Annotated in this window: 38 protein-coding genes and 3 tRNA genes; 27 read left to right on the forward strand and 14 right to left on the reverse strand. The window is 63.6% G+C overall.

The features are described from left to right. Nucleotides 1-117 precede the first annotated feature (117 nt). Nucleotides 118-2,865, forward strand: coding sequence for a M16 family metallopeptidase (locus tag CTA01S_RS13860; RefSeq protein WP_232301074.1), 2,748 nt, complete (start codon nucleotides 118-120; stop codon nucleotides 2,863-2,865). On the opposite strand, the gene CTA01S_RS13865 is transcribed toward CTA01S_RS13860, so the two are convergent. After that, nucleotides 2,852-4,036: a GNAT family N-acetyltransferase gene (locus CTA01S_RS13865; protein WP_062196385.1), complete on the reverse strand. Its 1,185-nt coding sequence runs from the start codon at nucleotides 4,034-4,036 to the stop codon at nucleotides 2,852-2,854. The two genes, CTA01S_RS13860 and CTA01S_RS13865, sit on opposite strands and share 14 nt — an antisense overlap. Before the next feature lie 16 nt (nucleotides 4,037-4,052). Between CTA01S_RS13865 and CTA01S_RS13870 the strand changes: the two genes are divergently transcribed. Both CTA01S_RS13870 and glnK read left to right on the forward strand, forming a co-directional pair. Further along, nucleotides 4,053-5,750, forward strand: coding sequence for an NAD+ synthase (locus tag CTA01S_RS13870; RefSeq protein WP_062196387.1), 1,698 nt, complete (start codon nucleotides 4,053-4,055; stop codon nucleotides 5,748-5,750). 36 nt (nucleotides 5,751-5,786) lie between these two features. After that, nucleotides 5,787-6,125 carry a P-II family nitrogen regulator gene (glnK, locus tag CTA01S_RS13875; RefSeq protein WP_019560323.1) on the forward strand — a complete coding sequence of 113 codons (339 nt, stop codon included), beginning with the start codon at nucleotides 5,787-5,789 and terminating at the stop codon, nucleotides 6,123-6,125. 44 nt (nucleotides 6,126-6,169) lie between these two features. On the opposite strand, the gene CTA01S_RS13880 is transcribed toward glnK, so the two are convergent. Genes CTA01S_RS13880 through CTA01S_RS13905 form a run of 6 tightly spaced genes read right to left on the reverse strand, consistent with a single transcriptional unit; the run spans nucleotide 6,170 to nucleotide 9,537 of the window. Beyond that, complete coding sequence (locus CTA01S_RS13880) at nucleotides 6,170-6,760, reverse strand: LOG family protein (protein WP_062196389.1); 591 nt, start codon at nucleotides 6,758-6,760, stop codon at nucleotides 6,170-6,172. Between the two features lie 16 nt (nucleotides 6,761-6,776). After that, entirely contained in the window at nucleotides 6,777-7,166 is a 390-nt protein-coding gene (locus CTA01S_RS13885) for a diacylglycerol kinase (protein ID WP_019560321.1), read from the reverse strand. Between the two features lie 37 nt (nucleotides 7,167-7,203). Continuing rightward, nucleotides 7,204-7,752, reverse strand: a complete 549-nt coding sequence (locus CTA01S_RS13890; protein WP_232301075.1) for an RDD family protein — start codon at nucleotides 7,750-7,752, stop codon at nucleotides 7,204-7,206. Next, nucleotides 7,749-8,519: a DUF3106 domain-containing protein gene (locus CTA01S_RS13895; RefSeq protein WP_198150885.1), complete on the reverse strand. Its 771-nt coding sequence runs from the start codon at nucleotides 8,517-8,519 to the stop codon at nucleotides 7,749-7,751. Before CTA01S_RS13895 ends, CTA01S_RS13890 begins: the two co-directional genes overlap by 4 nt. Before the next feature lie 8 nt (nucleotides 8,520-8,527). Continuing rightward, nucleotides 8,528-8,974, reverse strand: coding sequence for a DUF3619 family protein (locus CTA01S_RS13900; RefSeq protein WP_062196393.1), 447 nt, complete (start codon nucleotides 8,972-8,974; stop codon nucleotides 8,528-8,530). Then, on the reverse strand, nucleotides 8,971-9,537 hold the full coding sequence (locus CTA01S_RS13905; RefSeq protein WP_019560317.1) for an RNA polymerase sigma factor: 567 nt from the start codon (nucleotides 9,535-9,537) through the stop codon (nucleotides 8,971-8,973). The genes CTA01S_RS13900 and CTA01S_RS13905 overlap by 4 nt, the downstream gene beginning before the upstream one ends. Nucleotides 9,538-9,768: 231 nt before the next feature. Here CTA01S_RS13905 and CTA01S_RS13910 point away from each other — a divergent pair, with 231 nt between their 5' ends. The 7 genes from CTA01S_RS13910 (at nucleotide 9,769) to pbpG (ending at nucleotide 17,788) form a co-directional block, all read left to right on the forward strand. Next, on the forward strand, nucleotides 9,769-11,553 hold the full coding sequence (locus tag CTA01S_RS13910; RefSeq protein ID WP_019560316.1) for an acetolactate synthase 3 catalytic subunit: 1,785 nt from the start codon (nucleotides 9,769-9,771) through the stop codon (nucleotides 11,551-11,553). A 156-nt stretch (nucleotides 11,554-11,709) separates the two neighbouring features. Then, nucleotides 11,710-12,201 carry an acetolactate synthase small subunit gene (ilvN, locus tag CTA01S_RS13915; protein ID WP_019560315.1) on the forward strand — a complete coding sequence of 164 codons (492 nt, stop codon included), beginning with the start codon at nucleotides 11,710-11,712 and terminating at the stop codon, nucleotides 12,199-12,201. 38 nt (nucleotides 12,202-12,239) lie between these two features. After that, on the forward strand, nucleotides 12,240-13,256 hold the full coding sequence (ilvC, locus tag CTA01S_RS13920; RefSeq protein ID WP_019560314.1) for a ketol-acid reductoisomerase: 1,017 nt from the start codon (nucleotides 12,240-12,242) through the stop codon (nucleotides 13,254-13,256). An 88-nt stretch (nucleotides 13,257-13,344) separates the two neighbouring features. Then, nucleotides 13,345-13,989 carry a phosphatidylserine decarboxylase gene (locus CTA01S_RS13925; protein WP_062196396.1) on the forward strand — a complete coding sequence of 215 codons (645 nt, stop codon included), beginning with the start codon at nucleotides 13,345-13,347 and terminating at the stop codon, nucleotides 13,987-13,989. Next, on the forward strand, nucleotides 13,986-14,810 hold the full coding sequence (gene pssA, locus CTA01S_RS13930; protein ID WP_062196398.1) for a CDP-diacylglycerol--serine O-phosphatidyltransferase: 825 nt from the start codon (nucleotides 13,986-13,988) through the stop codon (nucleotides 14,808-14,810). Before CTA01S_RS13925 ends, pssA begins: the two co-directional genes overlap by 4 nt. Before the next feature lie 174 nt (nucleotides 14,811-14,984). After that, nucleotides 14,985-16,526, forward strand: coding sequence for a 2-isopropylmalate synthase (locus CTA01S_RS13935; RefSeq protein ID WP_062196400.1), 1,542 nt, complete (start codon nucleotides 14,985-14,987; stop codon nucleotides 16,524-16,526). A gap of 131 nt (nucleotides 16,527-16,657) precedes the next feature. After that, nucleotides 16,658-17,788, forward strand: coding sequence for a D-alanyl-D-alanine endopeptidase (pbpG, locus tag CTA01S_RS13940; protein ID WP_062196402.1), 1,131 nt, complete (start codon nucleotides 16,658-16,660; stop codon nucleotides 17,786-17,788). Between the two features lie 40 nt (nucleotides 17,789-17,828). Here pbpG and CTA01S_RS13945 read toward each other — a convergent pair whose 3' ends face one another. From CTA01S_RS13945 to hpnC, 4 genes are read right to left on the reverse strand one after another with little or no spacing between them, the layout of a single operon-like run. Beyond that, nucleotides 17,829-18,596 carry an IclR family transcriptional regulator gene (locus CTA01S_RS13945; protein WP_026330079.1) on the reverse strand — a complete coding sequence of 256 codons (768 nt, stop codon included), beginning with the start codon at nucleotides 18,594-18,596 and terminating at the stop codon, nucleotides 17,829-17,831. Nucleotides 18,597-18,639: 43 nt separating this feature from the next. Then, nucleotides 18,640-19,923 carry a hydroxysqualene dehydroxylase HpnE gene (gene hpnE / locus CTA01S_RS13950; protein ID WP_062196404.1) on the reverse strand — a complete coding sequence of 428 codons (1,284 nt, stop codon included), beginning with the start codon at nucleotides 19,921-19,923 and terminating at the stop codon, nucleotides 18,640-18,642. Between the two features lie 2 nt (nucleotides 19,924-19,925). Further along, the gene (gene hpnD / locus CTA01S_RS13955; RefSeq protein WP_062196407.1) at nucleotides 19,926-20,762 is read right to left on the reverse strand and encodes a presqualene diphosphate synthase HpnD; all 837 of its coding nucleotides are present in this window, start codon (nucleotides 20,760-20,762) and stop codon (nucleotides 19,926-19,928) included. Then, entirely contained in the window at nucleotides 20,759-21,595 is an 837-nt protein-coding gene (gene hpnC, locus CTA01S_RS13960) for a squalene synthase HpnC (RefSeq protein WP_084362436.1), read from the reverse strand. Before hpnC ends, hpnD begins: the two co-directional genes overlap by 4 nt. Nucleotides 21,596-21,807: 212 nt before the next feature. Here hpnC and CTA01S_RS13965 point away from each other — a divergent pair, with 212 nt between their 5' ends. From CTA01S_RS13965 to phoR, 17 genes are all read left to right on the forward strand, one after another. Continuing rightward, entirely contained in the window at nucleotides 21,808-22,959 is a 1,152-nt protein-coding gene (locus CTA01S_RS13965; RefSeq protein WP_062196411.1) for an efflux RND transporter periplasmic adaptor subunit, read from the forward strand. Nucleotides 22,960-22,998: 39 nt separating this feature from the next. Beyond that, the gene (locus tag CTA01S_RS13970; protein WP_305781984.1) at nucleotides 22,999-26,121 is read left to right on the forward strand and encodes an efflux RND transporter permease subunit; all 3,123 of its coding nucleotides are present in this window, start codon (nucleotides 22,999-23,001) and stop codon (nucleotides 26,119-26,121) included. Nucleotides 26,122-26,188: 67 nt separating this feature from the next. Then, nucleotides 26,189-26,275: transfer RNA gene (locus CTA01S_RS13975), tRNA-Leu, on the forward strand. Nucleotides 26,276-26,297: 22 nt separating this feature from the next. After that, complete coding sequence (tig, locus tag CTA01S_RS13980) at nucleotides 26,298-27,605, forward strand: trigger factor (RefSeq protein ID WP_062196415.1); 1,308 nt, start codon at nucleotides 26,298-26,300, stop codon at nucleotides 27,603-27,605. 153 nt (nucleotides 27,606-27,758) lie between these two features. Further along, nucleotides 27,759-28,367, forward strand: a complete 609-nt coding sequence (gene clpP / locus CTA01S_RS13985; protein WP_019560302.1) for an ATP-dependent Clp endopeptidase proteolytic subunit ClpP — start codon at nucleotides 27,759-27,761, stop codon at nucleotides 28,365-28,367. 138 nt (nucleotides 28,368-28,505) lie between these two features. Next, the gene (clpX, locus tag CTA01S_RS13990) at nucleotides 28,506-29,783 is read left to right on the forward strand and encodes an ATP-dependent Clp protease ATP-binding subunit ClpX (protein WP_019560301.1); all 1,278 of its coding nucleotides are present in this window, start codon (nucleotides 28,506-28,508) and stop codon (nucleotides 29,781-29,783) included. A gap of 89 nt (nucleotides 29,784-29,872) precedes the next feature. Then, a complete protein-coding gene (gene lon / locus CTA01S_RS13995) occupies nucleotides 29,873-32,293 on the forward strand; it encodes an endopeptidase La (RefSeq protein ID WP_062196417.1) in 2,421 nt (806 codons plus the stop codon). Between the two features lie 135 nt (nucleotides 32,294-32,428). Continuing rightward, a tRNA-Gly gene (locus CTA01S_RS14000) sits at nucleotides 32,429-32,504 on the forward strand. Nucleotides 32,505-32,634: 130 nt separating this feature from the next. Continuing rightward, a tRNA-Cys gene (locus CTA01S_RS14005) sits at nucleotides 32,635-32,708 on the forward strand. Nucleotides 32,709-32,885: 177 nt separating this feature from the next. Continuing rightward, nucleotides 32,886-33,935, forward strand: a complete 1,050-nt coding sequence (tssA, locus tag CTA01S_RS14010) for a type VI secretion system protein TssA (protein WP_062196419.1) — start codon at nucleotides 32,886-32,888, stop codon at nucleotides 33,933-33,935. 283 nt (nucleotides 33,936-34,218) lie between these two features. After that, nucleotides 34,219-35,259 carry a phosphate ABC transporter substrate-binding protein PstS gene (gene pstS / locus CTA01S_RS14015; RefSeq protein WP_019560298.1) on the forward strand — a complete coding sequence of 347 codons (1,041 nt, stop codon included), beginning with the start codon at nucleotides 34,219-34,221 and terminating at the stop codon, nucleotides 35,257-35,259. A 167-nt stretch (nucleotides 35,260-35,426) separates the two neighbouring features. After that, on the forward strand, nucleotides 35,427-36,404 hold the full coding sequence (gene pstC / locus CTA01S_RS14020) for a phosphate ABC transporter permease PstC (RefSeq protein WP_051090196.1): 978 nt from the start codon (nucleotides 35,427-35,429) through the stop codon (nucleotides 36,402-36,404). Then, nucleotides 36,401-37,267: a phosphate ABC transporter permease PstA gene (pstA, locus tag CTA01S_RS14025; RefSeq protein ID WP_062196422.1), complete on the forward strand. Its 867-nt coding sequence runs from the start codon at nucleotides 36,401-36,403 to the stop codon at nucleotides 37,265-37,267. Before pstC ends, pstA begins: the two co-directional genes overlap by 4 nt. Nucleotides 37,268-37,288: 21 nt before the next feature. After that, nucleotides 37,289-38,074: a phosphate ABC transporter ATP-binding protein PstB gene (pstB, locus tag CTA01S_RS14030; protein ID WP_062196425.1), complete on the forward strand. Its 786-nt coding sequence runs from the start codon at nucleotides 37,289-37,291 to the stop codon at nucleotides 38,072-38,074. A gap of 82 nt (nucleotides 38,075-38,156) precedes the next feature. Further along, the gene (phoU, locus tag CTA01S_RS14035) at nucleotides 38,157-38,864 is read left to right on the forward strand and encodes a phosphate signaling complex protein PhoU (RefSeq protein WP_019560294.1); all 708 of its coding nucleotides are present in this window, start codon (nucleotides 38,157-38,159) and stop codon (nucleotides 38,862-38,864) included. A gap of 15 nt (nucleotides 38,865-38,879) precedes the next feature. Beyond that, nucleotides 38,880-39,581, forward strand: a complete 702-nt coding sequence (phoB, locus tag CTA01S_RS14040) for a phosphate regulon transcriptional regulator PhoB (RefSeq protein WP_019560293.1) — start codon at nucleotides 38,880-38,882, stop codon at nucleotides 39,579-39,581. 12 nt (nucleotides 39,582-39,593) lie between these two features. Further along, nucleotides 39,594-40,955 carry a phosphate regulon sensor histidine kinase PhoR gene (gene phoR, locus CTA01S_RS14045; protein ID WP_062196432.1) on the forward strand — a complete coding sequence of 454 codons (1,362 nt, stop codon included), beginning with the start codon at nucleotides 39,594-39,596 and terminating at the stop codon, nucleotides 40,953-40,955. Here phoR and CTA01S_RS14050 read toward each other — a convergent pair. The 3 genes from CTA01S_RS14050 to CTA01S_RS14060 all read right to left on the reverse strand — a co-directional run bounded on the left by CTA01S_RS14050 (nucleotide 40,921) and on the right by CTA01S_RS14060 (nucleotide 44,364). After that, entirely contained in the window at nucleotides 40,921-42,288 is a 1,368-nt protein-coding gene (locus CTA01S_RS14050; protein WP_062196427.1) for an MATE family efflux transporter, read from the reverse strand. The genes phoR and CTA01S_RS14050 overlap by 35 nt on opposite strands. A gap of 6 nt (nucleotides 42,289-42,294) precedes the next feature. Beyond that, entirely contained in the window at nucleotides 42,295-43,971 is a 1,677-nt protein-coding gene (locus CTA01S_RS14055; RefSeq protein WP_062196430.1) for a glycosyltransferase family protein, read from the reverse strand. 132 nt (nucleotides 43,972-44,103) lie between these two features. Then, nucleotides 44,104-44,364, reverse strand: coding sequence for a type B 50S ribosomal protein L31 (locus tag CTA01S_RS14060; protein ID WP_019560289.1), 261 nt, complete (start codon nucleotides 44,362-44,364; stop codon nucleotides 44,104-44,106). Nucleotides 44,365-44,580 lie beyond the last annotated feature (216 nt).

Genomic DNA, 44,580 nt, shown 5'->3' on the forward strand with positions numbered 1-44,580 from the left:
TTTTTTAAACCACCTCTCTCTTAACCACCCCTCGAATTCGAGCGGCTGCATCTGCCAGGAACCATCGATCGCTGGGCAGGCTCTCAGATTCTTTGTGTCGCGCTTCGCATGCCGAACATGATCTTTCGTCCAGTGCTTGAGCTGTTGCGCCCCTGGTTCGTCGGGACCTTGCTGTGTTTGACCGGCTGGGCGCCTGTGCTTGGTGCTTCGCCCAGCGAGGCGACCGTCACGAAGGTGACGGAAATCGAAGGGATTGCCGAATACCGGCTTGCCAATGGCTTGCAGATCTTGCTGGTGCCCGATGGAGGCAAGCCCACGACCACGGTGAATTTGACGGTTCGGGTCGGGTCGCGCCATGAAAGCTATGGCGAGACTGGAATGGCCCACCTCTTGGAGCACCTGCTGTTCAAGGGAAGCCAGCGGTATCCCGAGGCTTGGGCCGAGTTCAGCCGTCGGGGCATGAGGGCCAATGGGTCGACCTGGTACGACCGCACCAATTACTTTGCCAGTTTCGCCCATAACGACGACACCCTGCGTTGGTATCTGGGATGGTTGGCCGACGCGATGGTGAATGCGACTTTGGCGCGCAGCGCACTGGATGCCGAAATGACAGTGGTGCGCAATGAAATGGAGATGGGGGAGAACGATGCCGGACGGATGTTGCTCGAACGTGGCCTGTCGGCGATGTACCTCTGGCACAACTACGGCAAGAGCACCATCGGCGCGCGAAGCGACATTGAGAATGTCGATATCGACGCCCTGCGACGTTTCTACCGGACGCATTACCGTCCCGACAACGCGACCTTGATCGTCTCGGGCTTGTTCGACACGGCACAGGTGTTGCGTTGGATCGAAGCGTCTTTTGGATCGATTCCGAGGCCGGACCAGGCCTTGCGGCCGGCGCCGACCCTGGACCCCGTCCAAGATGGTGAGCGCACGGTGGTGCTGCGTCGCCCCGGTGGCGCGCCCCTGGTCTATGCCCTCTACCATGTGCCGGCGGGACCGCACCCCGATCATGTGGCCATGCGCGCGCTGGCGCTCATCCTGGGTGACAGTCCCGGTGGGCGGCTGCATCGGGCACTGGTCGAGCGGTCGAAGGCGGCAGCAGCGTTTGCTTTTGCGCCAGGGCTGGCGGACCCTGGATATGCATTGTTTGGGCTGCAGTTGCAGCCTGGACAGGATGTGCCCGAGGCCGAGCGCATCTTGCTGGACGAAATCGAGCAGTTGTCCCAACGGCCGATCACGGCGGCGGAGCTGGAGCGGGCCAAGGCACGCTGGCTCAAAGAATGGGACCTGTCATTTGCCAACGCCGAGACGGTGGGGGTTGCACTGTCTGAGTCGATTGCGCAGGGGGACTGGCGACTGTTTTTTTTGACTCGCGATCGCATGCGTGATCTGCGGCTCGACCAGGTGCAACGGGTCGCTGAACAGTATCTGCGCCGCGACAATCGGACCGTGGCGCGCTATGTCCCGACGCAGGATTTGCAACGTGCCCCCGCTGCGCAGCGAGTCGACGTGACCGAGGTGCTGCGTGAGTATCGGGGCGATCCCCGCTTGGCCGCGGTGCCGACTTTCGAGGCTTCGCCGGCCAACATCGATGCGCAAACCCGTGTGTCGAGCCTGGCCGATGGCTTGCAGGTCGCATTGTTGTCCAAACCCACGCGTGGGCGGCTCGTGCATGCGCGACTGGATTTGCGGTTCGGCACGGCGCAGGATCTGCGTGGGCAATCCGAGGTCGGCGCTTTGGTGGCAGCCCTGCTCGACAAGGGCACACGACACCGCTCACGCCAGGCATTGGCCGATGAACTGGATCGGCTGCGTGCGGATGTCTCCGTGCATGAAGTCCTTGGCGGGGTCAGCGTGAGCATGCGCACGGTTGGCGAGCATTTGCCGGCGCTGGTGGGGATCGTGGCCGAGATGCTGCGCATGCCTGCCCTGGAGGCGGCCGCACTGGACGAGGTGAAGCGACAGTGGCTTGCGAGTCTGGAGGAGGCCCAACGTTCGCCGGAAGAGCTGGCTGACAACGCGGTGTTGCGCAAGCTGCGACCCTACCGAGAAGATGATGTACGCCATGTCCCAACGCTGGCGGCGCAAATGGACCGGGTGCGTGCGGTGGGCATCGAACAGGTTCGTGCGTTCCACCGTCGCTTTTACGGGGCCTCGTCGGCCCAGTTCTCGGCGGTAGGCGACTTCGATGAACAGGCGGTGCTGCAGGCTTTACGAACGCATCTGGCTGGATGGAAGAGCCCAGCCCCGTACCAGCGGGTGCCGTATCCGATGGTGACGGTCGAACCAGGGTTCGAACGCTTGCGTACACCGGATCAGCGCAACGCGTACATGCGGGCCAGCTTGCCGCTGCCGCTGAGTGATGGTGATCCGGATTATCCCGCTTTGATGCTGGCGAATTATTTGTTGGGTCAAAGCGGCAGTTCGCGGCTGTGGACACGGGTTCGCGAGACCGAGGGGCTGTCCTACGGCATCCAAACCCATGTGGAGTGGAATGCTTGGGAGCCGCATTCGGTGTGGTCGCTGTCAGTGATTTTCGCGCCGGAGAATCTCAGCCGCGTACGACGGGCGATCGATGAAGAGTTCCAGCGTGTGTTGACCGAGGGATTTACCGCCGAAGAGCTCGAGGCCGGCCGCAAGGGATTGTTGGCTTTGCGGCATTTGTCCCGGGCTCAGGATGCTCATCTGAGCGCGGCGCTGGTGGAGAACTTGCGGCTGGGGCGGCGTTTCGCCGTTTCGCAAGCCGTGGATGAGCGCATCGCGCAGTTGAGCGTGCAGGAGGTGAATGCAGCGCTGCGCAAGTATCTGAGGCCCGAGCGCTTCGTCTGGGCGGCTGCGGGTGATTTCACGGACGAGTGAGATCGGTCGTCTCGTCGGGGGCGACGCGAAATGGAAGGCGTTCGCGCAATTCGTCCACATAGGCGGACAGCCCTTGTGCCTCTTGGTCGAGGAAGCGAGCCACGGCTGCGGCGAAGGCTGGCCGCGTCAACCAATGGGCAGACTGGGTCGTGACGGGGCGCAGGCCCCGCGCCATTTTGTGTTCGCCTTGCGCGCCGCCTTCGAAGCGATGGTAGCCCTGTGCGATGCACCAGGTGAGCGGCTGGTAGTAACAGGCTTCGAAATGCAGGCAGGGCACGGGCTCCAGGCTGCCCCAGTAGCGACCATAAGCCGTGCGTTGTTGGGGGTCGAGGGCGAGCAATGAGGAGGCGATTGGCCGCGAGTCTCGATGCGCGATGACCATGAGCCAGTGCTCGGGCAAGTCCTTGGCCATGTCGGCGAAGAAGGGCCTGGTCAGGTACGGGGTAGAGCGATGGGCACGGTACGTCGCCAGGTAGCATTGGTGAAAAAAATCCCAATCTTGCCCGGTGATCGCGCGACCAGTGCGTATTTCGAACGTGACGCCGGCCTGGGCGACACGGCGCCGTTCCTGCAGGATCTTCTTGCGCTTGTCGCGGTGTAGATCGGCCAAGAAGTCGTCAAAGCTTCCATAGGGTTCGGGGCGTCGGTTGTGCCAATGGAATTGCACGCTGCTGCGCAGCAACCAGCCCTCGGATTGGGCGGCAATCCGATCGTCCTCAGACAAAAAGAGCACATGGACGGAGGACAGACCGAGTTGCTCGGCCTGCTGCCGCAAGGCGCGCAACAAGAGGCGCCGGGTGTCGGCCTCGCGCGCCAGTAGACGTGGACCGGGCACCGGGGTGAAAGGCACGGCAACGGTCAACTTGGGGTAGTAAGGCAGCCCGTAGCGCTCATGGGCTTTGGCCCATGCCCAGTCGAAGACGTACTCGCCATAGGAGTGTGACTTCAGATAGGCCGGGCAAGCTGCGACCAACTCGTCGTTGCGCCATACGGTCAGGAACTGGGGCAGCCAGCCGGTGTGCGCCGTGGCGCTGCCACAGCGGTGCAGGGCGGCCAGATAGGCGTGGCGCAGAAACGGCGTGCCTCCGGCCGTGCCCTCGACGAGCGCGTCCCAGGCTCGGGCCTCGATCTGCAAAGGGTCGTCCACGACCCGGATGACATAATCAGACATCGAATTCTTCCTGCATATGTCCACACACGCCGTCGTCAAGCTTGCAGTCGCGCAGTTCAATCCGTGGGTGGGAGACCTCACCGGAAATGTGGCCCGTATCGAGGCGTTTGCACGTCAAGCGTACGCGCAGGGGGTGCGTTTGTTGGTGACGCCGGAACTGTCGCTGTGCGGCTATCCGCCAGAGGATTTGTTGCTGAGGCCGGCCTTCTTGGAGGCTTGCGAGAAGGCACTGCAGCAGTGTGCCTCGCGCCTGGCCGATCTGGAGGGCTTGCATGTGGTCGTCGGGCATCCGCGGGCTGTGTTCGGTGCAGGAGATGTTAGGACCAAGTCCGTGATCGTGCCGCAGCGCGTCAATGCAGCATCGGTGTTGGCGGGGGGAGCGGTGCGGGCTACTTATGCCAAGCGCGAACTGCCGAACTATCAGGTCTTTGACGAGAAGCGCTATTTCGTGTCGGGGCGCGAGCTGGGATGGGGCCCAGTGGTCTTCGATGTGGGAGGGCTGCGGTTTGGCCTGAACATCTGTGAGGACGCTTGGTTCGCCGAGCCGGCGTTGAGTGCCAGACAGGCCGGGGCCCAGGTGCTGCTGGTGCTCAATGCGTCTCCCTATCATCTGGGCAAGGTTCAAGAGCGCGAGCAGCGCATGGCCGAGCGCGCGCGCGCCTGTGGTTTGCCGCTGATCTATGCGCACCAGGTCGGTGGTCAGGACGAGGTGGTTTTCGACGGGGCCTCTTTTGCGCTCGATGCCGATGGCACGGTCACGGCCCGCGCTCCGATGTTCGAGGAGCACCTGCTGGTGCTGGAGGTCGCAGCCCGCGGCATCCGTGGGGAAGTGCACCCGTTGCCGTCGCTGGAGGCGCAGGTGTGGGCCGCATTGGTCACCGGGGTGCGCGACTACGTGGGCAAGAACGGATTTCCGGGGGCCATCATTGGCCTGAGCGGGGGGATCGATTCGGCGCTGGTACTGGCGGTGGCCGTCGATGCGCTGGGGGCCGACCGGGTGCGCGCGGTGATGATGCCTTCGCCCTATACGGCGGAAATTTCATGGCGGGACGCGCGCGACATGGCGCAGCGCTTGGGGGTGCGTTATGACGAGTTCTCGATCACGCCGATGTTCGAGGCTTTCAAGGCTGCGTTGGCCCAGGAGTTTGCGGGGCTGGCCGAAGATGCGACCGAAGAGAACATCCAGGCCCGTGTGCGTGGCACGCTGCTGATGGCTTTGTCCAACAAGCACGGCAGCATCGTGCTGACCACGGGCAACAAGAGTGAGATGGCCACCGGCTATTGCACGTTGTACGGCGACATGGCCGGCGGATTTGCGGTGATCAAGGATGTGGCCAAGACGTGGGTATATCGCCTGGCGCGTTGGAAGAATGAGCAGCCCACGCGGCGGGCCGATGGCAGCATCGGTCCGGTGATTCCCGAGCGCATCATCACGCGGCCGCCTTCGGCCGAACTGCGGCCCAACCAAACCGATCAGGACAGTTTGCCGCCCTATGAGGTGCTGGATGCGATCATGCAGCGCTACATGGAAGACGATCAAAGCATCGAGGAGATCGTCGCCGCAGGCTATGCGCGCGAGGATGTCGAGCGTGTCACGCGGCTGTTGAAGATCAATGAGTACAAGCGGCGTCAGGCGCCGGTGGGCATCCGCATCACGCACCGCGCCTTTGGCAGAGACTGGCGTTATCCCATCACATCGAAGTTCCGCGCTTAAACTAACTGGATCGAAGCCACGAATCACGGAGCATCCATGAAGCAGATCACCGCCATCATCAAACCGTTCAAACTCGAAGAAGTGCGTGAGGCTTTGGCCGAGGTGGGCGTGACGGGGTTGACCGTCACGGAGGTCAAGGGCTTCGGGCGTCAGAAAGGTCACACCGAGCTGTATCGCGGCGCTGAATATGTGGTGGACTTTCTGCCGAAGGTGAAGATCGAGGTCGTGGTCAAAGATGAAGACGTGGACCGCTGCATCGAGGCCATCGTGAAGGCGGCCAAGACGGGCAAGATCGGCGATGGAAAGATTTTCGTGACGCCGGTGGAGCAGGTGGTTCGCATCCGCACGGGCGAGACCGACGAGGCAGCCATCTGACGGTTGGCGCGGCAAAGGTGCTGCGGCGGGGCGCGCTCATCCCCTCAAATGGGCCGATAGTCGTCAGCTGCTATGGCGTGGCGGGCCTGGTGCCTGAGGCGCTGTACCAATTCGGCCGGATCGGTTCCGACTTCCAACGCGCCGTGCTGCGCGGGGCTCAGGAATCCTTGTTCGACCGTGTGGCCAAGGAAGGCGATCAGGGGGTCGTAGTAGCCTTCGACATTGAGCAGGCCAATGGGTTTGTCGTGGTAACCCAGTTGTCGCCAAGTCCAGACTTCGAACAGTTCTTCGAAGGTGCCAATGCCTCCTGGCAGTGCGAGGAATGCGTCGGATTGCTCGGCCATGAGGCGTTTGCGCTCATGCATGGTTTGCACCACGCGCAATTCCGTCAAGCCCTGATGGCCGACTTCACGGTCCATCAAGCTCTGGGGGATGACGCCGATGACGGTGCCGCCTTCAGCCAGCGCCGCATCGGCCACGAGGCCCATCAGCCCCACCCGCCCCCCGCCGTAGATCAGCCGAGTGCCGGTGCGTGCCAAATGGCGGCCCAGCGCTCGTGCAGTGTCCGCGTAGGCGGGGTTTGCGCCGGTCCGAGAGCCACAATAGACGCACAGAGAAAAAGCAGGCGGGCTCATGGGGGGGGGCGGGTCTTCAGAAGGTGGGGGACGTCAGGCGGGTGTAGAGCGCGGCAGTCCAGATCGCGGCACACAGCAGCAGCGACAACAGCACGGCCGCGCTGGCGAAATCTTTGGCGCGTTTGGACAGCTCGTGGATGTCGTAGGAGACGCGGTCGATGGCGGCTTCGATGCCAGAGTTGAGCAATTCGACGATGAGCACCAACACGACCGAACCAGCGAGCAAGGCGGTTTCGACCCAACCGCGGCCCAGCCAGAATGCCGTCGGTAGCATCACGATGGCCAGCCACAGTTCCTGACGGAAGGCACTTTCGCTGCGGTAGGCCGTTCGTAAGCCGTCCAGCGAGTGGACGAAGGCGTGCAGGATGCGATTCAGGCCGCTGCGGCCTTTGTATGGGTTGGTCATGCGCTCGATTGTGCCGTTGCCTGACGCCTCGCCACGGTCAGGAGCCAGTACGATGGATCGGGGGCACCAGAACGAGTCGGGTGCCGCAGAGCGCATCGTGCCAGAACTGCCGGTCGGCCCGCAGCAGGCTCGACAGCGCATAGGCCAGTGCCCAGCCGGCCAAGGCAGCGAAGACGGCCCAGCCGCTGCGGGTCCAGCCCATCAGATGGGCCAGACCGAGACCGGGTAACACCCAGATCCAGGCGCAGAAGAAGCGACTCAGTGCCCGAATCAGACCCGGAGGGCGCCCATCGGGGCCTTCGAGGCGGATGCGCCAAGTTTGCATGGGCAGGGTCTGGCCGCTTTGCGTCCAGCACCAGACGAAATACAGCGCCAAGACGGCGGCCACGAGCAAGCCCAGGCCGAGGCGACCGACGAGGGCGTGGCGCTGCCCGGTGGCCACACCATAGACGAGGCCCGTGATCATCACGATGCCAAACAGCAGCACGGTTTCGTACACGAGACAGGCCAAGCGGCGTCGCAGCGTCGGCGCGGAGGGCGACGGCGAGACGCCCGGTGATGAGATGCTGGAGGGATGTGTGCTCAAGGGATGGTCGCAGTGGTGGCTGGCGCTGCGCTGCGGCTCGGGGGCATGATGATCGCGGCGCCCTGAGGCCCTGCCAGGGGCAGCAGGGTCTTCGGATGGATGAAGCTTGGAGACGTGGTGATTTTGGGCAGGCCGGCCTGCTGGTGCCATGGCGGCATCGGTTGCTGGGTGATGGGAATGGTGGTGGCACCCGGGCGCACCTGGGCCGCGGTGGGGGCCACCGGCTGCGGCATCACCCGACTGGTGGCCGGTGCGGGCACCAGCCCGGGGGGCTCGCGCTCCGAGGTTTTGCGCCCGGGCTGAAGCAGCGAGGCCGAAGGCGATGCAGCCTTGCGCGCTTTAGCTGCCAAGGCCTGGCGCTCTTCGGCTGACAGCGATTGATAGGTTTCCCAACGGCTCAGCCGCTCGGTTGCTGGCACATCCTGCAAGGATTGAAAGTAGTTGATGCGCGCCAAGGTCCGCTGTTGAGGCGAAAGTTGCACCCATTCGAGCATGCGTTGGTGGACGCGCCGTTGCTCGTCTTCGCTCATGTGGGGAAAGCGTTCGGCAATTTCGAGCCATTTGCGCTTGCGCGATCCATCCAGGCGGTTCCATTCGCGGCGCAGGGGGGCCAGGGCCTCCTGCTGGGCAGGGGTCAGCGCGTTCCAGCGCGGGCCTCCTGTGGAACTGGTCTGGGCCTGGGCGAGTGTCGGCAGGCTGGCACTCCAGCCGCCGGCCGTCATGTACAGCAGGGCAGTCAGCGTGGCCGCGCCGAGTGAAGAGGCCAAGCGTCGCATCATTCCCTGGGGGTCTTCAGAAACTCCAGAAAGCCTGGGTCCGCATAAGCGGTCGGAGGCAAGTCGTCGGTCAGCAAGGTCGCGTCCATCTCCGCGGCCAAGCGGATCTGTCGCTCCATGTGCCAATCTTCGATCAAGGCCAAGCCGACCAGCAAGGCCAGCAGGGGAAGGAGGCCGCCCAGGGCGGCGGCCCAGCGGGGTAGGCCGCCACGGTGGGGGGCGGCGCCCCCAAGCCCCAGCACGGCAGCGCCGCCGGTACTCAGGCGCACTGGGGGCGTCTCGGTCCAGGCGACACGGCGGCGTGCGAGCGCCTGTGTGCGTGCGAAGCGCAGGCGTTCGCCGACGTCTGCCGGCACATCGAGTTCGGACAGCCGGGCCGCGATGCGAAGGCCGAGGCGAGCCTCCAGGGCCTCGATCTCGGCCGTGTGAAGGGTGGTTGGGTTCATGGCACGATCCCCTTGGCCTTGAGGGCGCGGGCCAGGGCATGCACCGCGCGCGAACAATGGGTTTTGACGCTGCCTTCGGAACAGCCCATCACCGCAGCCGTTTCCGCAACGTCGAATTCTTCCCAGTAACGCATCAAAAACGCCTCCCGTTGACGCGGCGGCAGCTTCTGCACTTCGGCGTCGATGGCCTGGAGCACTTGGCTGCGCGCCAGCGCGTCGGCAGCACTTTCCGTGCCTTGCGTGTCTTGCAAGGCTTCGAGCGTATCGAGCAAGTCGGCCGTCTCGACGCCATCGTGTTCTTCCAGATCGGAAAACGATTGCATGACCGCCGTGCGGACTTTTTGGCGGCGAAACCAGTCGTTGGTGGCGTTGGACAGGATGCGCTGAAACAGCAGCGGCAACTCGGCAGCGGGGCGATCGCCGTATTTCTCGGCCAGCCGGATCATGGCGTCTTGCACGATGTCCAAGGCGGCGTCGGTGTCGCGCACGGCGTAGACCACGCGCTTGAATGCGCGTTTGTCGGCGCCCTTGAGAAAGTCGCTGAGTTCTTGTTCGGTGGCCAAGGGACAGTGCCGGATCGTACGCGCTATGGACTCGGTGGAAATTATCGCATTGCCCCGCGCCGGTGCGTGGCGGCGATGTCATAATGTTGCCCTGCACAACATTGGGTCTCGACTCGGACGCCCGACCCGGGCGCCTCGTTCATGACCGCGCAGGCTCCACACCCGCCTCACGAGGGCGTGGGAAGGGGCACCGATCGTTTTTCGTTAGAGAAATTCAGAAAGGTTCGACATATGGACATGTCTGCCGCGGAACACAAGCGCGCTGCCGCCACGCAGGGCGCGTCTTCCTCGCAATCTTCCCATCAAGAACTCAACGGCTCCGAAATCCTGGTGCGTTGTCTCCAGGCCGAAGGGGTGAAGTACATCTGGGGGTACCCAGGGGGCGCCGTCTTGTACATCTATGACGCGCTGTACAAGCAAGACACCATCCAGCATGTGTTGGTGCGCCACGAGCAAGCGGCTGTGCATGCAGCCGATGGCTATGCCCGCGCCACCGGGGAGGTGGGGGTGGCGCTGGTGACTTCGGGGCCGGGTGTCACCAATGCCGTGACCGGCATCGCCACGGCGTACATGGATTCCATTCCAATGGTGATCATCACGGGACAGGTGCCCACGCCGGCCATCGGTTTGGACGCCTTCCAAGAATGTGACACCGTGGGTATCACGCGCCCGATCGTCAAGCACAACTTCCTGGTCAAGGACGTCAAAGACCTGGCCATGACGATCAAGAAGGCCTTCCACATCGCGCGCACTGGGCGGCCGGGTCCGGTGGTGGTGGATGTGCCCAAGGACGTGTCGCTCAAGACGGCCGAGTTTCATTATCCCGAGCGCGTGGAAATGCGCTCGTACAACCCCGTGCGCAAAGGCCATGGCGGACAGATCCGCAAGGCCGTGCAACTGCTGATGCAAGCTCGGCGGCCCTACATTTACACCGGCGGCGGTGTGATCCTGGGCAATGCGTCGGCCGAGTTGCGCGAGCTCGTGGACTTGCTGGGCTATCCCTGCACCAACACCTTGATGGGTTTGGGGGCGTTTCCGGCCACCGACCCCCGGTTCCTGGGCATGTTGGGCATGCACGGGACCTATGAAGCCAACATGACCATGCAGAACTGCGATGTGCTGTTGGCCGTGGGAGCGCGCTTCGACGATCGAGTGATTGGCAATCCCAAGCATTTCGCCTCGGTGGAGCGCAAGATCATCCATGTGGACATCGATCCTTCATCGATTTCCAAGCGCGTGAAGGTCGACATCCCCATCGTGGGCGACGTCAAAGAGGTGCTGCAGGAGTTGATCGCGCACATTCGCGAGCAACAACTGCGCCCAGACGCTCAGGCGCTGGCGAGCTGGTGGGGGCAGATCAACGAGTGGCGCAAGCGTGAGTGCTTGAAGTACAAGCATTCCGAGGAAGTCATCAAGCCCCAGTTCGTCATCGAGAAGCTGTGGGAGATGACGCGCGACCGCGAGACCTACATCACCTCCGACGTGGGGCAGCATCAGATGTGGGCGGCGCAGTTCTATCGCTTCGACGAGCCCCGCCGCTGGATCAACTCTGGTGGTCTGGGCACGATGGGCGTGGGCTTGCCCTATGCGATGGGCATCAAGCTGGCCAAGCCGCAGGCCGATGTGTTTTGTATCACTGGCGAGGGCTCGATCCAGATGTGCATCCAGGAGCTCTCGACCTGTCAGCAGTACCAGACGCCGGTCAAGATCATTTCATTGAACAACCGCTATCTGGGCATGGTGCGACAGTGGCAGCAGCTCGACTACGGTGGCCGCTATTCGCACAGCTACATGGATGCGCTGCCCGACTTCGTCAAGTTGGCCGAAGCCTACGGCCATGTCGGCATGAAAATCGAGAAGCCGTCGGAAGTGGAGCCGGCGCTGCGCGAGATGATGCGCCTGAAGGACCGTACGGTCTTTTTGGATGTGCGCACCGATCCGACCGAGAACGTCTGGCCCATGGTCCAGGCGGGCAAGGGCATCACGGAGATGCTGCTGGGCTCCGAAGATCTGTGACCCTCGGCAAGGCCGGCAAGGGCGCCACGTTGCCGCGTGGCGTCAGGCGCCGGCCGGACGGGGCGATCGGCTTCGGAACGACAATCACCCTCTCGAAGGACGTGGCCAAGGGCCGCCGGTTACCGCCGTCGGCCTGAAGAGCGCGAACAACGACCCATGAAACACATCATTGCAGTGCTGCTGGAGAATGAGGCTGGGGCCCTCTCCCGCGTGGTGGGCCTCTTTTCGGCCCGCGGCTACAACATTGAAAGCCTGACCGTGGCGCCGACGGAAGATCCGTCGCTGTCGCGCATGACCATCGTCACCACGGGTTCGGATGACGTGATCGAACAGATCACCAAGCACTTGAACCGGTTGATCGAAGTGGTGAAGGTGGTGGACTTGACCGAAGGCAGCTACACCGAGCGGGAGCTGATGCTCATCAAGGTGCGCGCCGTCGGCAAGGAGCGTGAGGAGATGAAACGCATGGCCGACATCTTCCGCGGCCGCATCATCGATGTCACCGAAAAGACTTACACCATTGAACTGACCGGCGATGCCGCCAAGCTCGACGCCTTCATCGAGGCCATCGAACGCACCGCCATCCTCGAGACCGTGCGCACCGGCACCAGCGGCATCGGCCGCGGTGAGCGGATCCTGCGCGTCTGATCCCCGACCCTTCCCAACCGGACAACCTGGAGAACACCATGAAGGTCTATTACGACAAGGACGCCGACCTGAGCCTGATCAAAGGCAAGAATGTCACCATCATCGGCTATGGCTCGCAAGGCCATGCTCATGCGCAGAACCTCAATGACAGCGGCGTGAAGGTGACGGTGGGGTTGCGGCGTGGCGGCGCCTCTTGGGGCAAAGCCGAGAAGGCCGGCCTGAAGGTGGCTGAGATCCCCGAGGCAGTGAAGACGGCCGATGTGGTGATGATTCTGCTGCCCGACGAGCAAATCGCCAGCGTCTACAAGAACGAGGTCGAACCCCATATCAAGCAAGGCGCCTCGCTGGCTTTCGCGCATGGATTCAACGTGCACTATGGGCAAGTGATTCCTCGCGAGGACCTGGATGTGTGGATGGTCGCCCCCAAGGCGCCGGGTCACACCGTGCGGGCTACCTACACCCAAGGCGGTGGTGTGCCCCATCTGATCGCCGTGCATGCGGACAGGAGCGGCAAGGCGCGGGATTTGGCCTTGAGCTACGCGGTGGCCAACGGCGGTGGCAAGGCCGGCATCATCGAAACCAGTTTCCGTGAGGAAACCGAGACCGACCTGTTCGGCGAGCAGGCCGTGCTGTGCGGCGGTACGGTCGAGCTGATCAAGGCGGGGTTCGAAACCTTGGTGGAAGCCGGGTATGCGCCAGAGATGGCTTATTTCGAATGCCTGCACGAGCTCAAGCTGATCGTGGATTTGATCTACGAAGGCGGTATCGGCAACATGAACTACTCGATTTCGAACAATGCCGAGTACGGAGAGTACGTCACCGGGCCGCGGGTGATCACCGAGCAGACCAAGCAGGCCATGCGTCAGTGCCTGAAAGACATTCAGACCGGCGAGTACGCCAAGAGCTTCATCCTGGAAAACAAGGCGGGCGCGCCGACGTTGCTGTCGCGCCGTCGGTTGACCGCCCAACACCCGATCGAGGTCGTGGGCGAGCAGCTTCGCGCGATGATGCCTTGGATCCGCAAGAACCGCCTGGTGGACCAGTCCAAGAACTGATGGCACGACCGTCGCGATCAGCGCCGATCGAGCCGCGAGGCCTGCCTCGCGGCTTTTTTTCTCGCCGGGCTGTTGTATCCTCGCGCCCATGAACTATCCCCATCCTTTTCTTGCGAAGGAAGGCTGGCCTTTCATCGCCATTGCTTTTTTCGTGGCGGTCTTCGCCTCCTTCTTTTTGACGGGTTTCGTGGCCATTCTGTGCTGGCTGGTGCTGGCCTTCGTGGTGCAGTTCTTCCGCGATCCACCCCGGCCGGTTCCGGCAGACGTCGGCGCGGTGCTGTCGCCGGCCGATGGCCGTATCGTGAAGGTCGAAAAGGTCCGTGACCCCTACGCCGACCGCGACGCGCTGCTCATCAGCGTGTTCATGAACGTCTTCAACGTGCATTCCAACCGCATCAGCGTCGATGGCCGGGTCGTCAAAGTGCAGTATTTCCCGGGGCTGTTCATCAATGCCGACCTGGACAAGGCGTCGTTGGAGAACGAGCGCAATGCCGTAGTGATCGAATCGGGCCCGCACACCGTGACCTTGGTTCAGGTGGCCGGATTGATTGCCCGACGCATCCTGTGCTACGTGAGGCCGGGCGATGTGGTCGAAAAGGGGCAGCGCTACGGGTTCATCCGCTTTGGCTCCCGGGTGGATGTTTACTTGCCGGTCGAGGCCACGCCCCGGGTGGCCCCGGGCGACAAAGTGGCGGCCACTTCCACCATTCTGGCCTTGCTTCCACAGCAATGAACGAAACGCCGGAATCCGTTGAGGCCTTGCACGAGGAGGCTGCGCGCCCGCGTCGCAAGGGCATTTACATCCTGCCCAATCTGTTCACGTTGGCGGCGTTGTTCGGTGGCTTCTACGCCATCGTGATGGCGATGAACGATCGCTTTGATTTGGCCGCCGTGGGCATCTTCTGTGCGATGGTGCTGGACAGTCTGGACGGGCGGGTGGCGCGCATGACCAACACCCAAAGCACGTTCGGCGAGCAGATGGACAGCCTGTCGGACATGGTGTCCTTTGGCGCCGCGCCGGCGCTCATCGTGTACGAATGGGCGCTCAAGGGGTTGGGCAAGCTGGGCTGGATCGCCGCCTTCGTCTATTGCTCTGGAGCGGCCTTGCGCCTGGCGCGCTTCAACACCAACATTTCGGTGGTCGACAAGCGCTTTTTCCAGGGGCTGCCCAGCCCGGCGGCGGCGGCGCTGGTGGTGGGCTTCATCTGGGTGATGGACGACCTGGGCTACCGGGGGGCCTCGCGCATCGACTGGCTGACCTGGGGAGCGTTCGCGCTCACGCTCTATGCCGGGTTGACCATGGTCACCAACGTGCCGTTTTACAGCTTCAAGGACGTGAGTTTTCGCCATAGCGTGCCCTTTGTGGTGGTGGTGGCCATCGCCTTGGGTTTCGCGCTGATCGCCTACCACCCGCCGGTCGTGTTGTTCGTGCTGTTCGTGGTCTATGGCTTTTCGGGTTATGGGGTTTATGGCTACCGCAAGGCCAAGGGCAAGCCGGTCAGTGTGATCGCCGTGTCCACGGACGAACCCGACGAGCAGGGGCTGCACCGCTGATCGGTGCTATATTGTTTCCATGGTTTCTGTCCTGACGATGTCCTTGCTACCCCTAGGAGTGCCGCGGGCACGCTGATCGTCTTCGTCAACGGTTTCCAGCACGAACGGCCCGCCAGCGCACCCAGCCCGCGGGCCGTTTCGTTTTCACCGCATCGTATCCCCACGGAGCCCATCATGGCCGATAAGCTGATCATCTTCGACACCACGCTGCGCGACGGGGAGCAGTCTCCCGGCGCTTCGATGACCAAGGACGAGAAGCTGCGCATCGCTCGTCAGCTCGAACGCTTGCGCGTGGACGTGATCGAGGCGGGGTTTGCGGCGGCATCCAACGGCGACTTCGAGGCGGTCAAGTCGATTGCCGACCACATCAAGGGCTCTACCGTGTGCTCGCTGGCACGGGCCAACGACCGCGACATCAGTTGCGCCGCCGAAGCCCTGAAGGGGGCGGCCTCCGCACGCATCCACACCTTCATCGCCACCAGCCCGCTGCACATGGAAAAGAAGCTGCGCATGACGCCGGAGCAGGTGTACGAGCAGGCCCGGCTGGCAGTGCGTTTCGCGCGCAATCTGTGCGGTGATGTGGAGTTTTCTCCCGAGGATGGCTATCGCTCGGACATCGATTTTCTGTGCCGTGTGCTGGAGGCCGTGATCGACGAAGGTGCCACCACCATCAACATTCCGGACACGGTGGGGTATGCGGTGCCCGAGCTGTATGGCAACTTCATCAAGACGTTGCGCGAGCGCATCCCGAATTCCGACAAGGCGGTGTGGTCGGTGCATTGCCACAACGATTTGGGCATGGCAGTGGCCAACTCGCTGGCCGGTGTGCAAATCGGCGGCGCGCGCCAGGTCGAATGCACCATCAATGGCCTGGGCGAGCGGGCCGGCAATTGCTCGCTGGAAGAAGTCGTGATGGCTGTGCGCACGCGTCGTGACTACTTCGGGCTGGAGGTGGGCATCGACACCACGCAGATCGTGCCGGCCTCGCGGCTGGTGTCGCAGATCACCGGTTTCGTGGTCCAGCCCAACAAGGCCGTGGTAGGCGCCAATGCGTTTGCGCATGCATCGGGCATCCACCAAGACGGTGTGCTCAAAGCCCGCGACACCTACGAGATCATGCGTGCGGAGGACGTGGGCTGGACCGCCAACAAGATCGTGCTGGGCAAGCTGTCGGGGCGCAACGCCTTCAAACAGCGTTTGCAGGAGCTGGGCATCGAGCTGGAATCCGAGGCCGAGATCAACGCGGCGTTTGCCAAGTTCAAGGAATTGGCGGATCGCAAGAGTGAGATCTTCGACGAGGACATCATCGCACTGGTGGGCGATGAGAGCGTGACCAACGAACATGAGCACTACCGTTTGTTGGCGCTGTCTCAGCACTCCGAAACGGGCGAGCGCCCGCACGCCAAGGTGGTTTTCGCCGCCGGCGATCGGGAGATCCATGGCGAAAGCCATGGCAACGGCCCGGTGGATGCCAGCTTGAAGGCCATCGAAGCCCATGTGCAGAGCGGGGCGGAGATGCTGCTGTATTCGGTCAATGCCATCACGTCGGGCAGCACGGAATCGCAGGGGGAGGTGACGATCCGGCTGCAGCACGGGGGCCGGGTGGTCAATGGCGTGGGGGCCGACCCGGACATCGTGGTGGCCTCGGCCAAGGCCTATCTCGCCGCCTTGAACAAGCTGCACAGCAAGAGTGAGCGGGTGGCGGCCCAGGGTTGAGTCCGGGGGCAGGGCTCGTGAGGCCCCATGTTTTCGATGGAACTTGAGAAATATTGCGTAAGTTTTTGATCTTGCCTGCATTTTTCTGATCGCCTACACTCCCCCGCAAAGACTGCGGGAGTTGGGCAGTGATGCGGTTGGCTTGGGCGAAAACGTGGCAAGGGCTGGTGGCCGGACTGGCCCTGGTGGTAGGGGTGTGCGCGTCCGGACCGCTGCTGGCGGCACAGGAGGGGGCAAAGCGCCCGACGGCGTCGGCCAGCAAGCGCGCGGTGGTGGAATCGCAGCGCAAGAAGCCCGTGGCCCGATCGGCCAAGCGCAGCAGCCGTTCCGAGGTCCGTTCGTCGCGTCCGCGGGTGTCGGCCAGAGGGGCCGCGGTGGCGGCCAAGCGGACCGTGGTACAGCGTGTCACGGCCGCACCGACGAGCTCGCCAGTGTCGTACGGGCAGGCCTTCGGTCTGCATGCGGTCGATGATCCTCTGGATCTGAAATCCAGTGTGGCCTTGGTGCTCGACCAGGACACCGAAGAGGTGCTGTTCAGCAAGAACTCTCAGGCCGTGCTGCCGATTGCCTCGTTGACCAAGCTGATGACGGCGCTGGTGGTGATCGAAGCCGGCCAGCCTTTGGACGAGATGCTGACCATCACGCGGGAGGACATCGACACCGAAAAGGGCAGCCGTTCCCGCTTGGCGGTAGGGACCCGCCTGAGCCGCGAAGAAATGCTGCATCTGGCGCTGATGTCGTCGGAGAACCGGGCGGCCCACGCCTTGGGACGGCATTACCCGGGCGGTTTGGGACCGTTCGTGGCGGCGATGAACCGGAAGGCCCAGGAACTGGGCATGCATGACACGCGCTTCGTCGAGCCGACGGGCCTGTCCAGTCGCAACCAATCCAGCGCCCGCGATTTGGCCGTCTTGGTGAAGGCGACCTATGAGGTGCCCTTGATCCGGGAGTTGTCGACCTCGCCGGAGTATCAGGTGGTGGTCGGCAATCGGCAGCTCAAATATCGCAACACCAATGGCTTGGTCTTCAATCCGACGTGGGACATCGGGCTGCAAAAGACGGGCTACATCGCCGAAGCCGGTCGTTGCCTGGTGATGCAGGCTGAGCTGGCCGGCCGCAAGCTGATCATGGTCTTTCTCGACTCGGCCGGGCGTTTCTCCCGACTGGGCGATGCCGAGCGGGTGCGTCGCTGGCTGTTGGAGCGTGGACTGGGGGCTGCCGGGGCGGGAGGCGGCCACGGCAGTCCGCGGGTGACGTCTTGAGCATCGACCGGCGCGGCGGGGTGGCGGCCGATCGTCGGCTTCAGCCGCGGTAGCCCAAAGCCGCAGAAATCTGCGCCGCCGTGGACTGTAGGCGCTCGAGCCAGGACTCTTCGAGGCGATCGGCCGGGGCGGAGATCGACAGGCCGGCCACCAGTTTGCCCTGGTCGTCACGTATGCCGGCCGCCATGCAACGCACCCCCAGCTCGAGTTCCTCGTTGTCGCGCGCATAGCCCAACTGGCGCACCCGGGCCAATTCGCGTTCGAGTGTGGCCAAGTCGGTGATGCTGTTGCGGGTGTGGCCCGCCAACCCGGTGCGGGTCGCATAGGCGCGCACGCGCTGGGGGTCGTCCTGGGCCAAAAAGAGCTTGCCGACCGAGGTCAGGTGCAGCGGGGCGCGCCCCCCCACGGCGCGCACCACTTGCATGCCGGAGCGTTCGCTGTAGGTGCGTTCGATGTAGACGATCTCGTCTCCCTGGCGGACTGACAGATTGACCGGTTGATGCGTGAGCTTGTGCAGCTCGCGCATCGGCCCCAGGGCGGCGTCACGCACGTCCAGGCGGGCCTTGACGAGATTGCCCAGTTCCAAGAGCCGCATGCCCAGCCGGTAGCTGCCGGCTTCGGGCCGATCGACGAAACGCCCGGTGGCCAGGTCGTTCAGGATGCGGTGGGCGGTGGACGGGTGCAGTCCGGTTTGGGCGCTGATTTCTTTGAGTGAGACTGGATCCTGGTGGGCGGCCAGCACGTCCAGCAAGGCGAACATGCGCTCCAGGACCTGGATGGTAGGGGAGTGGCCGTCGGACTTTCTCATGCCGTGATTGTCACCTGAAATGATGCGTTTTTGCATGGCGAAATCACCAGAGGCTGGCTGCCGCAAGCCGGGCGGCGGCCACGCCGGCGCGTACGGCGCCTTCCAAGGTGGCGGGGTAGGGGCCGTTGACGTGGTCACCGGCGGCCCACAGGCTTGGCGCAATGGTGGCCGATGGGCGTTGCAGCCCGGGCTCGCACAGGAATGTCGCTCGTTTTTCGACGATGCTGCGGATCACTCGCAAGGGGGGGCGCAGGTAACGCGACAATTCGCGATGGGCTTGCTCGCAAACGGCCTGGGCGGTGGCCTCCAAACCCCGGCTGACCCATGGGCTCGCCGCACTGATCACGAAGGCGAGCAAGCCGGTGGGGCCATTGAGCTGGCCGCGGTCGAACACGTACTGGGCCGGCGCGGCGTCATGGCTGCGCAGGGCCAGCATCGGCTGCGGGAGTCGGGCACCGTCGGCATGGGCGTAGACGGTCACGATGGGTTCGAAGCTCAGGCTTTCGGCTTGCTCGGCCCAAGCTGGGGCATGGGGTCGGCACAGGCGGGCTGCCTCGCCGGGCGGGCACGCAAGGATCACTGCGTCGTAAGCTTCGCCATCGACCCGCCAGCCATGGGGCGCGTGGCGCTGCAGTGCGGTCACGCGGTGATGGCGCCGCACCCGCGCGCCAGCGCGTTCCAGCCAGCGGGCGGCGGGGTCGGGAAACAGGGCGCTGAGGTGGGTGCGTGGCAGGAGCAGGTCGCTGCTGCCAGGCCCGGATCCGAGGGTGTCGCGCAGCACGCGCAAGAAAACGGCCGCACTGGCTCGGTGTGCCGGTGTGTTCAAGGCGGCCGCGCACAAGGGGTCGATGAGCTCGTCGCGCACTCGCACGGGCAGGTTGGCACACAACTGAGCCACGGTGAGCTCAGGGGCGCAGCGGAAGCGGCGCAGCGTCCACAGGGTGGCCTGGCGCAGCAAAGCCAGGCGTTCACCGCGGGTCCATCCCCGCTGGGCGGCAATGGCCTTCAGCAGCGCTGGCGCGGCTCGGCCCGCACCCAGCCGCAGGCCGCTGCCATCGGCATGAATCAGCTGCAATGGCGTGCGTAGCAAGTCCAGCGTCGTGCGCACGCCCACCTGCCGCATCAGCCGTAGACATTCGGTGTAGGCGCCCATCAGGATGTGTTGTCCGTTGTCCAAGGCCAGCCCTTCGATGTCCACCCGTCGGGCACGTCCTCCCAGGTGAGAGGCCATTTCGTACAGGGTGACATCGAAACCCTCGTCCACGGCCTGCACGGCCGCTGCGCAGCCGGCCCAGCCGGCGCCGATCACCGCCAGTCGCTGGCTCATGCTCAGCGCTCCCGCCAGTGAGTCCGCCACGCGATCCACAGCTTGCGCAGCGGGGTCAGCGCGATGCGTTGGTGCAGCACCTGGAAGCCGGTGGATTCCACTTCGCGCAAGAGAGTGCGATAGATGTTGGCCATCATCAGGCCAGGCTTCTGCGAGGCCCGGTCGGCTGCGGGCAGCAGGGCCAGGGCCTCGTCGTAGCAGCGGTGGGCTCGCTCGGCCTGAAATCGCATCAAGGCGGTGAATCGATCGCTGTAGACGCGGTTCAGGATCTCGTGGGCTTTCACGTCGAATTGCTGGAGCTCGTTGACCGGCAGGTAGATGCGCCCACGGCGTGCGTCGTCTCCCACGTCACGGATGATGTTGGTCAGCTGCAAAGCCAGGCCGAGGCGGTGCGCATAGTCGATGGTGCGGGCTTCGGTGCGACCGAAGATGCTGCTGGCGACCTCGCCGACCACCCCGGCCACGAGATGGCAGTAGCGTTGCAGCCCGGCATAGTCGAGGTAGCGGGTTTGATCGAGGTCCATCTGACATCCCTCGATGACGGCCAGTAGCTGGTCGGCTCGAATCCCGTAGATCGCAACGTGGGGCATCAAGGCTTGCATGACCGGATGGCTCGGACGCCCGGCAAAGGATGCGGCCACCTCGCGACGCCACCAGCCCAGTTTGGCCTGCGCGACACCCGGGTCGCTGACTTCGTCGACCACGTCATCGACCTCTCGGCAAAAGGCATAAAACGCGGTGATGGCTGCGCGGCGGGGCGGCGGCAGGAAAAGAAAGGCGTAGTAGAAGCTCGACCCGCTGGCGGCGGCTTTGTCCTGAACGTATTGCTGTGGCGTCATGGGGCGGTCAGACGAGGCATCCGCAGCGCACGCCACAGCAGGATCGGGGCATCGAGGCGGTGCAACACGGGACGACAGTGGAGGGTGGCGTAGTCGAGGCGGTGAATTTTCTCAAGGATGCGCAGTCCTCCTTGTATGACCAGGCGCAGTTCCCAGCCGAATCGTCCTCGCACACGCTGCGCCAACGGAGCGCCTTCGTCCATCAGGCGGCGCGCCCATTCGACCATGTCGCGCACCAGGGGCTGGGTGCCCGGCGTTTCGTGCCGTGCCAGCAGCGAGGCTGGTGGCACACGGTGGCGGGCGCAGTCCTCCAGAGGGATGTACAGCCGGCCGCGCTGGGCGTCCTCTCCGAGGTCTTGCCAGAAGTTGATCAGCTGCAAAGCCGTGCAAATGTTGTCGGACTGCCGCAGCGACACTTCGTCATCGATGTTCAGCAGATGCAGCATCAGCCGCCCGATCGGGTTGGCCGAACGCCGGCAATAGTCCAGCAGGTCTTGCCGGTCCACGTAGCGGTGCTTGACGACATCTTGCTCGAAGGCGCTGAGCAGGTCTTCCAGCAAATGCACTGGCCAGCGATGGCGCGCCAGGGCTTGTCCCAGGGGGATGAAAATGTGGGGCCAACGCTGCGACACTGGCTGGCCGGCCACCGTGGCCGCCAGGTCGCGCCGGTAGGCCGCCAAGTCGGACAAGCGTTGCGCCGGACTGCGGCGGCCTTCGTCGGCCAAGTCGTCCGCCGTGCGGGCGTACCAGTAAAGGGCAGCGACGGCCGGGCGCAGTGCCGCAGGGCACAGCCAGGACGCCACGGGAAAGTTTTCATAGTGCTTCACACTCACGGGGGCGATTGTCCATGCGTTTTGCGGGCGGAGCCTCCGCAGCTTCGGCCTTGACAGGGGGGGCGGACGAAATTTAGAGTACTGACCAGTCAGTCAGTAATTTTCGGGCATTTGCCATCCTCGGGATTCCACTGGGCTCTCTCGCGCAGGGCTGGTGCGCAGCCTCGGGGGTGAGCAAGCGGTATGGACGTTTTTTCGCTCAAGGTCTTGTGATGCCTCAGCCTACGCTTGTTTCTGCCGTCATCCTTGCGCTGGTTTCGCTGGTGCTGACGGGCTGTACCCGCACGCCGCCGCCGCAAGAACCGGTGCGCGCGGTGCGGACCCTGACCCTGGCTGCTTCGTCGGCACGGCAGCAGCAGGAGTACGCGGCGGAGGTGCGGGCGCGCACGGAGTCTCGGCTGGGCTTTCGTGTGCCGGGCAAGATGGTGCAGCGTCACGTGAATCTTGGCGACAAGGTGCGTGCTGGGCAGGTATTGGCCGTGCTGGATGCCCGGGATCTGCGTTTGGGCGAGCAGGCCGCGCGCGCCGCCGTGTCGGCGGCCCAGGCGAACCTGGAGCAGGCCGAGGCCGACTTCCGGCGCTTCAGCGAGCTGCGGGCCCAGGGTTTCATCAGTTCGTCCGAACTGGAGCGCCGTGAGACGGCCCTCAAGGCGGCACGGGCTCAATGGGCCCAAGCGCAGGCGCAGGCCAATGTGCAGGGCAATCAAGCGGCCTACGCGAATTTGGTGGCCGATGTCTCGGGGGTGGTCACCGCGATCGAGGCCGAGCCCGGCATGGTCTTGGGTGCGGGCATGGCAGTACTCCGTTTGGCGCATGACGGCCCGCGCGATGCCGTATTCGCAGTCCCCGAGGATCAACTCGAAGCCGTGCGCGCGCTGGCCGCTGCCGGCGTGCCGGTACAGGTGCGCCTGTGGGGGCAGGAAGGGCGCTCCATCGAGGCGCGCATCCGCGAGGTGGCCGCTGCAGCGGACCCCATCACGCGCACCTACACGGTCAAGGCCGACCTGGGGTTGACGGACGTGCCCTTGGGGCGCACCGCCACGGTGGTGATCCAGCAGCCGGCACAGGCCGGTGTGGCCAAGCTGCCCTTGTCGGCGTTGCGCGAGCATCAGGGCCGCACCCATGTCTGGGTGGTCGACCCAGACACCATGGCGGTGAACTTGCATCCCGTGGAGCTGGCAGGCAGCGACGGCAATGAGGTGGTGGTGCGCAGCGGGCTGAAGCCGGGCCAGACGATCGTCACCGCAGGCGTGCATGTGCTGACCCCTGGACAGCGTGTGCGGATCTATCGTGAGGGCACGACGCCGGCGGCGCCGGCCTCAGCTCCCGGCGCGTTGGAGACCGCCTCGCGCAGTGCTCCCTGAGTCCGCATCGCCCCCTGACTCTAGAGGACGAGGTCATTCGTGAGATCACATCCCTTGCCGGCCTCGGAAGAGCGCCGCTTCAACATCTCTCGCTGGGCGCTCGAACATTCGGCGCTCACACGCTACTTGCTCGTCGTCCTGATGATGCTGGGCTTTGCAGCCTACTTCCAGCTCGGTCAGGACGAGGATCCGCCGTTTGCCTTCCGGGCCATGGTGGTGCGGGCCTATTGGCCCGGCGCCACGGCACAGCAGATCGCCGACCAGGTCACGGACAAGATCGAGCGCACGCTGCAGGAGGTGCCCTATGCGGACATCATCCGCAGTTACTCCAAGCCGGGAGAGACGCTGATCATCTTCCAGGTGGCCGACTCCTCGCCGCCCGAGGAGCTCCAGCAGATCTGGTACCAGACGCGCAAGAAAGTCAACGACATGCGCGGCAGCTTGCCGCAGGGGGTGATCGGGCCGTTCTTCAATGACGAGTTCGGCGATGTGTATGGGGCGATCTATGCCCTATCCGCCGATGGCTTCAGCCCGCGCGAGCTGAAGGAGTATGCCGACCGAGTGCGTCAGCGGCTGCTGCGCGTGCCGGACGTGGCCAAAGTCGAAATCTTTGGCGCGCAGGACGAGAAGATCTATATCGAAGTCTCACAGGCGCGCTTGGCGCAGCTGGGGCTGGACTTCAATCAAGTGATCGCCCAGCTGGGCCAGCAAAACGCGATCGTGTCTGCGGGGGTCGTGACGCTGCCGACCGATCAGGTGCAGTTGCGCGTCAGCGGCCCCTTCAATTCGGAGGAGGAGCTGCGGGCCTTCCCCATCCGTGCGGGGGGCAACACCCTGCGGCTGGGGGACATTGCCGAGGTGCGACGAGGCTATGTCGATCCGCCGCAAGTCAAAGTGCGCCACCAAGGCCAGGAAGTGTTGGCTTTGGGGGTGTCGATGGCCAAGGGGGGCGACATCATCCGCCTGGGTCGTGACCTGGAAAAGGTCGTCAGCCAGATCCGCTCCGAGCTGCCCGTGGGCATCGAGATGACGCAGTTCCAGGATCAGTCCTCCGTGGTCTCGCGCTCGGTCAACGAGTTCGTCAAAGTATTGATCGAGGCCGTGGTGGTCGTGTTGGCCGTCAGTTTCGTCAGCTTGGGGCTGCACGTGCGGCCGCTGCGGCTGGACTGGCGTCCGGGCATGGTGGTGGCCATCACCATCCCACTGGTCTTGGCGATCACCTTCGTCACCATGTACTTTTGGGGCGTCGGTCTGCACAAGATTTCGCTGGGCTCGCTGATCATTGCACTGGGCTTGCTGGTCGATGACGCGATCATCGCCGTCGAGATGATGGTGCGCAAACTCGAGGAGGGCTACGACAAGCTGCGAGCCGCCACGGCGGCCTATGAGATCACCGCCATGCCCATGCTCACCGGCACCCTGATCACCGCGGTGGGCTTCTTGCCCATTGGTCTGGCCAAATCGGCCGTGGGCGAATACACCTTTGCGATTTTTGCGGTCACGGCGGCCGCCCTGGTGATCTCGTGGGTCGTTTCGGTCTACTTCGTGCCTTACCTCGGCACGGTGTTGCTCAAGGTGCGCGCGCATGCCGACCCAGGGCCGCACGAGGTGTTCGACACACCGTTCTACAACCGTTTTCGGCGATGGGTGGGGTGGTGCGTGCGCCATCGGTGGATCACCATCGGCGTGACCGTGCTGTCATTGGTGTTGGGGCTGCTGGGCATGGGGCGTGTGCAACAGCAGTTCTTCCCTGATTCCAACCGGCTGGAAGTGCTGGTGGACCTGTGGTTGCCCGAAGGGGCATCCTTCCAGGCCACCGAGGAAGTGGCGCGTCGTGTCGAGGCGCGGCTGATGAAAGAGGAGGGGGTGGCCACGGTGAGCACCTGGGTGGGCAGTGGTGTGCCGCGTTTCGCGCTCGTGCTCGACCAGATCTTTCCGCAGTCCAACGTCAGCCAGATGATCGTGATGCCCAAGGATCTTCCGGCCCGCGAGGCACTGCGACGCCGGCTGCCGGCCCTGCTGGCCGAGGAGTTCCCCGAGGTGCGAGGCCGGGTGAAATTGCTGCCCAACGGTCCGCCGGTGCCTTACCCGGTGCAGTTTCGGGTGATGGGCACCGATCCGGCCGAGGTGCGGCGCATCGCAGACGAGGTCAAGGCCGTGATGCGGGCCAACCCCAACCTGCGTGGCGTCAACGACAACTGGAACGAGTCGATCAAGGTGTTGCGCCTGGACATCGACCAGACGCGCGCCCGCGCCTTGGGGGTGACCAGTCAGGCCATTGCGCAGGCGCTGCGCACGGCGCAAACCGGCAATACCATCGGGCAGTACCGAGACGGTGACAAGCTGATCGACATCGTGCTGCGGACACCGGCGCACGAACGCGCCGCGCTGACCGACTTGTACAACGCCTATGTGCCCACGGCCAGCGGCCGTAGCATTCCGCTCACCCAGGTGGCCCGCGCGGAATTCGTCTGGGAGCCCGGAGTGCTCTGGCGCGAGGGCCGCGACTATGCCGTGACCGTGCAGGGCGATGTCGTGGAAGGATTGCAGCCGGCCACCGTGAGCTTCCAAATCGATCCGCAGCTCGATGCGATCCGCGCCAGGCTGCCGGCAGGCTATCGCATCGAGATGGCCGGCACCGTGGCCGAAAGCAACAAAGGCACGGGCTCGATCGCTGCGGGCGTGCCGGTCATGCTTTTCATCACGTTCACCTTGCTGATGCTGCAGTTGCACAGCTTCAGTCGTGCAGCCTTGGTTTTCCTGACCGCGCCCTTGGGCATTGCCGGCGTGGCTGCTGCCTTGCTGATCCTGAACCGTCCGTTTGGCTTTGTGGCCTTGCTGGGGGTGATTGCGCTGATGGGAATGATCATGCGCAACTCGGTCATTCTCATCGATCAGATCGAACAAGATCGCGCGCGCGGCGTGCCCGACTGGCAGGCGGTGGTCGAGGCCGCCGTGCGTCGGCTGCGGCCCATTTTGCTGACGGCCGCGGCGGCCGTGTTGGCGATGATCCCGCTGTCCAGAAGCATCTTCTGGGGCCCCATGGCCGTGGCCATCATGGGGGGACTGATCGTGGCCACGGTCCTGACCCTGCTGGCGTTGCCGGCGATGTATGCCGCCTGGTTCCGGGTGAAAGAGCCCCACGGTTCGACGCCGGGTTAAAATTTGCGGTTTCCTGGAACACCCATAGGAACACCTAAAGGGGAGCAGGCCGCTCCCCTTTCGATTTGCGCGGGTGGCGAAATTGGTAGACGCACCAGGTTTAGGTCCTGACGCCAGCGATGGTGTGGGGGTTCGAGTCCCCCCCCGCGCACCACATTCAAACGAGAGAGATCACCATGGCCGTGACTGTTGAAACCCTCGACAAACTGGAACGCAAGATCACGCTGACGCTGTCGGCCGAGGTCATCAAGAACGAGGTCGAATCCCGCCTCAAGCGCCTGGCCCGCACCGTCAAGGCCGACGGTTTCCGTCCCGGCAAAGTGCCTCTGAGCATCGTCGCCCAGCGCTATGGTTCTGCGGTGCAATACGAGGTGATGAACGACAAAGTCGGCGAAGCCTTCGCCAAGGCTGCCAATGAGGCTCAGCTGCGGGTGGCCGGCGTGCCGCGCATCACCGAGAAAGAGGGCGCCCCCGAGGGGCAGCTGACCTTCGATGCGACGTTTGAGGTCTATCCGGAAGTCAAAATCGGCGACCTGTCGAGCACCGAAGTCGAGCGTGTGTCCTCCGAAGTGACCGATGCGGCCATCGACAAGACGTTGGAGATCCTGCGCAAGCAGCGCCGCACGTTCCACCAACGCCCGGCTGCGGAGCCGGCTGCCGATGGTGACCGCGTGACCATCGATTTCGAAGGCAAGATTGACGGGGTGCCGTTCGAGGGCGGCAAAGCCGAGGGATTCCAGTTCTTGCTGGGCGAGGGCCGCATGCTCGAAGCCTTCGAGAAGGCTGTGCGCGGCATGAAGGCCGGTGAGTCCAAAACCTTCCCGTTGAAGTTTCCGGATGATTATCACGGCAAGGACGTTGCCGGCAAGGAGGCCGACTTTCTCGTCACCCTGAAGAAGGTCGAGGCCCAGCAGTTGCCTGAGGTGAACGAGGACTTTGCTCGCTCGTTGGGCATTGCCGATGGTTCGGTCGAAGCCTTGCGGGCCGACATCCGCAAGAATCTCGAGCGTGAGGTGAAGTTCCGTGTGTTGGCCCGCAACAAGAGCGCCGTGATGGATGCCTTGCTCAAGGTGGCTGAACTCGACGTGCCCAAGGCCTTGGTGCAAAGCGAGGTCGAGCGCATGACCGAGGCAGCCCGTGCGGACCTGAAAGCCCGTGGGGTCAAGGATGCCGACAAGGCGCCGATTCCGGCCGAGATGTTCCGCCCACAGGCCGAGCGTCGGGTGCGCCTGGGTCTGGTGGTGGCCGAACTGGTCAAAGCGCATGACCTCAAGGCCCAGCCCGAGCAGATCAAGGCCCACATCGAAGAGCTGGCCCAGAGCTACGAGAAGCCAGAGGAGGTCGTGCGGTGGTACTACAGCGACATGCAGCGTCTGGCGGAGGTCGAGGCGGTGGTGCTCGAAAACAACGTCACGGACTTCGTGCTGTCGCGCGCCAAGGTGGTGGACAAGACCCTGCCCTTCGATGAACTCATGGGGGCCTGATCCCGCGTGAAGCCCGCCACGGGGCGCTGCGCCGGGCGAAGGCGCGCGCCCCGTTCGCTTTTCCTGCCCGGGTCGTCGGCGCGGGCACGGGCGAACAGCCATAATCGGCTCTGCTTCCAACTTCCTCTCGTGCGCATCGCAAGGATCGACTTCATGAGCTCCCTGGATATCCAGAACTTGGGCATGGTGCCCATCGTCATCGAACAGTCCGGCCGCGGCGAGCGCGCCTACGACATCTACAGCCGCCTGCTGCGCGAGCGTGTGATCTTCCTGGTCGGGCCGGTGAACGACCAAACCGCCAACCTGGTGGTGGCCCAACTGCTATTTCTGGAAAGCGAGAACCCGGACAAGGACATTTCGCTGTACATCAACTCTCCCGGCGGCAGCGTGAGTGCCGGCATGTCGATCTACGACACCATGCAGTTCATCAAGCCGGACGTGTCCACGCTGTGCATGGGCATGGCCGCCAGCATGGGCGCGTTCTTGCTGGCTGCCGGCGCCAAGGGCAAGCGCTTTGCGCTGCCGAACTCGAAAATCATGATCCACCAGCCCTTGGGCGGCGCCCAGGGGCAGGCCTCGGACATCGAGATCCACGCCCGGGAAATCCTCAAGACGCGCGATCAACTCAACCGCATCCTGTCCGAGCGGACCGGCCAGCCCCTGGAGAAGATCCAGGCCGACACCGAGCGGGACTATTTCATGGGGGCCCCGGAAGCGCAGGCCTATGGCCTGATCGACCGCGTGCTCGAGCGCCGCGAGTAGGACCGAACGCTCAGGGCCGTGCCTGCCGTGGACGGTCCAAAAAACAGGACAGTAAACGGGGCCTTTCCTTCGACCCGGGCCCCGTTTTCTTTTGACTTATCATCTTCGACAAGCACCCTCTCAGCCGAGTCCCGAACCATGCCCGAGAAAAAAGGCTCTTCCAGCGAGAAAGTCTTGTATTGCTCCTTTTGCGGCAAGAGCCAGCACGAGGTGAAGAAGCTCATTGCCGGGCCGTCGGTGTTCATTTGCGACGAGTGCATCGACCTGTGCAATGACATCATCCGCGACGAGGTGCCGGCCGAGTCCGCAGAAGGCCGCACGGCCCGCTCCGACCTGCCCACCCCGGCCGAGATCAAGGCCAGCCTCGATCAATACGTGATCGGGCAGGAGACGGCCAAGCGCATTTTGTCGGTGGCGGTCTACAACCACTACAAGCGCCTCAAACACATGAGCGCTCAGGCGGGCAAGAAGGATGATGTCGAGTTGGCCAAGAGCAACATCCTGCTCATCGGCCCGACCGGCTCGGGTAAAACCCTGCTGGCCCAGACCTTGGCGCGGTTGCTCAACGTGCCCTTCGTGATTGCCGATGCCACCACGCTGACCGAGGCGGGCTACGTGGGCGAGGACGTCGAGAACATCATTCAGAAGCTGCTGCAAAACTGCAACTACGACGTCGAACGCGCGCAGCGCGGCATCGTCTACATCGACGAGATCGACAAGATCTCGCGCAAGGCCGACAACCCCTCGATCACGCGCGATGTCTCTGGCGAAGGAGTGCAGCAGGCGCTGCTCAAGCTGATCGAAGGTACCATGGCCTCCGTGCCACCTCAGGGGGGGCGCAAGCATCCCAACCAGGATTTTTTGCAGATCGACACGACCAACATCCTGTTCATCTGCGGTGGGGCTTTCGATGGGCTGGAGAAAATCATCCAAAACCGATCGGAGAAGTCCGGTATCGGCTTTGCCGCTTCGGTCAAGAGCAAGTCCGAGCGCAGGCTGTCGGACGTGTTCCGCGATGTCGAGCCGGAGGACTTGATCAAGTTCGGCCTGATCCCTGAATTGGTGGGCCGTCTGCCGGTGGTGGCCACCTTGGGCGAATTGACCGAGGACGCGCTGGTGCAGATCTTGACCGAGCCCAAAAACGCCCTGGTCAAGCAGTATCAGAAACTCTTTGCCATGGACGGTGTCGAACTGGAAGTCCGTCCTTCGGCATTGGTGTCCATCGCCCGCAAGGCCCTGGCGCGCAAGACCGGTGCCCGTGGTTTGCGTTCGATCATGGAACAGGCCCTGATCGACACCATGTTCGACCTGCCTGCCTTGGACGGTGTGGCCAAGGTGGTGGTGGACGAACACACCATCGAAGAAAACACCAAGCCCCTGCTGGTCTATCGCGAGCAGGCCAAGGCCAGCGCCTGAGGGCAAGGGGGCGCCTGTTGCCCCAGGTGCGCCCGTCTTGCAATTGAACTCTCGAGCCCCACATCCGGCTTGAGAAAGAGAGGTCTGTGATGTCTGGACATCCCGTTTTACCCGCCGATCCCATCGAGCTGCCCCTGCTGCCGTTGCGTGACGTCGTGGTTTTCCCCCACATGGTCATCCCGCTGTTCGTGGGGCGACCCAAATCGATCAAAGCGCTGGAATCGGCCATGGAGGCTGGCCGTCAGATCATGCTCGTGGCTCAGAAGGCCGCAGGCAAAGACGAGCCCCGCCCGGATGACATGTTCTCCGTGGGGTGCGTGTCCAGCATCCTGCAGATGCTCAAGTTGCCCGATGGCACCGTGAAGGTGCTGGTCGAAGGGTTGCAGCGGGCCACCACCGACCGCATCGATGACCGCGGTGATCATTTCGTTGCGGTGGTGCGTCCAGTGCCGCCCGAGACCGAGAGCTCTGCGGAGATCGAGGCCTTGCGCCGCGCCGTCACCCAGCAGTTTGACCAGTACGTCAAACTCAACAAGAAGATTCCGCCCGAAATTCTCACCTCGATCGCCGGGATCGACGATGCGGGGCGCCTGGCCGACACGATCGCCGCCCATTTGCCGCTGAAGTTGGAGAACAAGCAGGCCGTGCTCGACCTGTTCTCGGTGGCCAAGCGCCTGGAGCGCCTGCTCGAGCAGCTCGAGCATGAGGTCGATATCCTGCAGGTGGAAAAGCGCATTCGTGGCCGCGTCAAGCGTCAGATGGAGAAGAGCCAGCGCGAGTACTACCTGAACGAACAGGTCAAGGCCATCCAGAAAGAGCTGGGCGAGGGTGAGGAAGGCGCCGACCTCGAGGAGCTCGAAAAACGCATCAAGGCCGCGCGCATGCCCAAGGAGGCGCGCAAGAAAGCCGAGAGCGAGCTGAAGAAACTGCGGCTGATGTCGCCGATGTCGGCCGAGGCCACGGTGGTGCGCAATTACATCGACACCCTGGTCAATCTGCCGTGGAGCAAGAAGACCAAGATCAAGCATGACCTGGTGCACGCCGAGGAAGTGCTCAACCAGGACCACTATGGCCTGGACAAGGTCAAAGAGCGCATTCTCGAGTACCTGGCCGTCCAGCAGCGTGTGGACAAGGTCAAGGCGCCCATTTTGTGTCTGGTGGGCCCCCCGGGCGTCGGCAAGACCTCGCTAGGGCAGTCCGTGGCGCGTGCCACCGGGCGTAAATTCGTGCGCATGGCCCTGGGGGGCGTGCGTGACGAGGCCGAAATCCGCGGCCACCGCCGCACCTATATCGGCTCGATGCCGGGCAAGGTGCTGCAGAGTCTGACCAAGGTGGGGGTGCGCAACCCGCTGTTCCTGCTCGACGAGATCGACAAGCTGGGCATGGATTTCCGTGGGGACCCGTCGTCGGCGCTGTTGGAGGTGCTCGACCCCGAGCAGAACCATACCTTCAGCGATCACTACGTCGAGGTCGACTTCGACCTGTCCGATGTGATGTTCGTGGCGACGTCCAACTCGCTGAACATCCCGCCGGCGTTGCTCGACCGCATGGAGGTGATCCGCCTGTCTGGCTACACCGAGGACGAGAAGGTCAATATCGCGCAGCGCTATTTGTTGCCCAAGCAGTGCAAGAACAACGGTGTGAAGGACGATGAGCTGGAGGTGACCGAGTCGGCCATCCGAGGGATCATCCGCTACTACACCCGTGAGGCCGGAGTGCGGTCGCTCGAGCGTGAAATCTCCAAGATTTGCCGCAAGGTCGTCAAAGGCCAGGCGCTCAAAAAGTATCAGGGCAAGGTCGTCGTCACGGAGGACAACCTCAACGAGTTTCTCGGTGTGCGTAAGTTCCAGTATGGCCGTGCCGAACAAGAGAACCAGGTGGGCCAGGTCATGGGCTTGGCGTGGACCGAGGTCGGTGGTGATCTCTTGACCATCGAAGCGGCGGTGATGCCCGGTAAAGGCAACACGATCCGCACCGGTCAGCTCGGCGAAGTGATGAAAGAGTCGGTCGAGGCGGCGCGTTCGGTGGTGCGCTCGCGTGCCCGGCGCCTGGGGATCAAGGACGAAATGTTCGAGAAGCGCGACATCCACATCCATGTGCCCGATGGCGCGACCCCGAAAGATGGTCCGAGTGCGGGTATTGCCATGACCACCGCCATGGTGTCGGCCCTGACGGGCATTCCCGTGCGGGCGGATGTGGCGATGACGGGTGAGATCACCTTGCGCGGCGAGGTCACGGCCATCGGTGGCCTGAAGGAGAAGCTGCTTGCAGCCCATCGAGGTGGCATCAAGACCGTGCTCATCCCCGAAGAGAATGTCAAGGATTTGCAGGAAATCCCTGAGAACGTGAAGAGCCAGCTCGAGATCATTCCGGTGAAGTGGATCGACAAGGTGCTGGAGACGGCGCTGGTGTCCAAGCCCGTGCCGCTGCCCGAGGAGGATGCGGTCAAGGTCGAGGCCGCCAAGGAGTCCCCGGTGGCTGGCAGCAGTGCCGACGTCCTCACGCATTGAGGGGGGGCAGGCCGCGTGCTCGGCATGAATGACAGAGGGCTTGCACAACGAAAAAAAATTCGCCTATAATGCGAGCTTCTGCGAAACGCTAAAGACTTCGAAAACGAAAGTCAGTAGCGAATCGACGGAGCCCATGCGGGAGTAGCTCAGTTGGTAGAGCGCAACCTTGCCAAGGTTGAGGTCGCGAGTTCGAGACTCGTCTCCCGCTCCAGATGCTGAAAGGGAAGCTTCTTCAGATCTCCTGGATCCAAGCAGCTTCCCTTTTTCATTGGTAGCATTCGTTGCCAGTGAGAGGCTTTGGCGGCTCGTGCCTTTGGCGAGTCGTCGCAGCCTTCCCCCAGGGCGGGGTAGCAAAGTGGTTATGCAGCGGCCTGCAAAGCCGTGTACGCCGGTTCGATTCCGGCCTCCGCCTCCATCTTCTCTTTCCCGACGTTCTCTTCTCAGAGCTCGAGTTTGGCGCGGGCTCCCGCGGTCAGCATCGGCCGTGGCATGGCCTGCCCCCATGCTTGAGGGTTTGTCGCAATTTGTAGCGATTGTGATGAAGGGCTTTCAGTATCCTGCGCGTCTCGTGGCTGCAACCTGAACCTCGTGCATGGACCCGCGTCTGATTGAACCTTTGTCTCTGGAGCAACCCTGCGGCGAAGACCTTTCGTTTTCGGGTGAATTCGATGCCATCCGCGAAATGCGGCGCGAAGACGATCCCAGTCTCGATCAGGGGGCCTGGGTCACTGCCTTGAAGGTGGCCGACTGGCCGGGGGTGGAAGCCTTGTGTGCCAAGCTATTGGCCGAGCGCAGCAAAGATTTGCGTTTGGCAATGTGGTGGACGGAGGCCGCGGCCATGCAGCGCGGCTATGCGGGGCTGGCAGAGGGGCTGCACTTGTGTGTTGCGCTGTGCGAGCGTCACTGGGACCATCTGCATCCACTGCCCGAGGATGGCGACGCGACGCAACGCATCGGGAACCTGGCCTGGCTGCTGCATCGCATCGTTGGCCTGGCCCAAGATCTGCCGATCACGTCCGCTCGTCACAGCTTGCGTGATTGGGCGGCGGCGCGGCAGCTCCAGCAGCAGATGGAGCGCCATCCCGACGCAGCGGCTGAACTGGCCGAGGGGCGGCTGACGATGGATCAGTTGCAGCGTGCCATCCGCGAGACACCGACGCCGCAATTGCTGGCCGTCGAGTCGGCCGTGCGAGCATGCCAAGACCAACTGGCGGCACTGCAGGCGTTTTGCGACGATCGCCTGGGCGAGGAGGGCCCGAGCTTTGCTGCGGCGCGTGAAGCCTTGGATGCCGCCGCCCATGAGATCGGCCGGCTGTGCAAGAGCGCTGGGGTGTCGGCCGACCGTCCGCCGGAGGCGGCGAGCGATCAACCCCTGCCAGCGCACCCGGCGCAGGATGCGCCCCGGATGGCTCCTGTCGGGGCGCCGCTCAGCCGCGAGCAGGCCTTGCGGCAACTGCGTGAGGTGGCGGCTTTTTTCCGACGCACCGAGCCCCACAGCCCGGTGGCCTACTTGGCCGAGAAGGCAGCGCGCTGGGGAGAGATGTCCCTGCATCAGTGGCTGCAAGTGGTGTTGAAGGATCCGGGCACGCTGGCCCATGTCGATGAACTGCTGGGCGTGACCCGGGAGCCGCCCGTGGCTTGAGCGGCCCGGTCCATCCCGCAAGAGAGGCCAGCTGGCCGGGGCCGACCGGCAGAGGCTAGTGCGCCATGATCGCGCGATTCGCTGCGCCGGACGCTCCCCCGGCGGTGGCGCATTGCGCGGCGTATGGCGGCAGACGGCGTGTGTGACCCTCGGGTGACAGTTTTGTGACGGTGTGTCGCCGGAAAACGGCACAATGGTTGTCATCAAGATGTCACAGAACCGGCCTACAGTGCGCCCGGTGCTGTGGACTGGCTTGTTCCAACCTTCATCGACACGTGCTCTCATGAAGTCTTCCTTGTTCCGACTGACCTTGGCTGCCGTCGCGCTTGCGGGCGGGGTGGCTTCGGTGCATGCCCAAGATGTGACCGGTGCTGGCGCTACATTTCCCGCGCCGATCTATGCCAAATGGTCTGATGCCTATCACAAAGCCACCGGGGTGCGCATCAACTATCAATCGGTGGGCTCTGGGGCCGGGATCCGTCAGATCACGGCCAAGACGGTGGACTTCGGGGCTTCGGACATGCCTCTGAAGGACGAGGAGCTGAACAAAATTGGCTTGATTCAGTTCCCGTCGGTGATTGGTGGCGTGGTGCCCGTGGTGAACATTCGCGGCATCCAGCCCGGCCAGATTCGCATGACCGGACAGGTGTTGGGCGATATTTACCTGGGCAAGATCACCAAGTGGAACGACCCGGCCCTGACCGCGCTGAACCCGGGCGTGCCGCTGCCCGATGCCCAGATCGCCGTGGTTCGACGTGCCGACGGTTCCGGGACGACCTTCATCTTCACGAACTACCTGTCCAAGGTGAACGCTCAGTGGAAAGCCCAAGTGGGCGAGGGCACTGCCGTGAATTGGCCCACGGGTGCCGGGGGCAAGGGCAACGAAGGGGTGTCGGCGTTCGTCCAACGTCTGCCCAACTCCATCGGTTATGTGGAATACGCCTATGCCAAGCAGAACCGCATGGCGCATGTCCTGATGCGCAACCGCGATGGTCAGTTCGTCGCGCCGGATGAATCCAATTTCAAAGCGGCGGCAGCCGGTGCGCAATGGGACAAAACGTTTTATCAGATCCTGACCGATCAGCCGGGCAAGGACGCTTGGCCGATCACCGGCGCCAGTTTCATCCTGATGTACAAGGTGCAGGACAAACCACAGCAAGGTGCCCATGCGCTGAAGTTTTTCGACTGGGCGTTCAAGAGCGGCGATGCCATGGCTTCCAGCTTGGCCTATGTGCCGCTGCCGGAGTCGGTCAAGCAGTTGATTCGTGCTCACTGGGCGCGTGACATCAAAGACGCCTCGGGCAAGCCGGTGTTTGCCAACTGACTCCGGGGCTTGGGGGCATCGACTCCCTCTGCACCATGGGGGTCGGTGCGCCGGCGGTGTCGTCATCGATGGGGGCCTTGCGCCCCCTTTGCATGTGGATCCCTGCGTGATTCGGAGGACTTGTGGCCGCTACACTTCCAGCTGCTTCCTTGGACCAGACCCCAAAGATGGAACATTCTCATCCCGTAGGAGGACCGCCCGTCGTGCGGCGCTCCTCTCCTTGGGCCGACAAGCTTTTTTCCATGCTCACCCATGGAGCGGCTCTGGCGACGCTGGGGATGCTCGTGGGCATCATCGTGTCGCTGTTCATCGGTGCGGCTCCTGCCATCGAGAAGTACGGGCTGAGCTTTCTGTGGCGCAGCCAGTGGGATCCGGTGGAGGAGAACTTCGGCGGCCTGGTGATGATTTACGGAACGCTGATGACGTCGTTCATCGCGCTGGTGATCGCGGTGCCGGTGAGCTTCGGGATTGCGCTGTTTCTCACTGAGTTGTCCCCGCGCTGGCTCAAGCGGCCTTTGGGCACGGCCATCGAATTGCTGGCGGCGGTGCCTTCCATCGTGTATGGCATGTGGGGGTTGCTGGTGTTCGGCCCGCTGTTGGCCAACTATGTGCAGCAACCCTTGCAGCGGGCCTTCGGGGACGTGCCCTATCTGGGAACGCTGGTGTCCGGGCCGCCCGTGGGCATCGGTATTTTGTCGGCCGGCATCATCCTGGCCATCATGATCATCCCTTTCATCACGGCGGTGATGCGCGACGTGTTCGAGGTCACGCCGGCCATGCTCAAGGAATCGGCCTATGGTTTGGGGTCGACCACATGGGAGGTGGTTTGGAAAGTGGTGCTGCCTTACACCAAAACCGGCGTGATCGGGGGCATCATGCTCGGGCTTGGGCGCGCGCTGGGCGAGACCATGGCCGTGACCTTCGTGATCGGCAACTTCAATCAACTCAGTTCGCTGTCGCTGTTCGAAGCGGCCAATAGCATCACCTCGGCGCTGGCCAACGAGTTCGCCGAAGCCTCTGCAGGCTTGCATCAGGCGTCGCTCATCTATTTGGGCCTGGTGCTCTTTTTGATCACCTTCGTGGTGTTGGCATTGTCCAAGATCTTGCTGATGCAACTGAAGAAGAACGAGGGAGCGCGCTCATGAGCCTGGCAAGTTTCGATCCCGGTCGTCTGGCCATGCACCGCCGTCGCAAGCGGGTCAATGCCGTGGCACTGACGCTGTCGCTTTGCGCCATGGCCTTCGGTTTGGTGTGGCTCGTGTGGATCTTGGTGGAAACCATTCGCCTGGGGATCGGCGGCCTGGCGCTGTCGGTGTTCACCGAAATGACCCCGCCGCCGCAGGCAGAAACCGGGGGCTTGGCCAATGCCATCTTTGGTTCGATCGTCATGGTGACGCTGGCCACTTTCATCGGCACGCCGATCGGGGTGCTGGCTGGCATTTTTTTGGCCGAGTATGGTCAGCGCAGCTGGTTGGGGTCGATCACGCGCTTCATCAACGACATTTTGCTGTCTGCGCCTTCCATCGTGATCGGCTTGTTCATCTACGCCGTGGTGGTGGCGCGGGTGAAGTCGTTTTCCGCATGGGCCGGGATTTTGGCGCTGGCGCTGATCGTGATCCCGGTGGTGATCCGCACGACCGAAAACATGCTGGTGCTGGTTCCCAATTCATTGCGAGAGGCGGCCTATGCTTTGGGAGCGCCGAAGTGGAAAGTGATCTTGAGCGTGACGCTCAAGGCATCGGGCGCTGGTGTCATCACCGGCGTGTTGCTGGCGTTGGCTCGTATCGCGGGTGAGACGGCGCCCCTGTTGTTTACCGCTTTGTCCAACCAGTTCTGGACCTCCGATCTGTCACAGCCGATGGCAAGCCTGCCGGTGACCATTTTCAAGTTCGCCATGAGCCCCTACGAGAACTGGCAGAAGCTGGCTTGGACCGGTGTGTTCCTCATCACGCTGGGCGTGCTGGTGCTGAACATCACCGCGCGCGTGTTGTTCCGCAACAAACACTGATTTCCCCAAGAGGCATCCCTGATGGACGCAAAAGTCGATGTGCCCGTGACCGAGAAGATCAAGCTCTCGGTGCGCAACCTCAACTTTTATTACGGCAACTTCCACGCTCTGAAGGACATCAATCTCGAGATTCCGGAAAAGCGGGTCACGGCCTTCATCGGCCCGTCGGGCTGCGGCAAATCCACGCTGTTGCGGACCTTCAATCGCATGTTCGAGCTCTATCCCGAACAGCGCGCGGAAGGCCAGATTCTGCTGGACGGTGAGGACATTTTGCGTTCCAAGCTGGATGTCTCGCTCATTCGGGCGAAGATCGGCATGGTGTTCCAAAAGCCCACCCCGTTTCCGATGTCGATCTACGACAACATCGCCTTCGGTGTGCGGCTGTTCGAGAACCTGCCGCGTGTGGAAATGGACGAACGCGTGGAATGGGCGCTGCGCAAGGCAGCCCTGTGGAATGAAGTCAAGGACAAGCTCGACCAGAGTGGGGCCGGGTTGTCCGGGGGGCAGCAGCAGCGCCTGTGCATCGCCCGCGGTATTGCCATCAAACCGGAGGTGTTGCTGCTTGACGAGCCTTGTTCGGCACTGGACCCTATCTCCACTGGCAAGATCGAGGAGCTGATTCATGAGCTCAAGAACGATTACACGGTGATCATCGTGACGCACAACATGCAGCAGGCGGCAAGGGTGTCTGATTACACCGCCTACATGTACCTGGGCACGCTGGTCGAGTTCGGTGCAACGACCGAACTCTTCATGAAGCCCAAGCAGAAGGACACCGAGGACTACATCACTGGTCGTTTCGGGTGATGCGGTGGGCGCGGCAGCGCGCGCCCGCGCCAGTCCAGACGTCCCCCGACACGCGTTTGCCCCTGGGCCATAGGAGATCCGCATGACTGACAAACATCTGTCCACCCAATTCGATGCCGAGCTGTCCGGTATTTCCACCCGTGTGCTGGAGATGGGCGGGTTGGTCGAGTCGCAGGTGGCGCAAGCCATTTATGCACTGTCCAACTTCAGTGGTGATGCGGCCACCGAGGTGATCGCACAGGAGGAGCGCGTCAACCAGATGGAGGTCGAGATCGACCGCGACTTGTCGACCATCATTGCCCGTCGGCAACCGACCGCGCGCGATCTGCGCTTGCTGATTGCGATTTCCAAGACCATCGGCAATCTCGAGCGTGTGGGTGACGAGGCAGCACGCATTGCTCGCACCGTCCAACGACTCATCAACACGGGGGTGTTCAGCCGCCTGCGCTTACCCGTCAATGACGTGTCTTTCGAAGCCTCGCTGGCGACCACCCAGTTGCGCAAAACGCTCGATGCGTTTGCGCGGCTGGACGTGAACCAGGCGCTGGAAGTCATCAAGCAGGACAATCAGATCGATCAGGAATTCGATGGCCTGATGCGCAAGCTCATTACCTACATGATGGAAGACCCGCGCACGATTTCGGCCAGCATCGACTTGGTGTTCGTGGCCAAGGCGATCGAGCGTGTGGGCGATCATGCCAAGAACCTGGCTGAGCAGATCATCTACATCGTCAAGGGCACCGACGTGCGGCACGCCTCGATGGAGAGCGTCGAGTCGGCGGTACGCTGAAGGAGGGGTGGCCGCATGAGCCGAGTGCTCGTCGTCGAAGATGAGAATGCGATCGCCGAGTTGGTCTCGCTGAACCTGCGTCACGCAGGTTATGAGGTCACGGTCGTGGCGGATGCCACCCAGGCTCAGGCCGAAGTGGATCGCATCCTGCCCGACCTGATCCTGCTGGACTGGATGCTTCCGGGGCAATCCGGCTTGGACTTGGCCAAGCGCTGGCGCGCCGAGCCTCGGACGAAGGACGTTCCCATCATCATGTTGACGGCGCGCGGCGACGAACCCGATCGGGTGGCCGGCCTCGATGCCGGCGCGGACGACTATTTGACCAAGCCGTTTTCCACCAACGAGTTGATGGCGCGCATTCGCGCGGTCTTGCGGCGCAAGGCGCCCGAGGCGCTGGATGCGGCGGTGGAAGTCGGCGGCCTGCGGCTGGACCCCAGCACGCGCCGCGTCACACACGGGGGACGGGAAGTGAAGTTGGGTCCGACGGAGTTTCGCCTGCTGCACTTTTTCATGACGCACCCGCAGCGCGTGCACAGCCGTGCGCAGTTGCTCGATCGTGTCTGGGGTGATCATGTGTTCATCGAAGAGCGCACCGTGGATGTCCATGTCAAGCGCTTGCGTGAGGCCTTGGCGCCGGTGCAGTGTTCACAGTTGATCGAGACGGTGCGCGGCGCGGGCTATCGCCTCGCGCAGCATCTGCCGCCCCCCACGACCTGAGTGCTGCCGAGCATGAACTGGGTGTTTCCTCGGGCTTTCGCTGGCATTGCCGTGGTTTTGGCGGGGGCCGTCGCGGGCTATGGGGTCGGGCGGATGCTGGAGTCCGCGCTGCTGATGGGGCTGTTGGGCGCCTGCGGGGCCGCGGCGATGTTGATCCTCCTCGATACGCTGAGAGGCCATCGGCTGCTGCGCTGGCTGCGTGAAGACCAGCAGGGTGCTGCCCCGCGAGATGCCGGGCTTTGGGGCGAGCTGGGCTATCGAATCGAGCGTGCTTTGCGCAAGCGCGAGCAGCAGGTGCAGCACGAGCAGACGCGTTTGACGCAGTTCCTCTCGGCCATCGAAGCTTCGCCCAATGGCGTGATGATGCTCGACGCGGAGGATCATATCCAGTGGTGCAACCGTGTGGCGGCCGAGCATTTCGGGCTCGACCCTCAGCGTGACTTGCAGCAGCGCGTGACCAACCTCGTGCGTGCACCGGCTTTCGTGGCTTATCTCCAGGAGGGGGAGTTCAAAGGCTCCATTCAGTTTCCTGGCGCGCGCGCGGGGGTGAGCTTGTCGGTGACGGTACGCCCGTACGGAGAGGGCATGAAGCTGGTGCTGTCGCAAGACATTACCGAGCGTGAGCGGGCCGAGAGAATGCGGCGTGATTTCGTGGCCAATGTCTCCCATGAAATCCGCACACCTCTGACGGTGTTGGCGGGCTTCATCGAGACCTTGACCAACCTGCCGTTGACGGACGCCGAGCGCACGCGCGTACTCGGGCTGATGGCGCAGCAGACCGAACGCATGCAGACGCTGGTCAGCGATTTGCTGACCCTGGCCCGCCTCGAAGGCGGGCCCCGGCCCCCGACCGATGTCTGGTGTGATGTGGGACGGCTGATGCTCCAGGCCGAGCAGGATGCGCACAACCTGTCGCGTGGGCGTCACCACCTCAGTTTCCGTGTAGAGCAGCCTGCTCAGGTGGCCGGTGTCGAAAGTGAATACTTCAGTGCGTTGAGCAATCTGGTGAGCAATGCCATCCGCTACACCCCCGAGGGGGGCAGCATCGATGTGGTCTGGCGTGTGCGTGCGGACGGCAGCGGTGAGTTCCTCGTGCAAGACACCGGTATCGGCATCGACAAAGAACATCTGCCGCGTTTGGCCGAACGCTTCTACCGCGTCGATGGCAGCCGTTCGCGGGAAACGGGGGGCACCGGTTTGGGGTTGTCCATCGTGAAGCACGTCATGCAGCGCCACGGGGGAGAGCTCGACATGCGCAGCGAACCGGGCAAGGGCTCCCAGTTCAGACTCATCGTGCCGCCATTGCGTGTGGCGCCTGTCGCGCCGGCGCAGGACGATGTCATGGCCTCGCCAGTGGCTGCGCCGTCTGCATGAAGCCGCGGCCAAGCCGTCGGTACATCAGCAGCAGGAGGGTGGCCACCAGGGCGAGGGCGGCGAGATTGGCGGCCCAAAAACCGCTGGCACCGTGCAAGGCGCGGGGGATGTGGCCCCCGAAGTTGAAGCCGAGCACCCATCCTCCGGCCAAGCCGATGCCCCACAGTGACACCACGTAAGCCACCGCAGGCGCCACGGCAATACGAAAGGAACGCAGGGCAAACGCTGTCGTGACCTGCGCCGCATCGAAAATCTGGTAGATGGCGATGAAGACGAACAGCTGCAGTGCGATGGTTCGCACGGCGGGGTCCAGGCTGTAGGCCGAGACGATGGGGCCACGCAAGACGAACAGGCCCAAGCCCAGGCCCACCGACAGGCCCACGGCCATGCCGATGCCTTGAGAGCCGGCGTGCCAGGCGCCTTGGGCATTGCCGGCACCACGTAACTGGGCCACTTGGGCCCCCGTGGCCACTGCGATGGACAAAGGCAGCATATAGGCCACCGAGGCCAGGTTGGCCACGATCTGATGCCCGGCCAAGGCGGTCGTGCCGAAATGTGAGATGAAGACGGCCATCAAGGTGAAAGCCGTGACTTCGACGAAGTAGCTCGCTCCGGCGGGCAGACCCAGGCGCAGCAGCTCTTTCTGGTCTGACCAACGGGGCCCTTCCCAGTCGTGCCAAAGCCTGAAAGGGGCGTAGATCGGCAGTCGCCACAGCATCACCCAGGCCACGAGGAGTTGCAGCGCCAGGACCAACAACGTGGCTAGCGCGCAGCCCTTCACGCCCAGTGCCGGGACGGCGCCGCCGCCGAACACCAGCCAGGCATTGAGCGGCAACTTGAGCGCCAGGCCGCCCAGCTGCAGCATGGTCACCAGCAGGGGGCGGGACATGCCCTGGTTCAGCGCGCTGTAGCAGCGCAGCAGCAGTGCCAGCGGCAGGCCCCAACCGAGCCAAAACAGGTACTCGCGCGTGCGCTGAGCCACCTCCGGCGTGATGTCGGTCAGCGCCAGCAGCGCATCGGGAAAGAACATCAGCAGCATGGCGGGCACGGCCAGCCCCAAGGCCAGCCACACGCCTTGTTGAAAAGCGCGTCCCACCAGGCGAGGATGGCCGCTGCCGTGATGCTGGCCCACCACGGGGATCAAGGCCTGCACGACGCCGGTCAGCCCGATGAAGATGCTGATGTAAAAAGCCGCGCCGACGGACAGCGCGGCCAGGTCCTCGCTCGACGCGCGCCCGGCCATCAGGGTATCGGCCACACCGAAGCCGATGGTGGCGAGTTGACCGATCAAAATGGAGCTCGCATCGCGGGCGATGGATCGCCAGGCGGCCATTTGCGATCAGTCCCTGCGGTAGAGATAGGTCTGCTCGTGGCGATCCGTCGGACGCCGTTCGGCGGCCACCAAGGTCCACCCCACAGGCGCCACGGGCGGGCTGCGCCGTGAGCCGATCAACAAGAGGTAGCGGCAATCTCGAGGGCCTGCCTCCAGACTGGCTTGCACGCGCAAGCCTCCCAGGGCTTGCAGGGCTGCCAGCTGATGGCGCGGCAAGCCGCTGGTCAGCACGCAGGCGCCAGCCGGCAGATGGCGTGTCAGGCGCTCGACCAGCGGGCGGTCGCTGCGGGCATAGTTCAGCAAGGGCAACCACAGGGTGAGCATCAGCAACCAGATCAAGGCCACGCCGCTGGCGGGCAGCACGAGACTGCGCCACAGCACTTCCCGATGCCGGCCCGTGCGCCAGCGCACCAACCAGCCCCAGGCCAGGGTCGCGGCGATGCCCAGGCACAGTGCTGGCAAGGAAAAACTGGCTTCGAAACCCGGGGCGAGCTTGGCGATGTTGGCGGCCGGCTTGGCCGGGATACCGGTGTGCATGGCGGCATACATCACCCACACGAACAGGGCGCCAGCGCTGAAGAAGCACACGGAGAACCAGTCGATGGCCGAAGCCATGGTCCGCCGCAGCGTCGGCAACGCGAAGGCCGATAGCACGGCCAGGGCGGGCAGGCCCAGCAGCAGTGCCCGGTCGGAGCCGTTCATCGCGGCACAGGCGATCACCGCGATCGCAACGATCGATGCAGGCCAGGCGATGTGTCGATGCTGCAGGTGCTGGCGCCAGCGCCACAATGTCCACCCGGCCAGCAGCCACGCCGGCCAGGTGAACCAAACGAGCAGCCGCAGGATCTGGGTCACGGACGGCCATTGGTTGATCCGCCAGCCCCAAGTGCCGAAAGCGGTCGCCAGCAGGGCGGCGAACAAGGCCGAAACCAGCACCCAGGGAGCAAAGGCGCGGGTGGCGTCGTAATGAGAGCGCCAACACACGATCGTGGCGGCCGCCGCCAGGGTCAATGCCAAGCTGGGGGCGCCGCTGCCGGCCATCAGCGGCAGGGCAAGCACGATGGCCAGACGGGGCTGCCAGCCTCGGTAGGTGCTGGCCGAGACGGCATAGAGGCATAAGCTCACGCCGGCAAGCTGGACCAGCTCGGGCGTGATCTCATGCCCAAGCTGCAACAATCCCAGGCTGGCCAGAAGGGCCAACACGGCACCGTCGGCCACGGCCCGTGCGTAGTCTATTGGATGGGCCTCGCCGCCAAAGGCAAAGGCCACCGGCTGGGCCGCTTCCGTACGGGCCAGGTGGTAGCAGCTGTACCAGGTGAGGGCCAGGGTGGCGGCCAGCAATAGCGCAAAGGGCACGCGAGCCGCCAGCTCCGGCCCGATCCAACTGCCGAAAGCCTGGATGAATAGCGCCCCCAGCCAATAAGGCAACAAGCCGCCGTCAGAGGGCAGTCCGGCGATCGTCGGGTGCCACCAGTCGCCCCCGTGGGCCAGCGCGTGCATGTAGCCATACGCGGTGACGTCTGCATTGCGCCAGGGGTCTCGCCCGAAATGGCCTGGCAGGACATAGGCCGCGCACAGCAGCAACAAGGCCCAACGGGGCAAGCGCCGCGCAGCGCGTTGGGTGACGATGGCTGGGGTGGGGCGGTTCAAGGCAGGAGGGCAGGCGTGCAGCACGGCCGCCATGATGCAGGATTTCGGCGCTGCTGGGGCAGTGTCTTACAGAGCGGGCCCGAAAACGAACAAGGCAGCCCGATGTCTGGGCTGCCTTGTGATCGGGGCTGGGGTGTGTGGCGAACAGACCCTGCCGCCCAGGGATTACTTCTTGAGGCCGACGCGGGCGAACTTGTTGCGGAATTTCTCGACGCGGCCGCCCAAGTTGTCCACGCTTTTTTGCGTCCCCGTATAGAAGGGGTGCGACTCACTGGAGGTTTCCAGTTTGAACAGCGGCAGTTCACGGCCGTCGTCCATCTTGATGGTTTCTTTGGTGGGCGCGCACGAACGCGTCACGAATTGAAAACCGTTGGACAGATCCACGAAGCAGACTTCGCGGTAGTTGGGGTGGATGCCTTCTTTCATGCCGAGTCCTTTGATCGCAATCGCGCCGGGAGCCACGCCGAACCCCTCGGCGCACTTTCCGGAATACAGGAAACCTTTAATTATATAGCAGTGCTCGAAGGTTGCTGAGGGTCACAGCCGCCGCAGTTCACAAAAACCGAGTCCACGGTCTCGCGGAGCTCGACCGGTTCGTCGGGCGCGGAACAGTCCGCCAAGGACTGTTCCTGGTCCCGACTC

Source organism: Caldimonas taiwanensis NBRC 104434, from assembly GCF_001592165.1.
GTDB classification, from domain to species: domain Bacteria; phylum Pseudomonadota; class Gammaproteobacteria; order Burkholderiales; family Burkholderiaceae_C; genus Caldimonas; species Caldimonas manganoxidans.

What these genes read in the sequence shown, in the direction of transcription:
- CTA01S_RS13860 (WP_232301074.1), top strand. Translation starts at nt 118, where the DNA reads ATGATCTTTCGTCCAGTGCTTGAGCTGTTGCGCCCCTGGTTCGTCGGG.
- CTA01S_RS13865 (WP_062196385.1), bottom strand. Translation starts at nt 4,036, where the DNA reads ATGTCTGATTATGTCATCCGGGTCGTGGACGACCCTTTGCAGATCGAG.
- CTA01S_RS13870 (WP_062196387.1), top strand. Translation starts at nt 4,053, where the DNA reads ATGTCCACACACGCCGTCGTCAAGCTTGCAGTCGCGCAGTTCAATCCG.
- glnK (WP_019560323.1), top strand. Translation starts at nt 5,787, where the DNA reads ATGAAGCAGATCACCGCCATCATCAAACCGTTCAAACTCGAAGAAGTG.
- CTA01S_RS13880 (WP_062196389.1), bottom strand. Translation starts at nt 6,760, where the DNA reads ATGAGCCCGCCTGCTTTTTCTCTGTGCGTCTATTGTGGCTCTCGGACC.
- CTA01S_RS13885 (WP_019560321.1), bottom strand. Translation starts at nt 7,166, where the DNA reads ATGACCAACCCATACAAAGGCCGCAGCGGCCTGAATCGCATCCTGCAC.
- CTA01S_RS13900 (WP_062196393.1), bottom strand. Translation starts at nt 8,974, where the DNA reads ATGAACCCAACCACCCTTCACACGGCCGAGATCGAGGCCCTGGAGGCT.
- CTA01S_RS13910 (WP_019560316.1), top strand. Translation starts at nt 9,769, where the DNA reads ATGGACATGTCTGCCGCGGAACACAAGCGCGCTGCCGCCACGCAGGGC.
- ilvN (WP_019560315.1), top strand. Translation starts at nt 11,710, where the DNA reads ATGAAACACATCATTGCAGTGCTGCTGGAGAATGAGGCTGGGGCCCTC.
- ilvC (WP_019560314.1), top strand. Translation starts at nt 12,240, where the DNA reads ATGAAGGTCTATTACGACAAGGACGCCGACCTGAGCCTGATCAAAGGC.
- CTA01S_RS13925 (WP_062196396.1), top strand. Translation starts at nt 13,345, where the DNA reads ATGAACTATCCCCATCCTTTTCTTGCGAAGGAAGGCTGGCCTTTCATC.
- pssA (WP_062196398.1), top strand. Translation starts at nt 13,986, where the DNA reads ATGAACGAAACGCCGGAATCCGTTGAGGCCTTGCACGAGGAGGCTGCG.
- CTA01S_RS13935 (WP_062196400.1), top strand. Translation starts at nt 14,985, where the DNA reads ATGGCCGATAAGCTGATCATCTTCGACACCACGCTGCGCGACGGGGAG.
- pbpG (WP_062196402.1), top strand. Translation starts at nt 16,658, where the DNA reads ATGCGGTTGGCTTGGGCGAAAACGTGGCAAGGGCTGGTGGCCGGACTG.
- CTA01S_RS13945 (WP_026330079.1), bottom strand. Translation starts at nt 18,596, where the DNA reads ATGAGAAAGTCCGACGGCCACTCCCCTACCATCCAGGTCCTGGAGCGC.
- hpnE (WP_062196404.1), bottom strand. Translation starts at nt 19,923, where the DNA reads ATGAGCCAGCGACTGGCGGTGATCGGCGCCGGCTGGGCCGGCTGCGCA.
- hpnD (WP_062196407.1), bottom strand. Translation starts at nt 20,762, where the DNA reads ATGACGCCACAGCAATACGTTCAGGACAAAGCCGCCGCCAGCGGGTCG.
- CTA01S_RS13965 (WP_062196411.1), top strand. Translation starts at nt 21,808, where the DNA reads ATGCCTCAGCCTACGCTTGTTTCTGCCGTCATCCTTGCGCTGGTTTCG.
- tig (WP_062196415.1), top strand. Translation starts at nt 26,298, where the DNA reads ATGGCCGTGACTGTTGAAACCCTCGACAAACTGGAACGCAAGATCACG.
- clpP (WP_019560302.1), top strand. Translation starts at nt 27,759, where the DNA reads ATGAGCTCCCTGGATATCCAGAACTTGGGCATGGTGCCCATCGTCATC.
- clpX (WP_019560301.1), top strand. Translation starts at nt 28,506, where the DNA reads ATGCCCGAGAAAAAAGGCTCTTCCAGCGAGAAAGTCTTGTATTGCTCC.
- lon (WP_062196417.1), top strand. Translation starts at nt 29,873, where the DNA reads ATGTCTGGACATCCCGTTTTACCCGCCGATCCCATCGAGCTGCCCCTG.
- tssA (WP_062196419.1), top strand. Translation starts at nt 32,886, where the DNA reads ATGGACCCGCGTCTGATTGAACCTTTGTCTCTGGAGCAACCCTGCGGC.
- pstS (WP_019560298.1), top strand. Translation starts at nt 34,219, where the DNA reads ATGAAGTCTTCCTTGTTCCGACTGACCTTGGCTGCCGTCGCGCTTGCG.
- pstC (WP_051090196.1), top strand. Translation starts at nt 35,427, where the DNA reads ATGGAACATTCTCATCCCGTAGGAGGACCGCCCGTCGTGCGGCGCTCC.
- pstA (WP_062196422.1), top strand. Translation starts at nt 36,401, where the DNA reads ATGAGCCTGGCAAGTTTCGATCCCGGTCGTCTGGCCATGCACCGCCGT.
- pstB (WP_062196425.1), top strand. Translation starts at nt 37,289, where the DNA reads ATGGACGCAAAAGTCGATGTGCCCGTGACCGAGAAGATCAAGCTCTCG.
- phoU (WP_019560294.1), top strand. Translation starts at nt 38,157, where the DNA reads ATGACTGACAAACATCTGTCCACCCAATTCGATGCCGAGCTGTCCGGT.
- phoB (WP_019560293.1), top strand. Translation starts at nt 38,880, where the DNA reads ATGAGCCGAGTGCTCGTCGTCGAAGATGAGAATGCGATCGCCGAGTTG.
- phoR (WP_062196432.1), top strand. Translation starts at nt 39,594, where the DNA reads ATGAACTGGGTGTTTCCTCGGGCTTTCGCTGGCATTGCCGTGGTTTTG.
- CTA01S_RS14050 (WP_062196427.1), bottom strand. Translation starts at nt 42,288, where the DNA reads ATGGCCGCCTGGCGATCCATCGCCCGCGATGCGAGCTCCATTTTGATC.
- CTA01S_RS14055 (WP_062196430.1), bottom strand. Translation starts at nt 43,971, where the DNA reads ATGGCGGCCGTGCTGCACGCCTGCCCTCCTGCCTTGAACCGCCCCACC.
- CTA01S_RS14060 (WP_019560289.1), bottom strand. Translation starts at nt 44,364, where the DNA reads ATGAAAGAAGGCATCCACCCCAACTACCGCGAAGTCTGCTTCGTGGAT.